This window comes from Streptomyces sp. NPDC033270 (assembly GCF_055576575.1).
In genome coordinates, this window is sequence record NZ_JBVIRA010000019.1 from 15,049 (window position 1) to 72,719 (window position 57,671).

Consider the following 57,671-nt stretch of genomic DNA (forward strand, 5'->3'; position numbering starts at 1 on the left):
CCCCCACACCCCCCCCCCCCCCCCCCCCCCCCCCCCCGCCCCCCCCCCCCCCCCCCCCCCCCCCCCCCCCCCCCCCCCCCCCCCCCGGGACCCACAGTTGGCACGACCACTTCCACCGGCACCTCTGCGCATCCTGCGGACCGCGTCCGCGTCCCTGCCGTCCTCGTTGACGGCCTCGTTCACGGCCGCCACCGACGCCGTCATCGCCGCCGCGCGCCGACACTCCCGACCGCATGCGGCACCGCCCTTTCTGGACGAGTCCCGCTCCCACCGGGAGATCGTGCGCCGCCGCCGAGAAAGGGACTGTTCATGAACTCGTCGAGCAGTACGAGCAGCAGCGGGCTGCAGTTCACCCACCCGCACCTCGCCGTGGTGCTCGGCGGCGGCTTCACCGGCATGCTCGCCGCCGCCGCACTGTCCGCATACGCCGATGTCGTCGTCGTCGAGCGCGACCGGCTGCCGCGGACCCCCGCCCTCCCCACGGACCTTCCGCAGGCCAGGCACGCCCACCTGCTGACAGCGGACGGAGCCCGGCTGGTCGACGCCCTGCTGCCCGGCAGTGCCGACGGATGGCTGGCCGAGGGGGCCCGCCGGATTCCGCTGCCCGCGGAGCTCGCCGCCGGCTCCCCGCAGGGCTGGTTAGGCCGGCGCCGCTCGCCGTATCTGGTCGCCTGCTCACGCGATCTGCTCGACCGGGTCGTGCGCCGGCAGGTGCCGGCCCTCCCCGGTGTATCCGTTCTCGACGGCACCGAGGCGGAGGAGCTGACCGGCACCGCGGAGCACGTCACCGGGGTGCGCGTACGGGACACCACAACCGGCGAAACGTATCGGCTGGATGCCGACCTGGTGGTCGACGCCACCGGCCGGCACTCCACCACCCGGGACCGGCTCTCCGCGTTGGGCCTGCCCGCCGCGCGCGAGGACGTCTCGGACCCCGGGATCGTCTCGGCGACCCGTATCTTCCGCGCCCCCGAGGGCACCGAGAACGTGCCGGTGCTCACCTCCCGTTCGGCCCTCACCACCCCCGGTCCCGGTCGGCGCGCTCCCGGGCGTCCGGTCCCCGCGAGGACGGCCACACTGGTGCCCATCGAGGGTGGGCGCTGGCTGGTCACCCTGACCGGCACCGGGGACGAACGCCCGACCGAACACGCCAACCGGTTCGTCGCGTTCGCCCACCGCACGGGCAACTCCGCCATAAGCGACCTGATCGCCGAAGCCGAACCGCTGAGCGAGGTACGGCTGGCCCGCGACACGTCCAACCGGCGGCGGCGCTATGAGCAGCTGCCGTCCTGGCCCACGGGGTTCATCGCGCTCGGCGGCGCCGTGGTCTCGCTCAGCCCCGACTTCGGCCAGGGCCTGTCCATCGCCGCCCACAGCGCCGCCGCGCTGCGCGAGACGCTGCGCCGGCACGGGATGGACGACGCCGGCATCGCCCGGAAGGTGCAGCGCGCCATCGGCCGCATCGTCCAGGAACCGTGGTCCCTGGCCACCGGCGAGGACCTGCACTACCCCGCCGCCGGTCGCGGCGCCGTCTGCCGCGCCTATGTCGATGTCGTCGCCCCCTGTGCCCGTACCGCTCCCTTCCCGCACCCGTCGGCCGCGCTCGGCCTGCTCCGGGCACGGACGGCTCCGATCCGCCCGGCGACGGGCGGCGCGCCGGACTGGGAGGAGGAGTCCCCGATAGCGGTCCCGGCCCCCCTGCCGGCGGCGGCCGAACCCTCGTCGGCGACCGGCCCGCGGTCCGCCTCGGCGTCCGGTGCCACCCCCACTCTTGCGGCGCTGCCCGGCGTCTCCAGGCGTCGTCCCCGCACGCTCGGCTTCGGGCCGACGGCTCTGTGGCGCTTCAACGGGGCAAGCCGTCGGAAGCCGGGAGACGACTAGGGCCGGTCCGATGGGTCAGGCCCCAGAACGTTTCCGGCCACGGCCACCGGACGCCCCTGGGGCCGTGGCCGGACACACCCGGGGCATGGCCGCGAGCCCGTCCGCGCTCCACCCGCCGCACCTGGTCGCCTGCGCGGAGCGCCGCTGATCTACCGTAGGGCGCCGAAGACCGCCGGGATCACCATCAAGGGGTTGCGGAAAGCCGTGACACGCGCTAATCAGCATGCCCGCGAGCCGCGAGCCGCGAGCCGCGAGCCGCGAGCCGCGAGCCGCGAGCCGCGAGCCGCGAGCCGCGAGCCGCGAGCCGCGAGCCGCGAGCCGCGAGCGGCTGTGCGGGCGGTTGCGGCTGTGCGTGTGCCGATGGCCGCGACACCAGTCACGGCCTCATACCGCCACTGCGGGTACCCGTCGGCGAGGACCCCGAGCGCTGGCTGACGTTCGCCGGCGAGCGCATCGTCGTGGCGGTGGCGCGCACCGTCACCTCGACCGTCCGGGTCCTCGACGCCCTGCGCCCGGTGCTGCGCGATGACCCCCGCGTCTCCCTCGTCTTCGCCTACGACCCCACCTCCGCGTTCAACGACGGCGTCCACGCCCTGCTGGAGTCGGTCGGCGCCCGCATCCTGCCCTGGCACCAATTCGCCCGTATCACCCCCGACTTGATCATCACGGCGTCCGAGAACGCCGATCTCACCGCTTCACACCACACCGCCCCCGTCCTGGTCCTCCCCCACGGTGTCGGCTTCCACAAGGTCGTCCCCGACTCCCGCAGCGACCGGGACCGGCTCGCCGGGGTCGTGCCGGACGACCTGCTGCGCAGCGGCCGGGCCCGGCTCGCCCTCTCGCACCCCGACCAGGCGGCCCAGCTGGCCGCCGCCCACCCCGCCACCGCCGGCCACACCCTCCTGGTCGGCGATCCCTGCTATGACGCACTGCGCGACGGACGGGATCTGCGCGCCGCCTACCGCAGGGCCCTCGGTGTCCCGGACGGCAACCGCCTGATCATGCTGAGTTCGACCTGGCGCGACCGTTCGCTCCTGGGCCGGGATCCCGCGCTTCCGGCCCGGCTGCTCGCCGAACTGCCCATGGACCACTACACCGTCGCCCTGGTCACCCACCCCAACATCGCCTCCGCCCACGGCCACCACGCCGTCCGTTCCCTCCTCGACTCCGCCCATGACGCCGGGCTTTTGACCATTGCGCCGACGGCGGGCTGGCAGGCCACGCTGGTCGCCGCGGACCTTCTCATCGGCGACCACGGATCGGTCACCTTCTACGGCGCCGCGCTGGGTACGCCCTTGCTGCTCGGGGCGTTCAGCGAGGAAGAGGCCGTGGCCGGCACCCCCATGGCCGAGCTGGGGCAGATCGCGCCCCGGCTCGCCGCCGACGCGCCGCTCCGGCCGCAGATCGAGCAGGCACTCCATGCCCTGCACTCGGCCGGCGACGGCACCGTCGCCCGCCTCCGCAAGCTCGGCGAGAGCGCCTTCGCCGCCCCGGGCCGGGCCCTGGGCCTGATCCGGTCCGCCGTCTACGACCTCTTGGACCTCCCCGAACCGACCGGTCCCCCGCCCCCGCGCCGGGCCCCGGAGCCTCCCGTACCGCAGGACCACCCGGCGAAGGTCACCGCGACCTACGTGACCACCTCGATCGGCGAGGGACCCGACGGACCCCGGGTGTCGGTCGAGCGCACCCCTGCCGTCGTCGACTCCTTCGCCGTCCCCGAGCGATCCGATACTCCGGACGGCCCCTTCCGTCATCTCTCAAGCGCCGACGACGAAGGGGACCGGCGACTGTCGGAGAGCGCCTCGGTCCTGGTCCGCCGCGAGCCGGCCGCTACCGCCGTCGCCGCCGACCGATGGATCCAGGACACCTTCGCCCGTTACTCCGGCTGTCTGCTCGCCGCCGCCACCGTCGCAGGCCGCGGCTGCCGCATCGGGCTGCGCGACGGCCGTACGGTCGAGGTGTGCGCCACCGGCCTCATGGCCGACCCCGCCGTGCTGGCCGGCATCGTCTACACCCTTCTGCGCTCCCGACGCCCGTTGGCCGGCATCGTCACCCTCGCCCTCGGCAACCGCACGGAGGACGCCTCGCTGCGCGTCGCCCGGCACGGCCACGGTGCATAGCCATAGCCCCCTTCTCCCCCGCTACTCAGGCGTGTGCTCGGGCTCCGTCAGCCGTCGGCGCAGCTCGACGGCGCGTGGCCCGCCGCCCGCCTCGTATATCTCCAGTGCCCGGGTGAGCAGTTGACGCCACCGCTCACGGTCGCCGCGCTCCTCGGCCATCTCGGCCAGTGCCTCGCACACCGGGGCCTCGTAGTGGACGGCTCCGCGCTCACGCAGCATCCGTACGGCCTCCTCCAGTGCCGCGACCGCCTCATCGGTGTGCCCCAGGTCCCTCCGCACGCCCCCGAGGGCAGCCAGTGCACGCGCCCCCATCCGGCGGTCGTCGATCGCCATGAATCCGTCGTAGGCGTCCTGCAGCGTGGCGAGCGCGTCCTCGGTGCGTCCGACGGCGTGCTGTGCGCAGCCCATGAAGTAGCGGCCGATGGCGATACCGCGCTCGTCGTCCGCGGCGCGGTAGAGCGTCATCGCCTCCTCGTATGTCGCCACGGCGCGTTCCGGCTCGCAGCGGTCCCAGTACCGCCCGTAGAACTCGCGGGCGGAGGCCTGCAGCAGCGTATGGCCGGATTCGTCGGCCCGTGCGATGGCCGTTTCGAGTTCGCTGCGGGCCCGGTCCAGCTCGTCGCGGTCCATCAACGGACGCGAGAGGAGCGAACGCAGCCGGGCTTCGGCGGCCGGATCACCGTCCGCTGCGGCCTCCCTGGCACCGAGTTCCCCGGACGCGACCCAGTCGTTGAGGTATCTGCGGTTGAGGAACAGCGCGGTCAGCGCCTCGGCCAGCTCCCAGGCCAGGCGATGCCACCGACGGTCCGCGGCGGCCCGCTGGACGGCCAGCAACTCGCCGCGCCAGGCATCCAGCCACTCCAGCGCTTCCTGGCGGTCGCGGAATCCGAGTCTCCGGTCCGCCCCTTCCAGGTGCTCGACATACCCTCCGATGCGCATCCGGCGACCCATGACGGCCAGGTCGGCGTGCGCGGCCCGGGTGAGCAGATGGTCCACCACCCGGCGTACGACGGCGGTGCGCTCGGTTTCGGTGTCCTCGGCGGCCGCCTGCTGCCTGGCGTGCAGTCGCACCAGGTCGTGGAAGTCGTACCGCCCGTCCGCCGCCACCGTGATCAGGCTCGCGGTCTCCAGGGCTTCGAGCTGCTCGGCCGCCTCAGGGCCGGTGATCCCGGCAGCGGCGGCGGCCGTCTCGGTGTCCCATCGGCGCCCGGGGTACAGGCCCAGCACCCGGTACAGCCGCGCGGTCTCCTCGGACAGCCCGGCATACGCCACCGCGAAGACCGCCGTCACGACCCGTTCGCCTCCCCTGCGCAGGGCATCCAACCGGCGTTCGTCATCGGCCAGTTCATCGGCGAGCGCCTCGACCGACAACCGTGGGTGCGTCACCAGCCGCGCGGCGGCCACGTGCAGCGCCACCGGCAGCCCGCCGCAGCTCGCCACGATCCGCTCGGCCGCGGCCGCCCCGTCCGCCATGATGCGCTCCTCTCCGCACAGGCGCTGGAGCAGTTGCAGGCCGTGTGCGCCGGTGAGGGGTTCCAGGGGCAGCAGACGCGCCCCCACCATGAGCAGCTCACCGAGCACGCCCTGGCTCGTCGCCAGCACGACGCTCCCCGGTGCCCCCGGGATCAGCGCCTGTACCTGCGCCGGCTCGGTCACGTCGTCCAGGACCACCAGCACCCGCTTGTCGGCCGTCCGGCTGCGGAACATCCCGGTCAACTCGCCGAGGGTCCCCGGCAGGTACTGGTCCTCGACTCCCATCGCCCGTAGGCAGCGGCTGACACCGGCCGAGACGTCCCCGCCGACCTGCGCCCTCAGCTCGGCGAAGTCGACATAGAACTCGCCACCGGGGAACCGGCCGCGCTCCCCTTGCGCCCACCTGTGCGCCGTCGCGCTCTTGCCCACCCCCGGCAGACCGCTGAGCACGGCCACCCCGCCGCTCACCCCCACCGAGCCGCTGATGGCCTCGATCACCGGCTCGCGGTCGACGAACTGGACGACTCCGGCAGGCACCTGCCGGGGCACCGGAACCTCCGGCCGCTTCACCTCGAAGTGCACCCCACCGTGGATCGCCCCGGCCTGCACGACCGGACCGTACGCGCTGCCACCGAACTCGTTGTGTACGCCGTCCCCCACCCCGTGCTCCCCCACGTCGACCTCGTCCTTCCGCCTCGGCCGGTCGATCCGCTAGGACTTCCGGATTCGACTCCGCACTCCAGAACGCTACTTGACGGCACCGACAACGCGGCCGCGATGCCGGCGGGAACCCACCGTGTCTGACGACTCCTCGATCAGATCCGGTCAGCGGAGGAGAGAAGAGGGGGAAGAGGAGGAGAAGAAATCGGCCGCGGGGCGGCGCGCAGTACGCCTGGCCGCCCACGCCATCGGCCACCCGGCCCGCCAACGGTCACGTACCGCTGGTCGCGGCAGTGTCCTGGTGGTCCGGCGAGACCTCCAGGAGGCGGCGCGCGAGGGTGAGGGGGGCGTGCGGATCGCGGGTGGGGGCGGGGGCCTTGGTGCGGTGGGCGGGGAGCCGTTCGACGGTGGTGGCGCCGGTGTCGGATTCCAGGGCGGGTGCGTAGCCCGCGGCGCGCAGGGCCTCCAGGGTGGCCGCCGGCGGGCTGCTGCTGACCAGGACGGTCGGGGCGATGGCCCGTAGTGCGAGGGCGTGCAGTGCGCGGTGGGCGGCCAGCTCCTTGACCAGGCTTTCGTCGTCGGAGCGGATGCAGCAGCCGGCGGGCAGGACCCGCATCCGGCCGTGGGCGCGGGCGGCGTCCTGTACGAGGTAGCGCAGTGGCTGCGGCAGGGTCCCCGTCGTCGAGGCGCGGGTGAGGTCGTCGAGGAGGGTTTCGGCACTGTGGCCGGCATCCAGCGCGCGACGCACCGAGGCGGGGGTGAAGCGCCAGGTCACGGCGTGCCCTTCGGACTCGCGGTCGGCCGCGGAGGCGAGCAGGCCGTCGAGCCCGGCGGCGGGGCGGCCGGGCACCACCGCGGTCAGATCGGCCTGGAAGTGGGCCTGTTCGAGCAGCGGTGGGAGCAGGTCGCCGAGCGGTTCGTCGAGGGACCGCGGGTCGGCGAGCAGCGCCCGGCCGAGGGGGGTGAGGGTGCCGTGGGCGACCAGTCCCAGGTAGGCCGCTTCGTGGAGGGTGTGCGCGGCGCGTTCCTCGGCCATCGGCTGCCCACTGACGGCGAGGGGGCGGTGCCAGTCCGCCGCCGCGAGGAGGCTGCGCAGCGCGGCGTCGGTGCGCGGTGTGGCCTCCGGTCCGGGAGATTGGGGGTGCGGCAGGGGCGCCAGGGGTGCCCCTGCGCCCAGGGGGACGGCGGCCAGGGCGGCGAGGAGGGCGTACCGCAGCGCGGGCGCGTGCCGGTCGTGGCCACGGACCAGCGCGGTGGGGGTTTCGCCGAACGGGGTGTGGGTGGGGATGGCCCACAGGGCGGACCAGGCGGCCAGGAAGGGGGCGAGGCGCCGGCCCGGCGGGAGGAGGAGCCAGTCGTCGTAGGCGCCGGTGGGCAGGGCGGTGATGCCGGCCGGGGTGCGGGTCAGCGCGATCAGGTCGGCGGCGAGGGCGAGGTCGAGGAGGAGGCGGGTGTGCGCTTCGGAGGCGCCGGCTGCCTTGGCGAGCCGCTTGATCTCCCGTACGGCCAGGCCGCCCGCCTTGCGCAGCGCGGCGGGCTGCGTTGCCAGGGAAGCCAGCAGGCGGTCCACGGTGGCGGCGAGGGTCGCGGCGGCGGCCCGGGACTCGTCGTGCAGCGAGGTCGCGGGACCGCTGTGGCGGGCGTCCCGGGGTCGGCGGTGTCGTCGGGAACGAGCTCCGGGGCGTGCGCGAGGAACGGGCCGAGGTCGTGGGCGGCCAGGAGTTGCGGGGCGCGCGGCGGGACGACGACGCTGCCGTCCTCGGTCGGGGCGGCCAGTCCGTCGTCGTAGAGGGCGCGCAGGCCGGCTTCGGCGGCGCTGCGCGCGTGCCCGGTGGCGCCGAGGGCGGTGAAGACGTCCTCGGGCGGGACGGGGGCGGTGGCCAGTTGGGCGAAGGACAGCCGGTGCGCCATCAGGGACTGGTAGTCGGCGCCCGGGGCGGGGGCGGTGGGGCCGTGGGCGTCCCGTGCGGCGCGTTCCTGGCTGATGCGGGCGGTGGCGGCGAGCACCTGCAGGCGGGGGTGGTCGAGGTGCAGCACCAGGTGGTGGAGGGTTTCGTAGGACCACAACGCGCTTGCCAGACCGCGCAGTTCGGTGGGGGCGGGGCGGCGGGCGAGCGGCTCGGCATGGCGGGTGAGGAGTGCCGCGAGCTGCTCGGGGGTGCGCCGGGCGAGGGATCGGGTGAGTGTGTCGAGACCTTCCACGGCCTTGAGGTTAGTCATCGTGCGAGCAGGGTGGTGAGGGCGCCTACGGGGTCGGGGTCGGCCGGTCCGGTGGGCCACCAGTCCTCGGCGCCTGGTTCGGATTCGTAGGGGTACCAGCGGTTGTCGTGGCCGAAGCGGAGCTGGATGCCGCGGTCGGGGTCGGTGAGGTGGTTGTGGCGGGGGCGCAGGGCGTGGAGGTCGGCGGCCAGGAGGGCGCTGCGGGCCCGGTCGAAGTCACCGGCCGGGGGGTCCCAGGTGGTGTCGAGGAGGGCGAGGCCTTCGGGGCCGCCCTGGCGCCAGGCCGCGACGGAGCGGGCCACGTCCGTGGGCGTGCGGCCGGTCGCGGCCGCGAGGTCGCGGTAGAGGGCCCGGGTGGTGGCGGTCAGGCCGGCGGTGGGGTGGGCGGTGGCGGCCAGGCGGACGGCGTCCTGCCACGGGGGCAGATCCGGGAACGGGCCGGGGAGGGCCTGCCGCCCGTCACCGGGGGCGGGTGATCCGGCGGCGGATACGCAGGCGTGGGCGCGGGCGGCGGCGTCGGCGGCCAGGAATTCGAGGGTGGCGGGGTCGAAGGGGAGGTCGTCGCCGTCCGGCAGGGCAGGCGGGTGACCTGGCTGGGGCGGCACCGGCAGGGGCGGTGGGAGCGGCGGCCGGGGGCGGTCGGCGAGAGCCGTACGGGCGGGGACACCGGAGGGCGTCGGCGTCCTGGGGGCAGCGGGCTCCTCGGGCACGGCACCCGGGGCCACCGCGGCGGGGCGTTCGCCCTCATCGACTCGTGCGGTCCCTTCGGACACCTGCCTGCCGGTGGCCGGTGTGGTGGGGGTGAGGGTGTGCGCGCGGGTTTCACGGGCGGTCAGGGCGGCGTTGCGGCGGGAGAGTTCGTCGAGGAGTTCGCGTTCACCGCGGCCGCGGATCAGCAGCAGGACGAACGGGTCCGTGTCCAGGAGCCTGGCCACCTGGAAGCAGAGCGCGGCGGCGTGTTTGCAGGGCCTGCCGCTGTCAGGGCACGAGCATCGGGGAACGAGGTCGCCGGGCCCCGGGAGGAGGCGTACCTCGCCTTCGGCCAGGGCGCTGGGCAGCTGCTTGGCCAGCAGGGCGGTGAGCTGTCCGGGGTCCGCGGCGATCGCGTCCAGGAGGGCCTCCCACTCCTGGCCGGTGAGGGTCCTGAGGCGGATCTCTGCGCTGTAGGGGCGTGGCCTGCTGCCGCGTACGGTGGCGACGATGCGGCCCGGTGTGATGTTGATGGTGTCGACATGGCCGGCGCGGGCGTAGGTCCGGCCACGGGCGAGCCGGGCGCTGTCGAGGGCGGCGCTCTCCAGTGCGTCCAGCCAGGCGCTTCCCCACCAGGATTCGGCGAACAGCCCCCGGGCACCGGTCCGGACGGGCAGCGGCGGGAAGGTGCGGGTGCGGTCCGCGCGGGCCTGGTGGTCGGCCGCTGTGGCGCGCCCGGAGGTGGGGCGGCGGTTCATCCGGGCCTCCTGAGGGAGACGAGATCGGCCAGTTCCGCATCGGTCAGTTCGGTCAGCGCGGTCTCCCCACCGGAGAGCACCGCGTCGGCGAGCGCCCGTTTGGCGTGGAGGAGTTGGGCGATGTTGTCCTCGACCGTGCCCTCGGCGATGAGCCGGTGGACCTGGACGGGCTGGGTCTGGCCGATGCGGTAGGCGCGGTCGGTGGCCTGCTCCTCCACGGCCGGATTCCACCAGCGGTCGTAGTGGATCACATGTCCGGCGCGGGTGAGGTTCAGGCCGGTGCCGGCCGCCTTCAGGGACAGCAGAAAGACCGGGGCCTGGCCGGACTGGAAGCGGTCGACCATCTTCTCCCGTTCGGCGACGGGGGTGCCGCCGTGCAGCAGCTGTGTCGGGACGCCTCGGGCGGCGAGGTGCCGTTCGAGCAGCCGCGCCATGCTCACGTACTGGGTGAAGACCAGCGCGGCGCCGTCCTCGGCGAGGATGGTGTCCAGGAGTTCGTCGAGGAGTTCGAGCTTCCCGGAGCGGGCGGCCAGCCCCGGGGCGGCCTCCTTGAGGTACTGCGCGGGGTGGTTGCAGATCTGCTTGAGGGCGGTGAGCAGCTTCATGACCAGACCGCGGCGCGCGATGCCTTCGGCGGTCTCGATCCGGGCGAGGGTCTCGCGGACGACGGCTTGATAGAGCGCGGCCTGTTCGCGTCCCAGCGCCACCGGATGGTCCGTCTCGGTCTTGGGCGGGAGCTCGGGTGCGATCCCCGGGTCGGACTTCTTGCGCCGCAGGATGAACGGGCGCACCAGTCTGGCCAGCCGCTCGGCCGCCTCCGGGTCCTCGCCGCCCTCGACCTCACGGGCATGCAGCGCCCGGAACGTCTTCAGGGGGCCGAGGAGGCCGGGGGTCGTCCAGTCCAGCAGGGCCCACAGCTCGGAGAGGTTGTTCTCCACCGGCGTGCCGGTGAGGGCGATGCGGGCGGGGGCCTTGATGCTGCGCAGCGCTCTGGCCGTCGAGGAGCGGGGGTTCTTCACATGCTGGGCCTCGTCGGCGACGACCCATGCCCAGGGCCGGGCGGCCAGTTGGGCGGCGCTGCCGCGCATCGTCTGGTACGTCGTCAGGACGAAGCCGCCGTTCAGGCCGTCGAGGCTGCGGCCGGTGCCGTGGAAGCGGCGTACGGGCGTACCGGGCGCGAAGCGCTCGATCTCCCGCTGCCAGTTGCCGAGGAGGGAGGCGGGGCAGACCACGAGGACGGGTTCGGTGGGCCGTCGGTGCAGATGGAGCGCGATGACGGTGACCGTCTTCCCCAGGCCCATGTCGTCGGCGAGGCATCCGCCGAGGCCGATCGAGGTCATGGTGTCGAGCCAGGTCATGCCCCGTAGTTGGTAGTCGCGGAGGGTCGCCCGCAGTCCGGGCGGCTGGGGCAGCGGGCGCGCTTGGTCGGTGAGGCGGCCGCGCAGTGCGGCGAGCGCTCCGAGTGGCACCACCTCGACCGGTTCGCCGTCCACCTCCGTGGTGCCGTGAAGCGTCGCCGCGAGGGCGTCGACGGGCTCCAGATAGCCCAGTTCGCGCCTACGGGCTTTGCGTACGAGCCCTGGGTCGACCAGCACCCACTGGTCGCGGAGCCGCACGACGGGGCGGTGCGCCTCGGCCAGGGCGTCCATTTCCGCCTCCGTGAGGGGCGCCCCGTCCATCGCCAGTTGCCAGCGGAATTGCAGTAGTTCACCGGAGTCGAAGAAGCCGAAGCCGTCCGCGGCGGAGCCCGGTGCGGGGCGCAGCACCGCCGCCGCGGTCAGCCCGCGGGCCAGCTCCCTGGGCCAGTGGACGGCCACGCCCGCGGCACCCAGACGAGGCGCGGCCTCGCCCAGCAACTCGTACAACTCATCCTCGCCCAGAGGCAGTACATCGGGGACCGGGCGCTCCAGGAGGCGGGTGAGCGGGGGCCAGACGCGGGCAGCGCGACGCAGCGCGAGGAGCGTGTCGATACGGGAGCGGGGCCCGAAATGATCGGGGCCTTCGCCCTCCCACAGGGCGCGGGCGTCGGCCACCAGGGTCGGATCGGTGAGGCTGTGCACCTGCAGGACGGCGGCCGCCGCGCTGCGCTCCTCGGCGCCGCCCGCCCCGCTCTCGTCCCGGATGTCGAAGAGCCGGTGCGGTGCGAGGTCCAGGCGAAGGGAGAGCCGCACCCCGGCGTCGACGCCCGCCGCGACCTCTGCGGCCCACTCCCGTGCGCCGGGAATGTGCTGCGGCTCGCTCGCGGCGAACGGGGCGCCGGCCACCAGTCCGGCGGCGGGGGTGCGCGGCAGCGCGTCGATGACCGCGTCCACATAGAGCCGCACCAGGGCCGCGGGGTCGTGCAGCTGGAGCGGGCGGCTGCCGGGGAGCGGCACGGGGTGGGCCTCGGCGGGCATGGCGGCGGCGATGGCCCGGAGGTGCGCGACGTCCTCGGGGTCGAGCGGTCCGGCGCGCCAGGCGTCGGTGTCCTCGGCGGTCAGGCCCGGCAGCAGTCTGCCGCGCGCGGCGAGGTGCAGGGCGTGCAGAGTGGCCGCGCCCCAGCAGGCGGCGGCCGGGGCGGCGGCCGGATCGTGCCGGGCACGGACCAGCAGCGGCACGGCCTCGGCCAGCGGGAGCAGCACGGCGGCTACCGTGCGACTGCGGGCGCCGTTGCCGTGCCGCCGGGCAACGGTCAGCTGTACCCGCTCCAGCGCCTGCCCCTCGCCCGGAGTTCTTGTCCCCTCTCCCCCATCGCCTTCGGGGAGCGGACCGCCGTCGGGCCGCCAGAGAGCGATCTTGCCGGCGCGCGGCGGCTGGGCGGGCAGGAAGGCCACGGCGCAGCCGGCCACGGCAGCGGCCCATCCGCCGCGCTCCCACCGCCTTGTCATGCCATCCCCTGATGTCTGGTCGTCCTGCACTGCCTGCCGTGGCGCCCGTCGGGCCGGCTGCACGCGACCCGCTCCGGCGCGCCCGACCTGCGAGTCTACGGTCGTACGCACCACGTCTCCCCTGCCTCCTGCCTCGCACCCGACGAGCCGCCGTGGCGATCTGCCGTCTGCTGCCGATGGAAGCAGACGGCACTGACAACGCACCCGCCCCGCGCTCCCGCGCGAGAGGGCGGAGTTATCCACAGGTCACGAAAAGCCTCTTGCGCTCACCCCACTTTCGATTACATTGAGTGACGAAATAACTCTCAGTAATCAATCGACCTCGGCGAGGAGCATCATGCACACCCCCACGCCCGAACAGACCGCCGCGGCGGAGGCCTTTGCGACCGGCTCCCATCTCGTGATCCAGGCCGGCGCCGGCACCGGCAAGACGACGACCCTCGCGATGCTCGCGCACTCCGCGCGGCGACAGAGCAGGCTCGGCCGCTACATCGCCTTCAACAGAGCAGTCGCCCGCCACGCCGCCCGGGAATTCCCCGACGAGGTCGCCTGCGGAACGGCGCACGCCCTCGCCTACACCGCCGTGGGCAGGGGCTACCAGGCGCGGATGAACGCCCCTCGGCAAGCGGGGTGGCGCACCGGCGCGGCCCTGGGCATCGACACCGGCATGTCCCTACGCATCGGATCACGCAAGGTCGACAACAGAGCGCTCTCCTATACGGTCCTGCGCACCGTCACCCGCTTCTGCCAGTCGGCCGACAGCCACATCGCGCCGCACCACGTCCCGTCCTTACGCGGCGCCGAATCCGAGCCGCTGCACGCTCAACTCGCCGATCTCGTCCTGCCCTACGCACGCAAGGCCTGGGCCGACCTCCAGCATCCGGACCACGGCGTCGTCCGCTTCGAGCATGATCACTACCTGAAGATGTGGGCGCTGCGCGAGCCGGTCATCAAGGCGGACTTCCTGCTGCTGGACGAGGCACAGGACACCAACCCCGTGGTCGAGCAGGTCTTCACCGCTCAGCGCGACCACGCACAGCTGGTACTGGTCGGGGACTCCGCCCAAGCCATCTACGGCTGGCGCGGCGCGCGCGATGTGATGTCCGGATTCGACGGCAGACAGCTCAGCCTCTCCCGCTCCTTCCGTTTCGGACCGGCACTGGCAGCCGAGGCCAACCGCTGGCTGGCGATCGTCGGCGCGCCGATCCGGCTGACGGGTTCCCCCCACCTGGAGACGGAGTTACACAAGGTCCGCGCCCCCGACGCGATCCTGTGCCGGACGAATGTGGGGGCGATGGTGGAGGTGATACGGCAGCTGGACGCGGGCCGCCGGGTCGCGCTCGCGGGCGGCGGCGAGGCGCTGAGCGCGCTCGCACGCGCCGTACACGACCTGGAGGCCGGGCGCCGCACCGCCCATCCCGAGCTGATGCTCTTCGAAACCTGGGCGGAGCTGCGTGAGTACGCAGAGTTCGACCCCGCCGGCCGCGATCTGCTGCCGCTGGTGGAGCTCGTCGACGAGCACGGCACGCAAGCGCTGCTCCAGGCCCTGGACCGGCTCTCGCCCGAGACTTTCGCCGAGGTGACGGTGTCCACGGCACATCGGGCCAAGGGACGGGAATGGGCGAGCGTGCGCATCGCAGACGACTTCTCCGCCCCCGACGATCTGGACGAGCGAGGCGAGGACGGTGCGCCGGTCCCCGGGCCCATCGACATCGACGAGGCACGCCTGGCGTACGTCGCCGTCACCCGAGCACGATCACTGCTCGACATCGGCGGGCTGTCCTGGATCAACAGCCACCCTGCCGGCGACCCACGCCGCGAGCACGACTGAACGGGAGCGGGTGGTGTGGAGCGGGTGGCAGGGAGCGGATGAGCGGGAGGGGGCGGTGGAGAGCGAATGAGCGGGAGGGGGTGGGAGGGAGGGGGATCAGAGGGGGCGAGGCGTAAGGGAGACGGCGGGGGGCGGGGGGGGCGGGGGGGGGAGAGGGCGGGGCGGCAGGGAGGGGATGGGGCGGGGCGGGGCAGGGCGGGGCGGGGCAGGGCGGGGTGCGGGGGAAAGGGAGGGAAAGACAGGTGACCGGCTCGTCGATCGGGAGGATCCTGGAGGTGGGAGATGGGTGCCGATGCGTACGGGAAATGAGCCGCTGCACGCACGCAGCCCGCTGAGACTGCGCTGTGGGCTGGCGCTGTGGGGGTTGCTGTGTGCCACCGCGGGAGCCGTGGCCTTCGTCAACGCCGGCCGGCCGGAATGGGCGGGGGCGTGTGCCGCCGTGGCCATGGTGGCAGTCATGGACCTGGCCATGGTGATCCGCCACATTCGTCAGGGGCCGCACTACCAACCGGGCAGGGACATACCGCCCTACGAGCCGGATCGCGGCCGGAACGAAGCGTTCGACATACGCAGGGACACCGGCCGCCGACCCGGCACCAAGCCGTAGGCGACAGGGGGGGTGTTCGCCTCCCGCATGCCAGGGAGGTGCCGGCGATCGCATCCCTGTCCCGGGCTTTGGCCTCCGCCCCTCTCGTTATGGGGCGTGTTCGCCGTTGCCCGTGCCGCCGCGTGGGAAGCGGGCGGCCTGGAGGAAGTCCGGGCGCGGTTCCAGGGCGGCTGCCAGGCGGAAGTGGCGCAGCGCCTCGTCCAGCCGGCCCCCGCGCTCCAAAGTGCGGCCCAGCGCGAAATGGGCGAAGGCATTGTCCGGCTCGCGTTCCAGCACTATTTGGAACTCGAGTTCCGCCGGGCGCAGTTGGGCGGCGAGGAAGAAGGCGCGAGCGCGTAGCAGTCGGGCTGCGGTGTTTTCGGGGTGTGCGGTGATGACCGAGTCCAGCAGCCGGATCGCGCCGCGTGGGTCGCGGGCCTCCAACAGCTGCTCCGCGGCGCGGAAGTCGATGACATGCGTCTCGGGGCTGCTTTCGGGCACGGCCTGCTCCTCTCCCGTTGCCGTCGCCATCGGGGCATGCCTCAGCCACGAGCCGTACGGCGTCACCTGCGGCACAACAACCCCATCGGTCGCGGCATTCCCCGGCCGGGGCGGCCTCAACCGGGTCCGGTACCCCCGACCGAGGCCGGTGGCCCAACCGAGCCGAGCCTTGGCCGCTCCGGGGCAATCGATCGGACCGGCAACCGCATGGGGTCTCGGCATGGCCGCACCACCACCGCCGCCGCAGCACCAGGCCACGACACCGCGGCCGCATCGAAACACCGCAACCATCGCCGCAGCGAGCCACCGTGGCCGTCCCCGCAATGGGCCACGGTCACCACTGCAGCGGGAGCCCCCAGGGCACCACCGCAACACCGGGCCACGGCACCACCGGGCGAAGGCGCCACCGGGCCGCGGCACCACCACCGCAGCAGGCCACAGCGCCGGAGCCCCAGCAGGTCACGCCACGGCGCCGGGGCCGGAGCCGGCCACCCGCTACAGGCTGATGTGGTAGGCCTTGCGCAGCGTCTCGTGGACGGTCCACCGGGTGCGGTCGCCCTCGCGCAGGATGCACGCGTCGCCCGGTCCCACCTCAAGTACCGAACCGCCCTCGACCTCGATCGTGGCACGTCCGCTGACGACCACGAACAGCTCATTGGCCTCGGTGTCGGTCACCACGCCCGGCGTGATCTGCCAGATGCCCCGGAGCTGCCGGCCGTCCGGCGATTCCCAGAGCACCTTTCCCGTCACCTCCGGCTCCCCGGAGACGATCTGCGAGGGATCGAGCGGTTCCGGCTCCAGTTCCGTGTCCGCGATGCCCGGGATGTTCACGACGAATGACGCGGGGGCACCGTCATCGGCGGAGGGAACCACGGCGGTGGCTCCGGAAGCGGTCTCCGCAGTGGCGGCGGGCTCCGAGCCGGGGGACCTGGCGTCGAGATCGGAAGGAGGAGTCATGGCGGCGAGGGTACCGTCCGGGCTCATACGTCCCGCAGGCGCTCCCACACCGCGCGGACCTGCGGTTCCAGGGCCTCCAGCGGCCCGTCGTTGTCGATGACCAGATCCGCGACCGCCAGCCGCTGTGCACGGGTCGCCTGAGCCGCCATCCGGGACTTCGCCTCGTCCTCGGCCATGCCGCGCAGCCGTACCAGGCGGTCCAGCTGGGTCTCGGGGGCGGCGTCGACCACGACCACCAGGTCGTACAGCGGTGCCAGGCCGTTCTCCGTCAGCAGCGGCACGTCATGGACCACCACCGCCTCCGGCCCCGCCGACGCCTCGAGTTCGGCCGAGCGTGCGCCCACCAGCGGGTGCACGATGGCGTTCAGCGCCTTCAGTTTCTCGGGGTCGGCGAAGACGATCCCGCCGAGCTTCGGCCGGTCGAGCGTGCCCTCCGGTGTGAGAACGCCGTCCCCGAACTCCTCGACCACCGCCGCCAGTCCGGGCGTACCCGGCTCGACGACCTCGCGTGCGATCTTGTCCGCGTCCACGATCACCGCGCCGTACGACGCCAGCAGTCGTGACACCTCACTCTTACCCGCGCCGATGCCGCCGGTCAGCCCCACCTTCACCATGGGCCCACGCTATACGGTGCGCCGGGGCGGCCGGCGCACAGGAGGCCGCGCTTCATCTCAGGCGCTGTCCCCATCTCAGGCGCCGTCGCCATCTCAGGCGCCGTCGCCATCTCAGGCGCCGTCACCGGGCTCAGGCGCCGTCACCGGGCTCAGGCGCCGCCGTCGCCCTCCCGCTCCGCGAGGAAGCGTTCGAACTCCCTGCCGATCTCGTCGGCCGAGGGAAGGTCGACCGGCTCGGCCACCAGATTCCCCCGGGTCTCCGCGCCGGCCACCGCGTCGTACTGATGCTCCAGCCCGCTGACCAGCGCGACCAGTTCCTCGTCGCCCTCGGAGATCTGCCGTTCGATCTCCTCCTGCGTCCGCAGGGCCTCCGTCCGCAGCGAATGCGCCGCGGCGGGGAGGACCAGGCCGGTCGCGGCCGTCACCGCCTCCAGGGCCGTCAGCGCGGCGTCCGGATACGCGGACCGGGCGATGTAGTGCGGCACATGCGCCGCCACGCCCAGTACGTCGTGCCCCGCCTCGGCCAGCCGGAACTCGATCAGCGCCTCGGCGCTACCGGGAACCTGGGCCTCGTCGAAGAAGCTGGCGTGGCCCGGCATCAGATCCGTGCGGTTCCCGTGTGGGGTGATGCCCACCGGGCGGGTGTGCGGGACGCCCATGGGGATGCCGTGGAAGTTCACCGAGAGGCGCACGCCGAGCCGCTCCACGATCTCCTTCACGGCACCCGCGAAGCGCTCCCACTCCACGTCCGGCTCGGGGCCGGACAGCAGCAGGAACGGCGCGTCGGTGGTGTCGCGGACGAGCCGCAGCTCGATGCTCGGGGTCTCGTAGGCGGTCCAGCGGTTGCGCTCGAAGGTCAGCAGCGGGCGCCGGGCGCGGTAGTCGACGAGGCGGTCGTGGTCGAAGCGGGCGACGACCTCGTTCGGCAGGCCGTCGAGCAGCCGCTGGACGATCTGGTCGCCCGTCTCGCCGGCGTCGATGTAGCCGTCGAAGTGGTACAGCAGCACGAGACCCGCGGAGTCCCTGGAGGCGATCGCCTCCACCTCCGCGAGCCCGCTCGGCTCCCATGCGTACAAACTCTGGGGATCCAACACAGTGACCGCTCCTCCTCGTTCTCATGAACGCCAACGTGTGGTCGACCGCAGGCATTCCCGGCTGCGGATATGACCCCGACCCTTTCCGGACACTCTCCGTCCTGCCGGGCGGGAGTCCCTCACCACCGGGCGCGCGCCCCCAGCCGACGGGCTCGGGCCCCGCGCACCACCGGGCGCGGCTCCACCTCCAGACATGCCTCCCCCCACACCTGAGGCGGCCACCCCCGACCCCCGGTGGTGCGGCATGACCCCTTGCAGGAAAGGGGAGTTAACTCCACCGCGGCCACTGCGGCCACCGGTGGCGCCCCCACGCCCCCGCGCTCGCCGACGCGAAGCAGGGTGACCGGATTTCAGCTCACCAACGGTCGTCGAGAACAACACGGGCAGGCACACCACCGACAACGGCCATGAGACCCACTCCCAGCAGCCGGGCTGGGGGCTGCGGACGGTCTTCCGCGACGACCACCGATCACCGGCGGTCGCGGCATCGCCCATCCGGGCATACCAGTGGGCTGATCGGGCGACCACCGATCACCGGACGGCCACCGACCACCAGCCGACCGCCGACCACGTAAGGCGACCGGACGGCGAACCCGAACACGGCCCCAGCGCCCAGCACCCAGCCCCCACCCCCACAAACAACGAAGGCCCGCTCCCCCAGAGGGGAACGGGCCTTCGCCTATCGGCTAGTGCCTAGCAGCGGCGAGCCGCTGCCTGTCGGCGCGAGCTCAGCTCTGGCCGCCGGCCAGCTTCTCGCGGAGCGCGGCGAGGGCCTCGTCCGACGCCAGGGCGCCGGAGTTGTCCGCCGACTCCGAGGAGTAGGAGCCGCCGCCGGTCTGGCCGCCGCCGGTCTGGCCGCCACCCTGCGCCGCCGGCGCCGCAGCGCCCTCGGCCGCAGCCTGCTCGTCGGCCTCGCGGGACTTGATGACCTGAGCCTGGTGCTGCTCGAAGCGCTGCTGCGCCTCGGCGTACTGGTTCTCCCACGCCTCGCGCTGGGTCTCGTAGCCCTCGAGCCAGTCGTTGGTCTCGGGGTCGAAGCCCTCGGGGTAGATGTAGTTGCCCTGGTCGTCGTAGGACGCGGCCATGCCGTACAGGGTCGGGTCGAACTCGACCGCCGACGGGTCGGCACCGAAGGACTCGTTGGCCTGCTTCAGCGAGAGGCTGATGCGGCGGCGCTCGAGGTCGATGTCGATGACCTTGACGAAGATCTCGTCGTTGACCTGGACAACCTGCTCCGGGATCTCGACGTGGCGCTCGGCCAGCTCCGAGATGTGGACCAGGCCCTCGATGCCCTCGTCGACGCGCACGAACGCACCGAAGGGAACGAGCTTGGTGACCTTACCCGGGACGACCTGACCGATCTGGTGGGTCCGGGCGAACTGCTGCCACGGGTCTTCCTGGGTCGCCTTGAGCGACAGGGAGACGCGCTCGCGGTCCATGTCGACGTCCAGGACCTCGACCGTGACCTCCTGGCCGACCTCGACGACCTCGGACGGGTGGTCGATGTGCTTCCAGGACAGCTCGGAGACGTGGACGAGACCGTCGACGCCACCCAGGTCCACGAAGGCACCGAAGTTGACGATGGAGGAGACGACGCCGGAGCGCACCTGACCCTTCTGGAGGGTGGTGAGGAAGGTCTGGCGGACCTCGCTCTGGGTCTGCTCCAGCCAGGCACGGCGGGACAGGACCACGTTGTTGCGGTTCTTGTCCAGCTCGATGATCTTGGCCTCGAGCTCCTTGCCCACGTAGGGCTGAAGGTCGCGAACGCGGCGCATCTCGACCAGGGAGGCCGGGAGGAAGCCACGGAGGCCGATGTCGAGGATGAGACCACCCTTGACGACCTCGATGACGGTACCGGTGACGATGCCGTCCTCTTCCTTGATCTTCTCGATGGTGCCCCAGGCACGCTCGTACTGGGCGCGCTTCTTCGAGAGGATCAGGCGGCCTTCCTTGTCCTCCTTCTGGAGAACAAGGGCTTCGATCTCGTCACCGACGGCGACGACCTCGTTGGGGTCGACGTCGTGCTTGATCGAGAGCTCACGGCTCGGGATGACGCCTTCGGTCTTGTAACCGATGTCGAGCAGGACCTCGTCCCGGTCGACCTTCACGATGACGCCGTCGACGATGTCGCCGTCGTTGAAGTACTTGATCGTCTCGTCGATCGCGGCGAGGAAGGCTTCCTCGTTACCGATGTCGTTGACCGCAACCTGCGGGGTGGTGGCGGTGGTCTCGGTGCTGCTCGTCATGTGGGAAAGGGCTCCGGTACGGACATTGAAGTCGTAGGTACTGCTACGCCGAGAGCCCGTATCGCCTCTGCATAAGCCGGACAGTGTCAGAGACGCTCGCTTCGGAGGTTCACAGATGCCTGAGCACCGGGAACGTTCCGGAACGCCTCAAAACCGAGGGGTACATACAGATGCGAGCGCGGCCTGCTCCGTCTGAGGCGCGCAAGCCCGCAGCGCAACTTGTAGCATACGGGGGCAGCCGGACACGGTCAATGCGCGAACGCGCACACCCGGGACAGAACGCCCCATAAACGGCACACGCGATGTTCCGCGAGGTCGAACGGCCTCACAGTCCCTGCAGCTACAAGCAGAGCGAAGACTACGACGACAGGCGCGATGAACCAAGAGCATGAGCCGGAGGCGACCCGCCGTGACGCCTCGGACACCGAAAGCAGCCGCGCCAACCGGGGCTGGTGGGACCGCAACGCGGACGAGTATCAGAGCGAGCACGGAGCGTTCCTCGGGGACGACAGGTTCATCTGGGGCCCCGAGGGGCTCGACGAGGCGGACGCCGGGCTGCTCGGGCCGGCCGACGGGCTGAAGGGGCAGCGGATCCTGGAGATCGGCGCCGGCGCCGCGCAGTGCTCGCGCTGGCTGGCGGCGCAGGGCGCGCGTCCGGTGGCGCTCGACCTCTCCCACCGGCAACTGCAGCACGCGCTGCGAATCGCCGACGGGACGGACGACGACACCACCGCGCTGGTGGAGGCGGACGCCGGGGCGCTGCCGTTCCGTGACGGCAGCTTCGACCTGGCCTGTTCCGCGTACGGCGCGCTGCCGTTCGTCGCCGATCCGGTGCGGGTGCTGCGCGAGGTGCGGCGGGTACTGCGGCCCGGCGGCCGGTTCGTCTTCTCCGTCACGCACCCCGTCCGCTGGGCGTTCCCCGACGAGCCGGGGCCCGAGGGGCTGTCGGTGGCGGCCTCGTACTTCGACCGCACGCCGTACGTGGAGCAGGACGAGAGCGGCCGGGCGGTGTACGTGGAGCACCACCGGACGCTGGGCGACCGGGTGCGGGACGTGGTGGCGGCCGGTTTCCGGCTGGTGGATCTCGTCGAGCCGGAATGGCCGCAGGACAACACTCAGGAGTGGGGCGGCTGGTCGCCGCTGCGCGGGCACCTGATTCCGGGCACGGCGATCTTCGTGTGCGTGGCGGAGGACTAACGGGGGCACCCGGGCCGGCATCGGAGGCCGGGGCGGCAGACTGGGGGCGTGATCGCCCGTGACGCCCTCGCCCAGCTGCCCGTACGGACCGCGCTGCCCGCGCTGCGCGCCGCCCTTGAGGAGGCCGGTGCGGCGGTGCTGTGCGCCCCGCCGGGCACCGGCAAGACGACGCTGGTGCCGCTGGAGCTCGCCGGCCTGACCGGCACGGGGCCCCGGCGGCGGGTGCTGGTGGCCGAGCCGCGGCGGATCGCGGCCCGGGCCGCGGCGCGGCGGATGGCCTGGCTGCTGGGCGAGAAGGCCGGTGACCAGGTCGGATTCACGGTGCGCGGGGAGCGGCGGGTCGGGCCGCGTACCTGTGTGGAGGTGGTGACCACCGGTGTGCTGCTGCAGCGGCTGCAGCGCGATCCGGAGCTGGCCGGGGTCGATGTCGTGGTGCTCGACGAGTGCCATGAGCGGCATCTGGACGCGGACACCTGTGCGGCCTTCCTCCTGGACGTACGCGAGACGCTGCGGCCGGAGCTGCGGCTCGTGGCCGCGTCGGCGACGACGGACGCCGAGGGGTGGGCCCGTTTGCTGGGCGGCTCCCAGGGGGCGGCGCCCGTGGTCGAGGCGGCGGGCGTGTCGCACCCGGTGGAGGGGGTGTGGGCGCCACCGGAGCGGCCGGTACGGCCGGCGCACGGGATGCGGGTGGATCCGGCGCTGCTGACGCATGTGGCGGGCGTGGTCCGGCGAGCGCTGCGCGAGCAGTCGGGTGACGTGCTGTGCTTTCTGCCCGGTGTCGGGGAGATCGGGCGGGTCGCCGGGGAGCTGGCCGGGGTGGACGCCGAGGTGCTGCAGGTGCACGGGCGGGCGCCGGCCGAGGTGCAGGACGCGGTGCTGGCCGGTGGCGGCGGCCGGCGCAGGGTGGTGCTGGCGACCTCCGTGGCGGAGTCCAGCCTGACCGTGCCGGGTGTGCGGGTGGTGGTGGACAGCGGGCTGGCGCGGGTGCCGCGGATGGATCACGCACGCGGGCTGAGCGCGCTCGCGACCGTGCGGGCCTCACGGGCGGCGACCCGCCAGCGGGCCGGCCGGGCGGGGCGCGAGGCGCCCGGTGTGGTCTACCGCTGCTGGTCACAGGCCGAGGACGGGCGGTTGCCGGCGTTCCCCGAGCCGGAGATCAAGGTGGCCGACCTGACCGCGTTCGCGTTGCAGGCGGCCTGCTGGGGCGATCCGGCGGCGAGCGGTCTGGCGCTGCTCGACGCGCCGCCGGCCGGGGCGCTGGCCGCGGCGCGGGAAGTGCTGACGGCGATCGGCGCGGTGGAGGAGGACGGCCGGGCGACACAGCGGGGCGCCAGGATGGCTCGGGTCGGACTGCACCCCCGGCTTGCGCGCGCCCTGCTGGACGGCGCGCCCGAGGTGGGCGTACGGCGCGCCGCCGAGGTGGTGGCCCTGCTGAGCGAGGAGCCGCCGCGGGCGTACGGGGACGATCTGGCGGAGGCGTGGCGCAGCGCGCGGCGGGGCGGCGACGCGTACGCGGCCCGGTGGCGGCAGGAGGCGCGGCGGCTGGCGTCGGCGGGCGCGGAGCCGGGGACGGACGGGGGCGGTGGCTCCGGGGGGCCGGCGTCCGACGACGCGGTCGCCGGTCTGATCGCCGCGCTGGCGTTCCCCGAGCGGGTGGCCCGGGCGCGCGGCGCGGGGAGCTATCTCATGGCGTCCGGGACCGGTGCCGAGCTGGCGGGTGCGGGGCCGGGGCCACGGGCCGGAGGGGGCGGTTCCCGGCTGCGGGATGCGGCGTGGCTGGCTGTCGCGGTGGCGGACCGTCCGGTGGCGGCGGTGTCGGCACGGGTGCAGCTGGCGGCGGTGATCGACGAGGGGACGGCGTGTGCGGCGGCGCGGGCGCTGTACTCCTCGGACGAGGAGGTGCGCTGGTCGGACGGGGACGTGGTGGCCCGGCGGGTGACCCGGCTGGGGGCGATCGAGCTGGCGTCGCGGCCGCTGACCGCGCCCGGTGCGGGGCTGCTGCGGGACGCGGTGGAGGCGGGGCTGCGGCGGGAGGGGCCCGGTCTGCTGCGGTGGTCGCCCGCCGCGGTCTCGCTGCGGCAGCGGATGGCGTTCGTGCACCGGGAGTTGGGGGCGCCGTGGCCCGATGTGTCGGACGCGGCGCTGCTGGAGCGGGTCGAGGACTGGCTCGGGGTCGAACTCGGGCGGGCACGGCGGCGGGCCGATCTGGAGCGGATCGACGCGGGGCAGGCGCTGGCCCGGCTGCTGCCCTGGGCGGGTGGCGACGCGGCCCGCTTCGACGAGCTGGCGCCGGAGCGGATCGAGGTGCCAAGCGGTTCGCGGGTGCGGGTGGACTACGGCGGCGAGCAGCCCGTGCTGGCCGTGAAGCTGCAGGAGCTGTTCGGCTGGACGGAGTCGCCGCGGGTGGCCGGCGGGCGGGTGCCCGTACTGGTGCATCTGCTCTCCCCCGCGGGGCGTCCGGCCGCCGTCACGGCCGATCTCGCCTCCTTCTGGAAGGGCGGATACCGGTCCGTGCGCGCGGAGTTGCGCGGGCGCTATCCCAAGCACCCGTGGCCGGAGGACCCGACGACCGCGCAGCCGACCCGGCACACGACGGCGCGGCTCAAGCGGGGGTGAGCGGTGGGTCCGGCGCGGCGGGGGCCGCACGGCCGGTGGGAGCCGGTCCGGCGCCGGGGCGGCGGCCGCGGGCCTCGAGGTGCAGGCTCAGGGCGAGCAGCGCCGCGCCCAGGACCAAAAACCCCCAGGGCAGGTAGCTGGTGAGCAGCAGGACGAGGGTGCGCTGGGACGTGACCTGGGCGACGGTGGAGTCGACGTAGTCGGCGCGCATCTTCACATGGCCGGCGAAGGCGGTGACCCTGCCGCCGCCGGGCAGCAGATCGCCGCCGCGCAGCTCCTCCTTGTGGATCTCCTCGCCGTTGACCGGTGCGCCGGTGACCGGGTCGACCCAGAACATCCGCTTGGTGCTGTACCAGCGGGTGGTGCCCATCTTCGCGACGGCCTGCGGGGTGATGCCCTTGACCGGCATCTTCTTGGGGAGCGGGACCTTCGTCCAGGGGATGGTCTGCTCGAAGTAGTAGACCTCCAGGCCGCGGAAGGTGCGGGTCCCCTTGTAGTGGATGGGCGCCGAGGTGCGGGTCTGGGCGTCGAAGTAGGTGTAGTCGCGCTTCTCGGTGAGGAACGGCCACTTGTACTCGATGCCGGTACGGCGCACCGGGTCACCGTCGACCATCTCGCCGGTGGCGTGCACGGGTTCCTGGGAGTGGGCGTCGAAGATGTAGCGCTCGGGGATCTGGGAGACCATCTTGCCGTCGGGGCCGGCGACGTAGGACAGCGCGTCCCAGACGACGACGTCGCGGCCGGCGGTCTTCTCGATGCGGTCGGAGGCGGCGACGTCGCCCTTGAGGGTCTGGACGATGGTGACCTTGGGGACCCGCTCGGCCTTCATCGTGCCGTAGTTGACGAGGGTGGCGGGCCTGGCCTCCAGGACCATGTCCTGGTACTGGCCGGGCGGGATCTTGGCGAGCCGCGGGAAGGCGTACCACCGCATCAGCGGGGACAGGGCGGTGAAGAAGACGGCGCAGGCGAGCAGTACCAGGCTGGCGGTGCGGCGCATGACGGCGGCGTCCCTCCCTCAGGGGTGCTCGGGGACGGTGGTCAGCAGCGGCTTGGGGGAGGTCGTGCCGCTGGGCGCACCGATCGCCGTCATGGTGAAGAGGAGAGCGAGCGCCGCGGCCAGTCCGATCGCGGCTGCTGTCAGGGCGCGCATGGCCGGCCTCCCGGTTGCTGCGGTGCGTGTCCGGGGGATCCCCGGATCCTCGACGGCGTCAGGGCGGGGGCACCGTAGCAACGGGCGGCCGAGATGAGAACACGTTTCACCCCAGGACGTATGGCGCCGCCGTCCCGCCCTGGACGGAGGGCGGAACGGCGGCGCCGGACCGGGCGGATGCCGGCCCGGTCCACGGGCACGGCCGCGGTCAGGCGCGGTCCGGTGCGGTGACCTTCAGCTCGACGGTGAGTACGGCGCCGTCCGCGGTGGTCAGCCGCAGCAGGAACGTCCCGGTGTGCGTGTCCGTGCAGATCTTCGGGAGCTTCAGCAGGCCGTCGGCGTCCGTGGTGAGCCCGGTGCGGGTGCGGACCGGCTTGCCCTTGTCGTCGCCGCTGGCCTCGGGGTTCTCGAAGTAGGGGCCGTGGTCGTTCTCCACGGGCTTGTCCGGGTCGTCGGTGACCAGGGTCGCGGTGACCGGCACCCCCGCCGCGAGCCTGCCCTGGTACGTCGCCTTGATCTCGACCGCGCCCGCCGCGAACGCCTGGCCGGCGGTCGTCGTCAGCTCCTTGTCCGAGGTGCGGGCGAGCCGGTCGGCCTTCGGCGCCGGCGCGGCCTTGACAGTGGCGTCGAAGGCGACGGCGGGCACGGTGCGGCCGAGGGCCGTCGCCCGGAGGGTGAAGGCGCCGGCCTTGTCGCCCGCGTGCAGCGTGGGCGCGGTGGCCAGGCCGTCCTTGCCGGTGGTGACGGTGACGGCGGTCGCGCCGTCGGGGAAGCGGGCACCGGAGGCCGCGGGGAGGGTGAAGCGGACGGGGGCGCCGGCGACCGGCTTGCCCGTCGCGTCCTCGGCGCGCACCTGTGGCGACGCGGCGAACTCGGTGCCCGCGGTGGCGCTCACGTCCTTGTCGCCGACCCGCACCAGGGCGGTGAGCGGGGCGGGCTCGGTGGGCGGCTTGGGGCCGGGCTTGTGGGGGTCCGTGCCGCCCGGTGCGGGGTCGGTGCCGCCGGGCTCGGCGGGCTTGCCCGGCTCGGCGGGTCCGTGCGGCTTCTGTTCGGCGCGGCCGTGCGGCTTGGGCTCGGCGGGGCCGTGCGGTTTGGGCTTGCCGGGGTGGTGGCCGGTGCCGGTGCTCCGGCCGTGGCCCTTGCCGGTGCGGCCTTCGGGCCGGTCGCCGCCGTGCCCGCCGCTGCCGCCCCGTTGGACGGGGAGTACGCCCTTGCCGTCCGGCACCTCGTAGGTGCCGGTGCGGTAGAACGCGTACCAGGACAGCACCGTGCGCAGATAGTCCTCGGAGTTGTTGTAGCCGAGGATCGCGCGGTCGAGGTCCTGGCGGGTCGACAGGTCGCGGTCGGCGGCACACAGGTAGCGGCCGGCGGCGAGCGCCGCGTCGAAGACGTTGTTGGGGTCCTTCTTGCCGTCGCCGTTGCCGTCGGCGCCCCAACCGCTGCCACCGGGGCCGCCGCTGGACCAGGTGGAGGGGATGAACTGCATCGGGCCCACGGCACGGTCGTGGGTGAGGTCGCCGTCGTAGCGGCCGCCGTCGGTGTCGGTGATCCGCGCGAAGCCGTGGCCGTTGAGCTGCGGGCCGAGGATCGGCTGGAGGGTGGTGCCCTCGGCGTCGACCGCTCCGCCGCGCGCCTGGCCGGATTCGACCTTGCCGATGCCGGCGAGCAGTTGCCAGGGCAGGCGGCAGCCGGGATCGGAGCCGCCGATCCGGGACTCGGCCTTCTTGTACGCGGCCAGGACGGTGGCGGGGATGCCGGCCTGGGCGGGGCCGGTGACGACGGGGCCGCCCTTGGGCCGGTGCGAACCGCTCGGCGGCACCGGGCTGTTGAGGGGCGGCAGGTCGGTGTAGTACGCCGTGCCGCCGTCGATGGGGGTGTCGGCCGGGGGCGGGGTCGGCCCGCTCTCCCCGGCGGCCGTGCTCTCGGTGGCGGCCGGGGCCTGAGAGGCCGTCAGGGCGGCGAGCACCAGGGCCGCCACGGCCGTCGAGGCCGCTCCCCGGACAAGCCGCCGTCGGAATGTGGCTGCCATACGTGGTCCCCTCCGCCGTGCTGACCCGCGTCGCCTGTGCGGTATCGCGCCCCCCGGCGCGTCAACTCAGGCGACACTACGACAACTCGGGCCCGGCAGCTACCACCGTCATCGGACACATAATGATCCGAATCGTTCAAGGAGACGCTCATGCCGTTCACGCTCAGCCATGCCGCCGCCGTGCTCCCGGCTATCCGGCGGACTGGCGCGGCCCGTGGTCCGCTGGTCCCCTCGGCGCTCGTCGCGGGGTCGTTCGCACCGGACATGACGTACTACGCGGACACCGTGGTACCGGGCGCCATGGAGTTCGGCGACGTCACCCACTCGCTGACCGGCGTACTGACGGTGGATGTCCTGGTCACCGCGGCGCTGGTCGGCGGCTGGCTGCTGTTGCGCGAGCCGGCGCTGGCGCTGCTGCCCCGGGCCTGGCGGGCGCGGACGCACACACTGCTGCGGGGCCGTCCCCGGCGACCGCGCGGGCCCCGTGAACTCGCCGCGCTGGCGGGCTGGTTCATCGTCTCGGCGGTGCTCGGGGCGGCGACCCATGTCGTGTGGGACGCCTTCACCCACCCGGGCCGCTGGGGCACCCGCCTGGTGCCCGGTCTGAACGACCTCGTGGGCGGTCTGCCGGTGGCGACGTATGTGCAGTACGGCACCTCGGCGCTGGCGATGGTGGCCATGGCGTGGTTCGGATGGTCGGCGCTGCGGGGCGCGGGCGGGCCCGCGGGCTCCCTGGCCGCCGCACCCGACCCGGGCGCCGTGCCCTCGCTGACCGTGGGGCTGCGGCTGTTGCTGACCGCGCCGCTCGCCCTGTGCGTGGTGCTCGGCGCGGCACACCGGACCCTGCGGGCGCACGCCGTCTACGGCGACGCCGTGAGCTGGCCGAACTACATCCCGACGGTGCTCTTCGGCGCCGGCGCGGGCCTCGTGGTGGGGCTACCGCTGTACGCCGTGGCCGTACGGCTGCTGCAGCGGCGGGTACGGCCGGCCGGGGGCGAGGGCGTGTCCGGCCGGTCGGTGCAGGCCCGCGGCTGAGCCGTGGGCCCGGACCGGGGGCGGGCCGGAACGGGGGCCGGAGCTGTACCGGCCCCCGCGGTGGGTCAGTGCGCCGCCGATTCCCAGTCCTTGCCCGAGCCGACCGAGACGTCCAGCGGGGCGCGCAGGTCGACCGCCGCGGCCATCTCCCGGCGGAGGATCTCCTCGACCCTCTCGCGTTCGCCGGGGGCCACCTCGACGACGATTTCGTCATGGACCTGGAGCAGCATCCGGGACCGCAGCTGCGCCGCCCTGAGCGCCGCGTCGACCCGCAGCATCGCGATCTTGACGATGTCCGCGGCGGTGCCCTGGATCGGGGCGTTCAGCGCCATCCGCTCGGCCATTTCGCGGCGCTGGCGGTTGTCGCTGTTGAGGTCGGGCAGATAGCGGCGGCGGCCCAGCATCGTCTCCGTGTAGCCGGTGGCGCGGGCCTCCTCCACCACGCGCCGGAGGTAGTCGCGTACGCCGCCGAACCGCTCGAAGTAGTTGTCCATCAGCTTGCGGGCCTCATCGGGCTGGATGCCCAGCTGCTGGGCGAGGCCGAAGGCCGACAGGCCGTACGCCAGGCCGTAGGACATCGCCTTGATCTTGCGGCGCATCTCCGCGTCGACCTGGTCCGTGGCGACCGAGAAGACATGGGAGGCGACCGTGGTGTGCAGGTCCTCGCCGGAGGTGAACGCCTCGATCAGGCCCTCGTCCTCGGAGAGGTGGGCCATCACCCGCAGCTCGATCTGGCTGTAGTCGGCCGTCAGCAGGGACTCGAAGCCCTCGCCGACGACGAAGCCGCGGCGGATCGCCCGGCCCTCGTCCGTACGCACCGGGATGTTCTGCAGATTGGGGTCCGTGGACGACAGCCGGCCGGTCGCGGCCACGGTCTGGTTGAAGGTGGTGTGGATCCGGCCGTCCGCGGCGATGGTCTTGATCAACCCCTCGACCGTCGTGCGCAGCTTGGCCTGCTCGCGGTGGCGGAGCATGATCACCGGGAGTTCGTTCTCGGTCTGCGCGGCCAGCCAGGCCAGGGCGTCGGCGTCGGTGGTGTAGCCGGTCTTGGTCTTCTTGGTCTTGGGCAGGCCCAGCTCGCCGAAGAGGACCTCCTGCAGCTGCTTGGGCGAGCCCAGGTTGAACTCGTGGCCCGCGGCGTCGTGCGCCTCCTTCACGGCCTGCTGCACGGCGCCGGCGAACTGCTGCTCCATGCGCTCCAGCCAGCCCCGGTCGGCGGCGATCCCGGCCCGCTCCAAGCGGGCCAGCAGCTCGCTGGTCGGCAGCTCCACGTCGCGCAGCAGCTCGGCCGCACCGACCTCCGCCAGCTTCGTCTCGAACGCCGCCCCCAGGTCCAGGACCGTACGCGCCTGCCCCATCAGGGCGTCCGCCTCGGCCTCCTCGTCCGCGCCGAACGCCAGCTGCCCGTCGCCGGCGGCCGCCGGGGCGAGATCGCGGCCCAGATACTCGACGGACAGGGCGTCCAGGGCGAAGGAGCGGCGGCCGGGCTTGACCAGATAGGCGGCCAGCGCGGTGTCCATCGTGACGCCGTCGATGCGCCAGCCGTGCTCGCCGAAGACCCGCATCAGGCCCTTGGCGTTGTGCATCACCTTGGGGCGGGCCGCGTCCGCGCTCCAGGCGGCGAAGGCCCGCTCGTCGGCCTCGTCCAGCTGGGCGGGGTCGAACCACGCGGCCGGGCCGTCGGGGGTGGCCAGCGCCACCTCGGCGACGCTGCCGCTGCCCAGGCTCCAGACGTCGACGGTGGCCACGCCCAGTGGGCCGGCGGCGTGCTCGGCCAGCCACGGAGCGAGTTCGCCGGTGCCCAGGACCGTGCCGTCCACCTCGACGCCGGCGGCCGGGGCGGCCTCTTCGGTGGCCTCGGCGGCACCCGGGTCGACGGCGTGCAGCCGGTCGCGCAGGCCCTGGTTGCGGATCTCCAGGGCGTTGAGGAAGACCGTGAGCGTCTCGCGGTCGTAGGCCTCGCGGACCAGCGCCTGCGGACCGCAGGGCAGCTCGACGTCGCGCACCATCTCGGTCAGCCGGCGGTTGAGCTTCACCGCCTCCAGATGCTCACGGAGGTTGGCGCCCGCCTTGCCCTTGACCTCGTCGGCGCGCTCCACCAGCTCCGCGAACGAACCGAACTGGTTGATCCACTTCGTGGCGGTCTTCTCGCCGACGCCCGGGATGCCGGGGAGGTTGTCGGACGGGTCTCCGCGCAGCGCGGCGAAGTCCGGGTACTGGGCGGGGGTCAGGCCGTACTTCTCGAAGACCTTCTCCGGGGTGAAGCGGGTCAGCTCCGAGACGCCCTTGGTGGGGTAGAGGACCGTGACGTCGTCGGAGACCAGCTGGAAGGCGTCGCGATCGCCCGTGACGATCGAGACCTCGAAGCCCTGCGCGGTGGCCTGCTCCGTGAGCGTGGCGATCACGTCGTCGGCCTCGAACCCGTCCACGGCGAAGCGCTTGACGCGCATCGCGTCGAGCAGCTCGCCGATCAGCTCGACCTGGCCCTTGAACTCGTCGGGGGTCTTGGAACGGTTCGCCTTGTAGTCCGCGAACTCCGCCGACCGCCAGGTCTTGCGCGAGACGTCGAACGCCACCGCGAAGTGCGTGGGCGCCTCGTCGCGCAGAGTGTTCGCGAGCATCGACGCGAAGCCGTAGATCGCATTGGTCGGTTGTCCGGTGACGGTCGTGAAATTCTCCACGGGCAGGGCGAAGAACGCCCGATATGCCATGGAATGCCCGTCCATCAGAAGCAGGCGGGGACGACCGCCCGCCGCCGCCTCGGTGCCGGTCGCTTCGCTCTTCTTCGCTGCCTTTGCTGCCACGCCCCCGATCCTGCCACGCCCCACTGACAATCCCCGCCGCACGCCGCCTGTCCCCCGCCGCACACCGCCCGGCCCGCACCGCGAAAACGCCGCCCCGCACCGCCCGCGACCGCCGCTACACCGCCGGGTCCGGTCCGTGACAGGATCTGCTGCGTACCGCAACGATCCGCCGTCAGGGGCGGAGCGAGCACCGGCTCACGGCCCAAAAGGGAGAGCGCCATGGCAGGCAAGCCGCCCGCGTCGGACCCCGTCCAGGACGCACCCGAGGTCAGCGAACCCCAGCACTCCGCCGTCGGCCTGCCCGCCATCACCCACGCGCTGCGGATCTCCCAGCAGCAGATGGGCGTGCGCCGTACCGCACTGACCCTCCTGCGCGTCAACCAGCCCGACGGCTTCGACTGCCCCGGCTGCGCCTGGCCCGAGCCCGACAAGCCGCACACCGCCGAGTTCTGCGAGAACGGCGCCAAGGCCGTCGCCGAAGAGGCCACCCTGCGCCGCGTCACCCCGGACTTCTTCGCCGCGCACCCCGTCACCGACCTCGCCACCCGCAGCGGCTACTGGCTCGGCCAGCAGGGCCGCCTCACCCACCCCATGTACCTGGCCGAGGGCGCCGACCACTACGTCCCCGTCCCCTGGGAGCAGGCCTTCGACCTCATCGGCGAGGAACTGACGGCCCTGGACTCCCCCGACGAGGCGGTCTTCTACACCTCCGGGCGCACCAGCAACGAGGCCGCCTTCCTCTACCAGCTCTTCGCCCGCGAATTCGGCACCAACAACCTCCCCGACTGCTCCAACATGTGCCACGAGTCGTCCGGCTCCGCCCTGACGGAGACCATCGGCATCGGCAAGGGCAGCGTCCTGCTGGAGGACCTCTACAAGGCCGACCTGATCATCGTCGCCGGCCAGAACCCGGGCACCAACCACCCCCGGATGCTCACCGCCCTGGAGAAGGCCAAGGCCGGCGGCACGAAGATCATCTCGATCAATCCGCTGCCCGAAGCCGGACTGGAGCGCTTCAAGAACCCCCAGACCCCCCGCGGCCTGGCAGGCGGCGGCACCGCCCTGACCGACCTGTTCCTCCAGGTGCGCCTCGGCGGCGACCAGGCGCTCTTCCGCGCCCTGAACCGCCTCGTCCTCGCCACCGACGGCGCCGTCGACGAGGACTTCGTCCGCGAACACACCCACGGCTTCACGGAGTTCGCGCAGCTGGCACGGGCCGACGACGACTGGGACGAGACGCTGCGGGCCACCGGCCTGACCCGCGAGGAGATCGACCGCGCACTGGCCATGGTCCTGGCCTCCCAGCGCACGATCGTGTGCTGGGCGATGGGCCTGACCCAGCACAAGCACTCCGTCCCCACCATCCAGGAGGTCGTCAACTTCCTTCTGCTGCGCGGCAACATCGGCCGCCCCGGAGCGGGCGTGTGCCCCGTGCGCGGACACAGCAACGTCCAGGGCGACCGCACCATGGGCATCTTCGAGCGGCCCGCACCCGCCTTCCTCGACGCCCTGGAGAAGGAGTTCGGCTTCGCGCCGCCCCGGGAGCACGGCCTCGACGTCGTCCGCGCCATCCGCGCACTGCGCGACGGCCAGGCCAAGGTGTTCTTCGCGATGGGCGGCAACTTCGTCGCCGCGACGCCCGATACCGACGTCACCGAGGCCGCGATGCGCCGCGCCCGGCTGACCGTCCACGTCTCCACCAAACTCAACCGCTCGCACGTGATCACCGGCGCCCGCGCGCTGATCCTGCCGACCCTGGGCCGCACCGAACGCGATCTGCAGGAAAGCGGCGAGCAGTTCGTGACCGTCGAGGACTCCATGGGCATGGTGCACGCCTCGCGCGGCCGCCTCGCGCCCGCGAGCCCCCACCTGCTGTCCGAGACGGCCATCGTCGCCCGCCTGGCCCGCCGCGTCCTGGGCGGGGCCAGCCGCACCCCGTGGGAGAAGTTCGAGAAGGACTACGCGACGATCCGCGACCGGATCGCCCATGTCATCCCCGGCTTCGAGGACTTCAACACCAAGGTCGCCCGCCCCGGGGGCTTCGCCCTCCCGCACGCCCCCAGGGACAGCCGCAGCTTCCCCACCGCCACCGGCAAGGCCAACTTCACCGCCGCGCCCGTCACCTACCCCACCGTCCCCGAAGGACGACTGCTGCTGCAGACGCTGCGCTCCCACGACCAGTACAACACCACCGTCTACGGCCTGAGCGACCGCTACCGCGGCATCAAGAACGGCCGCCGCGTGGTGCTGCTGCACCCCGACGACGCCCGCGAACGAGGCCTGGCCGACGGGGACTACACCGACCTGGTCAGCGAATGGACCGACGGCAGCGAGCGGCGGGCGCCCGGCTTCCGCGTCGTGCACTACCCCACCGCCCGCGGCTGCGCGGCCGCCTACTACCCCGAGACCAACGTGCTCATCCCGCTCGACCACACCGCCGACACCAGCAACACCCCCGCCGCCAAGTCCGTGGTGATCCGCCTGGAGACCCCCCACCAGCACTGACCGCCACCAGGCCGCCGGCCGCCGCGGACAACCCCCGCGCTGAGCGCCCGCTCAGCGGCCTGATAGGAACAGGCACGGATCGACGACGATCACGGGCGAGCGAACGGAGCCGTAAGCATGGGCGAGCACCACACCACGAAGTTTCCGCAGCAGATCCTCGACCAGTGGGCGGGCCTCGGTCTCGACCTGCCCGCCCTCTTCTCCGCCGGACACCTCGGCGAGCGGATGAGCCTGCAGGTCACCGAGGCGGCGCCGGAGCGCGTCGTGGGCACCATGCCCGTCAAGGGCAACACCCAGCCCTACGGCCTGCTGCACGGCGGCGCCTCCGCCGTCCTGGCCGAGACCCTCGGCTCCGTGGGCTCGATGCTGCACGGCGGCCCCACCAAGCTCGCCGTCGGCGTCGACCTCAACTGCACCCACCACCGCGGAGCCCGCTCCGGACTGGTCACCGGCGTCGCCACCCCCGTACACCGCGGCCGCTCCACCGCCACCTACGAGATCGTGATCACCGACGAGCACGACAAGCGGGTCTGCACCGCCCGCCTGACCTGCATGCTGCGCGACGTCGACACCGACGCCTACCGCGGCTGACCAAAAACGGACGGCACCGCACCGCCGGCGACCACGGCCCCGCCCCCACTCCGGGAGCGGGGCCGTCCGCATATCCGTAACGCTGCGTAACACGCGCGCCCTGTCGCCCCAACCCGCGCACCGGGCGACACACCGGCCGCGGCACCGCCGCGCCCACCACGTCCGATAGCCGGACGCGATACCGACACCCCGGTTCAGATTTACCCACGGAAGTGCAAGTTCATCCTCCGCGCCGCGTCCGCCCCGCCTGTAAGGAGCATGAGGGCGAAACGCTCGTAGCCGGTCATAACAAGAGCGTCACATCCTGGTCAGCGCCTCTGCCGACGCGACGAACACCGCTCTAGAGTCACCGCCAGTCACCGCGCCGCCGGGCTCCCTGTGAGGACGGACATCCCTGTACCACGTACAGCCCGGCGGGCGAATCGGCCACGCGACAGCCATGGCCGCGCCAGGGAAAGGACTGATCGTGCGTCACCGTTCCTTGCTCATCCTCACCACCGCAGTCACCGCAGGCGCCCTCACGCTCTCCGCGTGCGGCTCCCGCGGCGACAACAAGAGCGGCGACGGCTCCAAGACCACCGTCGTCATCGGCCTCGACGCCCCCACCACGGGCGAGCTCTCCGCGCTCGGCCTGGGCATACGCAACTCCGCCCAGCTCGCCGTCGACAACGCCAACAAGGCCGGCGAGGTCAAGGGCGTCACCTTCAAACTCGAAGCCCTCGACGACAAGGCCCTGCCCAACGTCGGCCAGCAGAACACCACCAAGCTCGCCGGCGACAAGGACGTCCTCGGCATCGTCGGCCCGCTCAATTCCGGCGTCGCCCAGTCCATGCAGCAGGTCTCCAAGCAGAACGACCTCACCCTGATATCCCCGGCGAACACCACGCCCGACCTCACCCAGGGCCCCGACTGGCGCAAGGACAAGCGCGCCCGCCAGTTCCCCACGTACTTCCGCACCGCCACCACCGACGAGGTGCAGGGCGCCTTCGACGGCCAGTACGCCTACGAGAAGATGAAGGTCAAGAAGGCCTACGTCATCGACGACCAGAAGACCTACGGCGTCGGCCTGGCCTCCTCCTTCAAGGACCAGTTCACCAAGCTCGGCGGCAAGATCGTCGGCACCGAGCACGTCAGCCCCGAAGACCGCGACTTCAAGGCCGTCGTCTCCAAGGTCAAGTCCGCCAAGCCCGACCTGGTCTTCTACGGCGGCGAGTACCCCGCCTCCGGCCCCCTCAGCCAGCAGCTCAAGGACGGCGGCGTCACCGTCCCCCTCATGGGCGGCGACGGCATGTACAGCGCCGACTACATCAAGCTCAACAAGAAGGCGCAGGGCGACTACGCCTCCTCCGTCGGCAAGCCCGTCGAAGAACTCCCCTCCGCCAAGAAGTTCATCGCCGACTACAAGGCAGCCGGCTTCAAGGAGGCCTACGAGGCCTACGGCGGCTCCACCTACGACGCCACCTGGGCCCTCATCCAGGCCGTCAAGGCCGTCGTCGACGGCAACGACGGCAAGCTCCCCGACGACGCCCGCAAGAAGGTGTCCGAAGCCATGAACAAGGTCAGCTTCGACGGCGTCACCGGCCCCGTCGCCTTCGACAAGTACGGCGACACCACCAACACCATGATCACCGCCTACCAGGTCGACAAGGGCAAGTGGGCCTCCCGCTTCAGCGCCGAATTCAAGAAGTTCGACAAGAGCTGAACCGACCTGACACACCGCTCCACCCCGGGCCGCGCCAGGACGCCACGAACGACCCTGGCGCGGCCCGTGGCACACCGGGACACCCCGGAATCCCCTCACTCCCACACAACGGAGGCCTGCGGTGAGCGAACTGCCGCAACAGCTGGCCAACGGACTCATCCTCGGCGCGATGTACGGACTCATCGCGATCGGCTACACGATGGTCTACGGAATCGTCCAGCTCATCAACTTCGCCCACGGCGAGATCTTCATGGTCGGCGGCTTCGGCGCACTCAGCGTCTACCTCGCACTGCCCGCCGGCACCTCACTCGCCCTCGCCCTGCCGATCATGCTCCTCGGCAGCATCGCCGTGTCCGTCCTCGTCGGCATCGCGGCCGAACGGTTCGCCTACCGACCGCTGCGCGGCGCACCCCGCCTCGCACCCCTCATCACCGCCATCGGCCTTTCCATAGCCCTCCAGCAAGCGATCTGGAAGTGGTACCCCGACGGCAAGCAGGCCCGCGTCTTCCCCCAGTTCAAGGGCCACTCCTTCGAGATCCTGGGCGCCACCGTCCAACGCGGCGACCTCTTCGTCCTCATCGCCGCCCCCGCCTGCATGATCGCCCTCGGCTTCTTCGTCGCCAAGACCCGCAGCGGCCGCGCCATGCAGGCCACCGCCCAGGACCCCGACACCGCCAAGCTCATGGGCATCAACACCGACCGGATCATCGTCCTCGCCTTCGCCATCGGCGCCGCCTTCGCCGGCGTCGCCGCCGTCGCCTACGGGCTGCGCACCGGCGAGGTCCAGTTCCGCATGGGCTTCATCATGGGCCTCAAGGCCTTCACCGCCGCCGTCCTCGGCGGCATCGGCAACATCTACGGAGCCATGCTCGGCGGCGTCGTCCTCGGCATCGCCGAAGCCCTCGCCACCGCCTACATCGAAGAGATCCCCGGCATGCAGCAATTCGGCGGCGGAGCCTGGAAGGACGTCTGGGCCTTCGTCCTCCTCATCCTCGTACTCCTCCTGAGACCGCAAGGTCTACTGGGCGAACGCGTCGCGGATCGGGCGTGATAGCGATGACCACGGACCTCACCAAGACCACCGCACCCGGCACCCCGGGCGTACTCCCGCTCCCCGAGCGCCCCGCCCGCCTCGCCACCGCGGCGGCCGCCCTGGCCACCGCCGTCACCACCGGCCTCGCCTGGACCTGGAGCAACGACTTCCCCGGCGAACTCACCTACTACGGATCCCCCGCCGGACTGCAGCTCCTCACCCTCGTCGGCGGCGTCCTCACCCTCCTCCTCGCCGCGGCGGGACTCGGCATCCGCGGCCTGCAATGGCTCACCCCCGGCGGCCGCAACGCCCCCGTGCTCCTGGCCGCCCTCGCCACCTTCGCCGCCACCTGGTTCACCCTCATCGCCATCGCCGTCCAACTCGGCGGCCTGGTCAACCTCGAACCAGGCGGCTTCCTCGCCGGCGTCACCTCCCTGGTCACCCTCCTCGCCGCGCTCGGCCTCCCCGCCGACCGCACCCCGGACACACCGCCCAAGGACGCCTGGCAGCGCTTCACCGCGGCCCTCGCCGCCTCCCCCGTCGCACGCCGCACCCGCGAGCTGCCCGGCTGGGCCGAAATCCTCGTCATCGCCGCCGCCTTCGCCGCCGGACTCCTCGCCTTCACCTACGGCATCGACACCGACGACGGCGCCCCCTTCGTCGGATACCTCCTCTTCATGGTGATCGCCATCCCCGCCCTCAACCGGGCAGGACTGATCAAACGACTCACCGAACTCACCCACGCACACCGCGGCCCGGCCCTGTGCGCCGCCTTCCTCGCCGCCGCCAGCTTCCCCTTCACCCAGGACACCGACCAGTACACGATCATCGGGGCCAACATCCTGATCTTCGCCACCGTCGCCCTGGGCCTCAACGTCGTCGTCGGCCTCGCCGGCCTCCTCGACCTCGGATACGTCGCCTTCCTCGGTGTCGGCGCCTACGCCGCGGCCCTCGTCTCCGGCTCCGCCGAATCCGCCCTCGGCATCCGCTTCCCCTTCTGGGCAGCCCTCCTGACCGGCGCCGCCGCCTCCCTCGTCTTCGGCGTCCTCATCGGTGCCCCCACCCTCCGCCTACGCGGCGACTACCTCGCCATCGTCACCCTCGGCTTCGGTGAGATCTTCCGCATCGCCATGCTCAACCTCAACGGCACCACCGGCCCCGACGTCACCAACGGCGCCATGGGCATCCCCAACATCCCCAACCTGGAAATCTTCGGCTTCAACTTCGGCGAACCCCACGACATCCTCGGCATCCCCATCGCCACCTACGGCAACTACTACCTGCTGATGATCCTCGTGACCGCCTTCGTCGTCATGGTCTTCCGACGCGCCGCGGCCTCCCGCATCGGCCGCGCCTGGATCGCCATCCGCGAAGACGAGACCGCCGCCATCGCCATGGGCATCAACAGCTTCCGGCTCCGGCTCCTCGCCTTCGCCCTCGGCGCCGCCCTCGCCGGACTCGCCGGCACCGTCCACGCACACGTGGTAACGACGGCCACGCCCGAGCAGTTCCAGTTCGCCGGGCCCCAACCGCCCAACTCCGCCTTCCTCCTCGCCGCCGTCATCCTCGGCGGCATGGGAACCCTCAGCGGACCCCTCGTCGGCGCCGCCCTGCTCTTCCTCATCCCGGCCAAGCTCGACTTCCTCCAGGACTACCAGCTGCTCCTCTTCGGCATCGCGCTCGTCCTGCTGATGCGCTTCCGCCCCGAAGGCCTCATCGCCGACCGCAGGAAGCAGCTCGAATTCCACGAGACCGGCCAGCTCGACGTGCCCGATCAACAGCGCCTGCCCGACGCAGACGCGACCATCGGCGTCACCAAGGCAAAGGCGTGACGACACCATGACCACACCCACCATCACCGCCACCGACACCCTCCTCGAAGCATCCGGTGTCACCATGCGCTTCGGCGGACTCACCGCCGTACGCGGCGTCGACCTCACCGTCAACAGCGGCGAGATCGTCGGCCTCATCGGCCCCAACGGCGCCGGCAAGACCACCTTCTTCAACTGCCTCACCGGCCTCTACACCCCCACCGAGGGCACGGTCAGCTACCGAGGCACCCGCCTCTCCCGCAAACCCCACCTCGTCACCCAGGCCGGCATAGCCCGCACCTTCCAGAACATCCGCCTCTTCGCCAACATGACCGTCCTGGAGAACGTCCTCGTAGGCCGTCATACGCGCACAAAAGAAGGCCTCTGGTCGGCACTGCTCAGAGGCCCCGGCTTCAAAAAGGCCGAACTCGGCAGCGAAGAACGCGCCATGGAACTCCTCGAATTCACCGGACTCGCCCACAAACGCGACCACCTCGCCCGCAACCTCCCCTACGGCGAACAACGCAAGCTCGAAATCGCCCGCGCCCTCGCCAGCGAGCCCGGACTCCTCCTGCTCGACGAACCCACCGCGGGCATGAACCCCCAGGAAACCCGCGCCACCCAGGAACTCGTCTTCGCCATCCGCGACCAGGGCACCGCCGTACTCGTCATCGAGCACGACATGCGGTTCATCTTCAACCTCTGCGACCGCGTCGCCGTGCTCGTCCAAGGCCAAAAACTCATCGAAGGAACCGCGGACGTCGTCCAGGCCGACGAACGCGTCATCGCCGCATACCTCGGGGAACCCGTGGCACCGGACACCACCAGCGACACCGCGGAGCCGGCCCACCAGCCGGCCGAGGAGCAGACCGGAGACACCCCATGACCGCACTTCTCGAGGTCGAGGACCTCCGCGTCGCCTACGGCAAGATCGAAGCCGTCAAGGGCATCTCGTTCTCCGTCGAAGCAGGTCAGGCGGTCACCCTCATCGGCACCAACGGCGCCGGAAAGACCACCACCCTGCGCACCCTCTCCGGCCTCCTCAAGCCGCTCGCCGGAAAGATCACCTTCGACGGACAGCCGCTCAACGGCGTGCCCGCCCACAAGATCGTCGAACTCGGCCTCGCCCACTCCCCCGAAGGCCGCCGGCTCTTCCCCCGCCTCACCATCGCCGAGAACCTCCAGCTCGGCGCCTTCCTCCGCAAGGACGCCGGCGGCATCGAATCCGACATCCAGCGGATCTACGACCTCTTCCCCATCCTCGGGGAACGCCGCAAACAAGCCTCCGGAACCCTCTCCGGCGGCGAACAGCAAATGCTCGCCATGGGCCGCGCCCTGATGTCCCGCCCCAAACTCCTCATGCTCGACGAACCCTCCATGGGCCTTTCGCCGATCATGATGCAGAAAATCATGGAGACCATCCGCGAACTCCGCTCCGAAGGCACCACCATCCTGCTGGTGGAACAGAACGCCCAGGCCGCCCTCTCCCTCGCCGACCACGCCCACGTCATGGAAATCGGCCGCATCGCCCTCTCCGGCACCGGCGAATCGCTCCTCCACGACGAATCCGTCCGCAAGGCGTACCTGGGCGAGGACTGACCACCCCACTCCCCCAAACAAGCGGCCCCGCACCGGTGTCCACCGGTACGGGGCCGCCCACGCACAACGCGCGACTACTGGTCCTTCTTCTGCTTCTTCTCCTCGGCGTCCTCGATGACCGCCTCGGCGACCTGCTGCATCGACAGCCGGCGGTCCATCGACGTCTTCTGGATCCAGCGGAAGGCGGCCGGCTCCGTCAGCCCGTACTGCGTCTGCAGAATGCTCTTCGCCCGGTCCACCAGCTTGCGCGTCTCCAGCCGCTGCGTGAGGTCCGCGACCTCCTTCTCCAGCGTCTTCAGCTCGGTGAACCGGCTCACCGCCATCTCGATCGCCGGCACGACATCGCTCTTGGAGAACGGCTTCACCAGATACGCCATCGCGCCCGCGTCCCGCGCCCGCTCCACCAGCTCACGCTGCGAGAACGCGGTCAGCATCAGCACCGGCGCGATGCTCTCCTCGGCGATCTTCTCGGCCGCCGAGATACCGTCCAGAACCGGCATCTTCACGTCCAGGATCACCAGGTCGGGGCGGTGCTCCCGGGCCAGGTCCACGGCGGTCTGCCCGTCCCCGGCCTCGCCGACGACGGTGTAGCCCTCCTCCTCCAGCATCTCTTTGAGATCGAGACGGATGAGAGCCTCGTCCTCGGCGATCACGACGCGCGTGGTCAGCGGCGGGACATGCGACTGATCGTCATCGGCGACGGGCTGCTCGGGCTCGGCGGCGCTCACGGGACTCCTCGTTCCAGGCAGGTGGTGCCATTGCAGCCTACCTAGAGGCGGCCGCCGTGATGCACACGGTAGGGTGTCTCTCGCAACCGGCCCGGTTGGTGGAACTGGTCAGACACGCGGCTCTCAAACAGCCGTGCCCTTGGGCATGTGGGTTCGAATCCCACACCGGGCACCTCAAACAAGCGGAATCGCACCTTCGCGTGATTCGCACGCACTTTCGTTCCGTCCTCGCAATTCGTCACGCACAGTGATGTCATGAGATTCCACGGCACAGACGTGCGGCACAAGGCAATCACCCAGCTCCGCGCGGGGGCAAGGAACGCGGATGTGGCCCGCGCACTGGGCATCCCCCTCGGCACCATCGGCTACTGGCTGCACATGGACCGCGCCGAGCGCGGCGAGTGTCCAGGAGCCCACGATCCGAAATGCCCACGGTGTGACGGGCGTGAGCTCGACGCAGCCGCGTACTCCTACCTCCTCGCCCTCTACCTGGGCGACGGCCACATCATCCAGTACTCGGCACACCGCGTACCGAGTCTCATGATCACATGCGGCGACGACTGGCCAGGCCTCATGGACGCCTGCGAAGCCGCGATGCGCGCGGTCTTCCCGGAGAACTCCGTGTGCCGCGTCAGCAGGACCGGCTGTCACAACGTGAAGGTCTACTCCAAGCACTTATGGTGCATGTTCCCTCAGCACGGCGAGGGAAAGAAGCACGAGCGGCCGATCGTCCTCGAAGCGTGGCAGCAGCAGATCGTGGACGAGTACCCCTGGGAGTTCCTCCGCGGGCTCATCCACTCCGACGGCTGTCGGATCACCAACTGGACCACCAGGACGGTCGGCGGGCAGCGCAAGCGCTACGAATACCCGCGGTACTTCTTCAGCAACAAGTCCGACGACATTCGCAGGCTCTGCTCGGACACCCTCACGAAGGTCGGGGTCGAGTGGACGACCCTCGCCCGCGGCAGCGACCCGTTCAACATCTCCGTGGCCCGGCGCGCCTCCGTCGCCCTCATGGACCAACACATCGGGCCGAAGTACTGACAGGGACGGCAGTCAGTTCCTTCGGCCCAGCGGGTTCAAGTGTGGTGCCGGTGGGGCTACTTCGGGGCGTCGTCCTCGCCGATGTGGTGGACGCGGACGAGGTTGGTGGAGCCGGGGACGCCGGGCGGGGAGCCGGCGGTGATGATGACGACGTCGCCCTTCTGGCAGCGGCCGATCTTCAGCAGCTGCTCGTCGACCTGGGCGACCATCTCGTCGGTGGAGTCGACGGTCGGGCCGAGGAAGGTCTCCACGCCCCAGCTGACGTTGAGCTGGGAGCGGGTGGCCGGGTCGGGGGTGAAGGCCAGGAGCGGGATCGGCGATCGGTAGCGGGAGAGGCGGCGGACGGTGTCGCCGGACTGGGTGAAGGCGACGAGGAACTTGGCGCCGAGGAAGTCGCCCATGTCGGCGGCGGCGCGGGCGACGGCGCCGCCCTGGGTGCGGGGCTTGTTGGCCTCGGTGAGCGGCGGGAGGCCCTTGGCGAGGAGGTCTTCCTCGGCGGCTTCGACGATACGGCTCATCGTCTTGACCGTTTCGGTGGGGTATTTGCCGACGCTGGTTTCGCCGGAGAGCATGACGGCGTCGGTGCCGTCGATGACGGCGTTGGCGACGTCGGAGGCTTCGGCGCGGGTGGGGCGGGAGTTGTCGATCATCGAGTCGAGCATCTGGGTGGCGACGATGACCGGTTTGGCGTTGCGCTTGGCGAGTTTGATGGCGCGCTTTTGGACGATCGGCACGGTTTCGAGGGGCATTTCGACGCCGAGGTCGCCGCGGGCGACCATGATGCCGTCGAAGGCGGCGACGATGTCGTCGATGTTGTCGACGGCCTGGGGCTTTTCGACCTTGGCGATGACGGGGAGGAAGCGCTCTTCTTCGCGCATGATGCGGTGGACGTCTTCGATGTCGCGGCCGCTGCGGACGAAGGAGAGGGCGATGATGTCGGCGCCGTAGCGCAGGGCCCAGCGGAGGTCGTCCTCGTCCTTTTCGGACAGGGCGGGGACGGAGACGGCGACGCCGGGGAGGTTCAGGCCCTTGTGGTCGGAGACCATGCCGCCTTCGATGACCTTGGTGTGGACGCGGGGGCCGGTGACTCCCGTGACCTCCAGGGTCACCTTGCCGTCGTCGACGAGGATGCGTTCGCCGGTGGTGACGTCGTCGGCGAGGCCGGGGTAGGTGGTGCCGCAGAGGTGGCGGTCGCCTTCGGTGGACGGTTCGACGGTGATGGTGAACTCGTCGTCGCGTTCGAGAAGTACGGGGCCTTCCCGGAATCGACCCAGGCGAATCTTCGGGCCTTGAAGGTCGGCGAGGATGCCGACGCTGCGGCGGGTTTCTTCGGAGGCTTTGCGGACCCGGTCGAATCGCGCCTCGTGGTCGGCGTAGGTGCCGTGGCTGAGGTTGAAGCGGGCGATGTCCATTCCGGCCTCGACGAGGGCTTTGATCTGCTCGTACGAGTCGGTGGCGGGTCCCAGTGTGCAGACGATCTTTGCTCGGCGCATGTTTCGACTCTATGACTTACCGGGCGGTAGGGAACTGTGAAGAAGTGACTGCTCAACGAGCGCTGAGTGAAAGGCTGTTGACAAGTATTGGAATGCGCGCGGCGGCGCTCCGATGAGCAGATTTCCGCCCTCGCGCGGCGGCGTCTCACAGTGTGGTCATAGTGCGGGGCGGGTCATCGTAAAGCGTGCGTTGACATTGGCGTAGACGGTTTGACGCTGGGGTTCGAGGTCGAGGGCGGGGGCGGATTCCTGGACGGGGGCGCCGCCGTAGCCGGCGAAGGAGCGCATGGCGGGGGCGGCGGGGGCGGCGCCCTCGGCGCCGAGGTCGGCGAGTTCGACGATGGCGTCGAGGCGGGCGCCGAGGGCTTCGGCGTATTCGCGGGCGCGCTGGACGGCTTCGCGTACGGCTTGGGTGCGGGCGTCGCGGTGGGCGGGTGAGTCGTGGCGCAGGGCCCACCAGGGGCCGTCGACGCGGGTGAGGTCGAGGTCGGCGAGGCGGGTGGTGAGTTCCCCGAGGGTGGTGAAGTCGTTGAGGGTGGCGGTGTGGGTGACGCGTCCGTGGTAGGCGCGGATGCGTTCGTGGCGGCCCTTTTCGGTGAGTTGGGGGGTGAGGCTGAAGGCGCCGGTTTCGAGCTTTTCGATGGCGTCGCCGTAGCTCTTGATGAGGGTGAGGGCCTGTTCGTTGCGGCGGGTGAGGTCGGTGAGGGCGGCGGTGCGGTCGGTGCCGCGGGCACTGACGGTGACGGTGATGCGGGCGATCTCGGGGTCGACTTCGAGGCGGGCTTCGCCGCGTACGGCGAGGCGGGGGGTGTCGGGGGTGCCGTAGGGCAGGGCGGTGGGGGTGGCGGGGGTGGTGTCGATGGGGGTGTCTTCGATGGGGGCGTCGTGTGTGGGGTCGGTCATGGGGGCTCCTCGGGGTGTGGGTGGGCGAAGGGTTGCATATCGCGCAGGGGTGGGGTGGGAGTTTGGGCCGGTGGGGGTACGGCGGGCGTGGGTGCGCTGGGGCAGCCCTCACATCAAAGCCATGGGCATGACAATCGCCATCTCTGAGGGGCGGCGGCGGTGCCGGGGAGGCACCCGCCGCCGTGGGTCAGTGGCGTGGGACGAGGGTGGATCCCTGGCGGGGGACGGTGCCGGCCCGGCCCGTGGCGGGCTGGGGAAGGCCGAAGGTGGTGAAGGCGGTGCGGGTGGGGAGGGGGTAGGGGGTGGCCTGGGTGAGGGAGTTGAGGATGGTGGCGCTGCGCCAGGCGGCGAGGCCCAGGTCGGGGGCGCCGACGCCGTGTGTGTGGGTTTCGGCGTTCTGGACGTAGAGGGAGCCGGTGACGCCGGGGTCGAGGACCAGGCGGTGGTCGGCGTCGATGCGGGGGCGCTCGCCGGCGTCGCGGCGTACGTAGGGGTCGAGGGCGGCGAGGAGGGTGTCCAGGCGGCGTTCGCGGTAGCCGGTGGCGAGGACGACGGCGTCGGTGGTGAGGCGGGAGCGGGTGCCTTGCTGGGGGTGGTCGAGGTGGAGTTCGACTTTGGTGGTGCCGACGCGGCCGGCGGTGCGTACGGAGACGCCGGGGGTGAGGGTGGCGTCGGGCCATCCGCCGTCGAGGGTGCGGCGGTAGAGCTCGTCGTGGATGGCGGCGAGGGTGTCGTGGTCGATGCCCTTGTGGAGCTGCCATTGGCGGGGGACGAGGTCGTCGCGGACGCGTTCGGGGAGGGCGTGGAAGTAGCGGGTGTAGTCGGGGGTGAAGTGTTCGAGGCCGAGTTTGCTGTATTCCATGGGGGCGAAGGCGGGGGTGCGGGCGAGCCAGTGGATGCCTTCGCGGCCGGTGGGGCGGGCGCGGAGCTGGTCGAGGAAGATCTCGGCGCCTGACTGGCCGGCGCCGATGACGGTGATGTGGTCGGCGGCGAGCAGTTGCTCGCGGTGGTCGAGGTAGTCGGCGGAGTGGATGACGGGGACGGCGGGGGCGTCGGCGAGCGGGCGGAGCGGGACGGGGATGTGGGGGGTGGTGCCGATGCCGAGGACGAGGTTGCGGGCGTAGGTGCGGCCGAGTGCTTCGGCTTCGCCTTCGGTGCCGAGTTGGGTGAAGTCGACCTCGAAGGCTTCGTGTTCGGGGTTCCAGCGCACGGCGTCGATCTGGTGGCCGAAGTGGAGGCTGGGGAGGTTCTCGCTGACCCAGCGGCAGTAGGCGTCGTATTCGGCGCGGTGGATGTGGAAGCGCTCGGCGAAGTAGAAGGGGAAGAGGCGTTCGCGGGTCTTGAGGTAGTTGAGGAAGCTCCAGGGGCTGGCGGGGTCGGCGAGGGTGACGAGGTCGGCGAGGAAGGGGACTTGGAGGGTGGCGCCGTCGATGAGCAGGCCGGGGTGCCAGCGGAAGGCGGGGCGCTGGTCGTAGAAGGCGGTGCGCAGTTGGGTGAGGGGGTGGGCGAGGGCGGCGAGCGAGAGGTTGAAGGGGCCGATGCCGATGCCGGCGAGGTCGAGGGGTGCGTCGGGGCTCGCGGTGTGGGTGGTGATGGGGGTTTCGGGAGCGGTGCTCATCGGGGGATGTGGCCTTCCACGAGTTTGAGGAGGGTGGTGAGGTCTCCGGTTTGGGTGTGGGGGTTGAGGAGGGTGGCCTTGAGCCAGAGGCCGGTGGGGGTGGTGGCTCGGCCCAGGACGGCTTGTCCGTCGGTGAGGAGGGTGCGGCGGATGGTGGCGAGGGTGGTGTCGTCGGCGTTGGTGGGGCGGAAGAGGACGGTGCTGAGGGTGGGGCGGGAGTGGAGTTCGTAGTGGGGGTGGGCCTCGATGAGGTCGGCGAGGGCCTGGGCGGCGGCGAGGGTGCGGTCGACGAGTTCGCCGAGGCCGTGGCGGCCGAGGGCTTTGAGGGTGACGGCGATTTTGAGGATGTCGGGGCGGCGGGTGGTGCGCAGTGAGCGGCTGAGGAGGTCGGGGAGGCCGGCCTCGGTGTCGTCGTCGGCGTTGAGGTAGTCGGCCTGGTGGGTGAGGGGGGCGAGGGTGGCGGGGTCGGGGACGGCCAGGAGGCCGGCCGCGACCGGTTGCCAGCCGAGTTTGTGCAGGTCGAGGGCGACGGTGTGGGCGCGGGTGAGGCCTTCGAGGGCGGTGTGGTGGGTGTCGCTGAAGAGGAGGGGTCCGCCGTAGGCGGCGTCGATGTGGAAGCGGGCGCCGTGGTGTTCGGCGAGGTCGGCGAGGGCGGGGAGGGGGTCGATGGCGCCGGAGTCGGTGGTGCCTGCGGTGGCGGCGAGGAGGACGGGGCCGGTGTGTCCGGTGAGGTTGGCCAGGCAGGTGTGGACGGTGTCGGGGGCGAGGGTGCCGTCGGGGGTGGGGAGGGTGAGGGGTTGGGGGAGGCCGAGGAGCCAGGCGGAGCGGTGGATGGAGTGGTGGGCGTTGGCGCCGCAGACGATCTGGAGGGGGGCGTTGCCGGCGGCGCTCTCCCGGGCGAGGAGGATGCCGAGCTGGTTGGATTCGGTGCCGCCGGTGGTGACCAGGGCGTCGGGGGCGGTGGCCTGGGGGTAGACGAGCCCGGCGAGGGCGCGGCTGGCGAGGGCTTCGAGTGCGGAGGCGGCGGGGGCCTGGTCCCAGGAGTCCATCGAGGGGTTGAGGGCGCCGGCGGCGAGGTCCGCCGCGGTGGCGAGGGCCAGTGGCGGGCAGTGCAGATGGGCGGCGCAGTGGGGGTCGGCGGGGTCGGCAGCGCCGGCGGCGAGGGTGTGGACGAGGGTGCGCAGGGCGGCGTGCGGTCCGGTGCCGTGCTCGGGCAGCAGGGGGTGGCAGGCGTCGTGTACGGCGCGGGCGACGGCGTCGGGGCCGCCGGCCGGGAGGGGGCCGGCGCGGTCCTCGGCGCCGGTGGTGAGGGCGTCGAGGACGGTGTCGAGGAGGGGGCGCAGTGCGCGGGGGCCGTTGGTGCCGCCTGCGAGGGCGGTGCCGGCAGGGGGCACGGACATGGATGCGCTCTTCCGTGAGGGGCGTTCGGGCTGCGCCGCGAAGGCCGTCCGTTCGGACAGTCGTTAGGCGGCCCTAAGTTACTGCCCCGATACGCTGCGCATCCAGCGCTTGCGGTCATACCACCCGAAAGTGGTACGGGTGTACCGCAGTGTTCGGGTGCCGCCGGCTGCCGGTCCGGCGGCACCCGCTGTGCGGGGGGTGTGCGCTATGCGCCGCTGCCCGTGGCGGCGGCCCGTACCGCCAATGCCCGCCGCAGGTCGTCGAGTTGGTCGATGAGCTTGCGGCGGAGGGCGGGGGTGGGGTCGCCGTCGGCGAGGCAGGTCTCGCCGAGGCGGAGGGTGTCCTCCTCGACGACGACGGCGGGGAAGGCGTCGCGGCCGGCGGCAGCGGCGAGGGCGGGGCCGCGGGCGGCGGCGAGGGCGGGGACGTCGGTGAAGTAGCGGGCGACGTAGGGGCGGAGCAGGTCGTGGTGCTCGGGTGCCCAGAAGCCGGTGGCGGTGGCGGTGAAGAGGTAGTTGGACAGGACTGGTTTCTCGCCGGTCTCGTCGGTGGTGAACAGGGCGTCCCAGGCGGCCTGTTTGGCGGCGGGGTCGGGGAGGGCGGCGTGGCAGCGGGCGGCGCCCTCGCGGCCGGTGGCGCTGGGGTCGCGGGTGAGTTCGGCGTCGATCAGCGCGGGGGTGGCGGCGCCGAGGGTGGCGAGCCGGCCGAGGATGCGCCAGCGCAGTTCGGGGTCGAGGTGCGGGCCGCCGGGGACGCTGCCGTCGTCGAGCCAGTCCTGTATGCCCTCGGGGGTGGTGGCGCTGGAGATCAGGGCGCGGACGGCGACCAGCCGCAGTCCGGTGGCGGTGCCGTTCTCGGGGCCTTCGGTGCGGCGGAGTATGTCGCGGCTGAGGGCGGTGAGGGTGGTCAGGGCGGTGTGGCGCTCCTGGGCGGTCAGGTAGCGGTCGGCGATCTGGGTGCGGGCGAAGGCCAGGACGCCTTGGACGATGGCGAGGTCGGTCTCGTGCGGGAGGTGGGCGCGGGCGGCGTCGAGGTAGGCGGTGGGCGGCAGTTCGCCGTCGCGGACCATGTCGCGGGCGGCGTTCCACACGACGGCGCGGGTCAGCGGGTCGGGCAGGCCGGACAGGGCGGCGAGGGCGGTTTCCCAGGAGCGGGCGTCGAGGCGGACCTTGGCGTAGGTGAGGTCCTGGTCGTTGAGCAGGAGCAGGGCGGGGCGGCCGCCGGGCGCGGTGTGGTCGCCGGCGTGTGGCAGGTCCCAGGAGAGCGGGGCGCGCGGGAGGAGGCGGCCGGGGGTGTGCGGGTCGTGGTCGTAGAGGCCGACGGTGAGGTGGTGGGGGCGGGTGCCGTCGGAGCTTCCGGTCTGGTGGACGGCCAGGCTCCAGTGGCCGTCGGCGCCTTCGCGGACTTCGGGGGTGAGGGTGTCGACTCCGGTGGTGCGCAGCCAGCGCGCGGCCCAGGCGTGGACGTCGCGGTCGGTGGCGCGGGCGAGGGAGTCGATGAAGTCGGCGAGGGTGGCGTTGCCGAAGCGGTGCCGGGCGAAGTGGTCGTTGATGCCGGTGAGGAAGTCCTTGTTGCCCATCCAGGCGACGAGCTGGCGCAGGGCGGAGGCGCCCTTGGCGTAGGAGATTCCGTCGAAGTTGAGGAGGGCGGAGGCGGTGTCGGGGACGTCCTCGGGGGTGGGGGCCACGGGGTGGGTGGAGGGGCGCTGGTCGGCGTCGTAGCCCCAGCCCTTGCGGGCGACGGCGAAGTCGGTCCAGGTGTCGGTGAAGCGGGTCGCTTCGGCCAGGACCTGGTAGCCCATGTACTCGGCGAAGGACTCGTTGAGCCAGATGTCGTCCCACCACTGGAGGGTGACCAGGTCGCCGAACCACATGTGGGCCATCTCGTGGGAGATGACCATGCCGCGGGTCTGGCGCTCGGTGTCGGTGACGGCGGAGCGGAAGACGAACTCGTCGCGGAAGGTGACCAGGCCCGGGTTCTCCATGGCGCCGGCGTTGAATTCGGGGACGAAGGCCTGGTCGTAGGAGTCGAAGGGGTAGGGCTCCTCGAAGATCTCGTGGTAGCGGTCGAAGCAGCGGCGGGTGAGGTCGAGGAGCTCCTCGGCGTCGGCGTCCAGGTGGGGCGCGAGGGAGCGGCGGCAGTGGATGCCGAAGGGCAGTCCGGCGTGTTCGGTGCGTACGGAGTGCCAGGGGCCGGCGGCGACGGCGACGAGGTAGGTGGAGATCAGCGGGGTGGGGGCGGCCTTCCAGCGGCCCTGGCCGAGGTGCTCGGTGATGCCGTTGGCGAGGACGCTCCAGCCTTCGGGGGCGGTGACGGACAGCTCGAAGACGGCTTTGAGGTCGGGCTGGTCGAAGGCGGCGAAGACGCGCTGGACGTCGTCCATGAACAGCTGGGTGTAGACGTAGGCCTCGCCGTCGGCGGGGTCGGTGAAGCGGTGCATGCCCTCGCCGGTGCGGGAGTAGCGCATGGTGGCGTCCAGGCGCAGTTCGTGGTCCCCGGGGGCCAGGCCGGTGAGCGGGAGGCGGTTGTCGTCGAGCGTCTTGGGGTCGAGCGGGTGGCCGTCGAGGGTGGCGGAGTGCAGCTCGGCGGGCTTGAGCTCGACGAAGGTGTCGCCGGCCGCTCGTGCGGTGAAGTGGATCACCGTACGGGAGCCGAACCGCTCCTCACCGTGGGTGAGGTCGAGTTCGACGGCGTAGCGGTGGACGTCGATGAGTCGGGCTCGGGTCTGCGCCTCGTCGCGCTGCAGTGCGGGCATGGGGACATGCTGCCGTACGGCCGGTGGGCGGTGCACGGGGGTTTGACGGGCTCTGGGCGGGGCCGACGTGGTCGTGTCACGCGGCGGTCACTGGGGGTCGCGTGTCTCGCCGCGGGGGCTTGTGCGGTGCGGGGTTCGTCGGTGTCGCGGGGGCCGGAGGGGCCGCACGGGGGTCCGTCCTCGGCGCGGGCGCCTCTGGTACGCGGTGACGTCACCCCGTTGTTCGCTCCGGGTCCTGCGGGCGGACCCCCGTACGTCCCCTCCGGCCTGCGTGTGTCCCCGTCTGCCGCCCGGTGGCACCACCGGCAAGCGCTGACCGTCATCGGTACGGTCGGTCAGCCGCCCACGTGGACGGTCGGAGGGGATGCCCCGTGCCCCGCCCGCAGGACCGGAGCGGACGCCGGGGCGAGTTCTGCACGTACCAGAGGCGCCCGCGCCGAGGACGGGGTACGGGGTGTCCCCTCCGGCCCCCGCACAACGAAGCGAGCGCGCACCGGGCCGACAGCCAACCCGGGCTCAGCGCACCAGCGGTGGGTCGTCGGGGTCGGGGATCTGTGTGGACCAGCCGCCGGGGACGGAGCGGACCTGGCGGTCGCGGAAGCGGACCGGGGCGGTGCCGACGCGGCGGGTGAACAGGCGGCTGAAGTAGGCGGGGTCGTCGTAGCCGATCCGGCGGGCCACCGCGGCGACGGGGAGGTCGGTGCCGATGAGGAGTTCCTTGGCCCGGCCGAGCCGGATGCCGAGGAGGTAGTCCTTGGGGCTGCAGCCGGCGCCGCGCCGTACGGCGGTGCGCAGTTCGGCGGGGGTCATGCCGTGCCGGGCGGCGTGCTCGGCGACGGTGAGCGGCAGGAAGGCGTCCCGGGCCAGGGCGCCCAGGACGGGGTCGCCGTCGGCGTCGGTGTCGGCGCGGGCGCGGCGCAGGGCGACCAGGAGTTCGTGGACGGCGGCGGCGGTCTCCACCTCCAGCAGGGGGTTGCCGCGTCGCGCCGCGCGGGCGATGCGGCCGACCGCGGTCCGGGCCGGTCCGGTGTCGGCGAGCGGTACGAGGGGCCGGTCCGGCTCGATGTAGCCGAGTTCGGTGTAGGTCGCGGCGGCCGGGCCGGTGAAGTCGACGAAGCTCTCGTCCCAGCCGGTTTCGGCGTCGGCCCCGTAGTGGTGCGGTACGCCGGGGATGAGCCACATCAGGGCGGGGGCGGTGACCGGCCGGCGGCGGCCGTCGGGGGCGGTGTACCAGCCGCGGCCGGCGCTGATGACGAGGGCGACGTGGTGGTCGAGGGTGCGCGGGCCGACCGTGGGCAGGGTGCCGTGCTGCAGGCCGACGCCCAGGCACACCAGGCCGAGCCGGTGGTGGACCGGGCTCGGGGTGAAGTACCGCATCCAGGTGTGGTACATGCCCGGACCTCCCGTCGTTTGACGCCGCTGCCGTAGTGGCGGAGTCCGCCGCCGTGCCCTCGCGGCGGGGCCGCCGTGCCGCTCCGTCGAACCGTCCAACGAGGGCCGATCTTTGTCCATGGACCGCCGCGCCGCCAGAGGGTGAGGCTGACCGATGACGCGGCAGAACGACACAGGGGCGGGGTGGCGTGGCGCAATTCGCGGTGGGTGAGCGGGACTTCACGCTGGACGGGCGGCCGGTGCGGCTGCTGTCCGGGGCGTTGCACTACTTCCGGGTGCACGAGGGGCAGTGGGGTCATCGGCTGGCGATGCTGAGGGCGATGGGCCTGAACTGCGTGGAGACGTATGTGCCGTGGAACCTGCACGAGCCGCGGCCCGGTGAGTTCGCCGACCCCGAGGCGCTGGGCCGGTTCCTGGACGCGGCGCGGGCCGCGGGGCTGTGGGCGATCGTCCGCCCGGGGCCGTACATCTGCGCGGAGTGGGAGAACGGCGGGCTGCCGCACTGGCTGACCGGGCCGCTGGGCCGGCGGGTGCGGACGCGGGACGCGGCGTTTCTGCGGGCCGTGGACGCCTGGTTCGCGCGGCTGCTGCCGCAGGTCGTGGCGCGGCAGTGCACGGCGGCGCCGGGGGACGGCGGCCCGGGCGGCGGTCCGGTGGTCATGGTGCAGGTGGAGAACGAGTACGGCTCGTACGGCAGCGACGCCCGCTATCTGGCGCACCTCGTGGAGCGGCTGCGCGAGCTGGGGGTGCGGGTGCCGCTGTTCACCTCGGACGGGCCCGAGGAGCACATGCTCAGCGGCGGGTCGGTGCCCGGCGTGCTCGCCACCGTCAACTTCGGTTCGGGGGCGCGGGAGGCGTTCGCGGCGCTGCGGCGCCGTCAGCCGGACGGGCCGCTGACGTGCATGGAGTTCTGGTGCGGGTGGTTCGCGCACTGGGGCCGGGCGGAGGCCCCGCGCGCCCCTGAGGACGCGGCGGCGGCGCTGCGCGAGGTGCTGGAGTGCGGTGCCTCGGTCAACATCTACATGGCGCACGGCGGCACCAGCTTCGGCGGGTGGGCGGGGGCCAACCGCGCGGGTGAGCTGCACGACGGGGAGCTGCGGGCGACCGTCACGTCGTACGACTACGGGGCGCCGGTCGATGAACGGGGGCGTCCGACGGAGAAGTTCTGGCGCTTTCGGGAGGTCCTCGCCCAGTGGGCGGACGGGCCGCTGCCCGAGGTGCCGGAGCCGCCGCCGGGGCTGGCGGCTCCGGCGGCGGTGGGGGTGGAGCAGTGGGCGCCGGCCGGGGAGGTGATGGCGGCGCTGGGCGGCGACGAGGTCGAGGGGGCCGTCCCGGCGACGTTCGAGGAGCTGGGTGTGGACCGGGGGCTGGTCCGCTACCGGGTGGCGGTGCCGGGGCCGCGGGGCCGCTATCCGCTGCGGGTGAGCGGGCTGCGGGACCGGGCGGTGGTGTACGTCGACGGGGAGCGCCGGGCGGTGGTGGACACCGAGGACGCCGTGGTCGGGGAGGTGGCGGGGCCGGCGTCGGTGGAGCTGTGGGTGGCGTCGCTGGGGCGGGTCAATTACGGGCCGCGGCTGGCCGAGCCCAAGGGGATCGTGGGCGGGGTGCTGCACGAGCGGCAGTATCTGCACGGCGTACGGTCGCGGGGGCTGCGGCTGGACGCGCTGGAGGAGGCCGGGGCGGTGGCGAGGATCCCGTTCCGGGGGGTGGCGGGGGCCGGCGGGGATCCGGGGCTGTACCGGGGGACGGTGACGGTGACCGGGCGGGCCGGGGACGCCGATCTCGTGCTGCCGGGCTGGCGCCACGGGGTCGCCTGGATCAACGGGTTCTGCCTGGGCCGCTACCGTTCCGTGGGGCCGCAGCGCGCCCTGTTCGTGCCGGGCCCGGTGCTGCGCGAGGGCCGCAACGAGCTGCTGCTGTGGGAGTGGGAGGGCGCCCCGGCCCTGGTGGGGGAAGGGGCGGGGGCGCCCGGTCTGGGGCCCTGCGCGGCGCAGGGCTGAGGGGGCCGTGGGGGCGCACCGACCCGCCCCCACGGCCTACACCTCGCGCACCTCGAACGTGTCGAGGACGAACTCCGCCGTGCCGTCGTCGCCGGTCTTGCGCAGTCCGACCCAGGCCTCGCCGCGGTCGGGTGCGGTGAACTCGTAGGTGTGGGTGGTGGGTCGGGGGGCGACGGGCAGGGGGCTGCGGGCCAGTTCGCGGGGTGCGGGCTCGTCGACGGCGGTGATCCAGGCGTACTGGCCGGCCGTTTCGTTCTCGTAGCGGAAGGTGACCCGGTAGCGGCGGCCGGCGGTGAAGCGGACGGTGTGCGGGACGGTCCGGTAGACCAGGCCGGTGTTCTCGCCGCGTGACTTGAGCGACTGGTGGCCGTCGATGACGTCGTCGACGGCCTTGCCGTTCCAGCCGCGCTGGGTGAACGGGGCGTGCCGCTGGGCGATGTGGGTGCGGGGGTCGGTGCTGCCGCCCGCGTCGCCCTTGACGAAGACTCCCCAGCCCTGGGGGACGTGCTCGAAGTCCTCGTGGACCAGGGTGCCTTTTTTGGCGGTGGGCTCGGCGGGGACGACGCGGACGTTGTCGAACCGGACCCGGGCCCGGCCCGCCGCGGCGGTGAGGGCGAGGGTGACCGGGCCGCCGCCTTCGGGGACGGTGAAGCGGGTGAAGAGGCGCTGGAAGCGGGTGCCGGACTTGCGGTCGGCCGCCACGTAGTTGCCGGCGGTGGAGGTGTCGGTCCAGTTGGTGGCGGTGACGCCGTCGGCGGTGCGGACCTCCAGGGCGGCCCGCCGCCGCTCGCCCGGCTTGGCGCCGACCTCGATCTGCACGGAGGCGGCGTAGGTGCCGGGGGCGAGCCGGGTGAGTTTCTGGGCGACGGTGGCGGCGGCGCCCGCGTCGACGACCAGCTCGTAGTCGCCCAGGTCGGTGCGTCGCACCGAGGCCGGGCCGGTGGTCTGCCAGGCGTCGAGGGTTCCGGAGTGGAAGCCGGGGTCGGCCAGCGCGGTGCCCTCGCCCCAGCCGGGGTCGCCCTGGGCGGGGGCCCGGTCGCGGTAGAGGACGTAGGCGACGCCGGGCTGTGCGGTGAGGGTGATCCGGCCGCCGGTGACGGGGATCGGGGTCTCCTGGGTGCGGCCCTGGTCGGTGAGCCGGTAGGCGTGCACGGTGGCGGCCGACGACCAGCCGCGGGGCAGGGTCCAGCTGGTGGTGCCGCCGCGGGGGTTGTAGTGGTAGAGCTTGCCGGGGTCGGTGGCGCGGCGGGGCTCCCAGGGCAGCAGGTAGGTGCCGCCGTCGTAGACCAGGCGGCCGTCGGTGGTGATCTTGCGGGTGCCGCTGTCCGGCGCTCCGCCTCCGCTCTTCGACGAGTCCACCGAAGCGGAGCCGGCGTCGCTGACCGTGGTCCGGGTGGGGCCCTCGAAGGTGATCTCGTGTGCTCCCCAGGTCTTGATGGGGTACGCCTGGAGGTACTTGGCGGGCAGTGCCTCGGTCCAGATGATCGTGTGGAAGGCGTGCCAGTCGGTCTTGCCGACCCAGCCCTCGAAGTTGCCCATCCGGCCGTTGCCCAGCAGCGTGGGCCACTTGTCGGCGAAGACGTCCTTGTGGTGGTTGCGCAGGAAGCGGATCAGCTGGGAGTTGATGCCGCGGGAGGTGTCGGGACCGTAGTCGGTCTCGGTGGCCCAGTGCGACCACAGGGCGGAGCGTTCCAGGCCGTGGCCCCATTCGGTGGTGAGGTGCCAGCCCTGGTCGCGCAGATGGCGCTGGAGGCGGTCGGAGTTCCAGCCGGATTCGCGGAAGACGTCGATGTAGAGGGTGGTGAGGGCCGGATCGGTCTCCCGGCGCAGTTGCGCGAAGCGCCGGGCGATGTCGCCGGAGACCAGGTCGCGGCGGGCGTCGATGCGGTAGGACTGGTCGAGCCAGTCCCACTGCTTGTCGTCCTTGTCGACCAGCGTCTCGGAGAAGGCGTGCGCGACGGGGTAGGACTCGGTGGCGTTGACGTGCACCGCGAAGTCGCTGTTCCACTTCTTGCCGGCGCGGACCAGGGCGTTGAGGTCGGCGAGGCCGCCGGCCCGCTCGTTGTAGTTGCCGCCGTAGTCGGGGTGGGCGGAGTCGTGGCCTTCGGACTGGTAGCCCTTGAGGAGGGTGAACTGCCGCAGTCCGTCGGTGGCCAGCGCGATCCGTTTGACGTTGTCGAGGGTGGCGAGGAACGGGTTGGTGGCCTGGCTGGCGAAGTTGAACGGGATGTGTGCGACCACCCGTAGGTGCTGTTCGTCGGCGCCCAGCGGCATGACCATGATGTCGCGCAGCGCGATGGCGGCGTCCTGCCAGTCGGTGCGGCCGTCGCCGTTGCGGTCGCGGGTGACGATGACGGTGGCCTGCGGCAGCGGGTCGGTGGCGGCCGCTGGCTGCCCGGCCGCCCGGTGGGTCCACTGGCCGGGGACCAGTTGTGCCTTGACGAAGCCGTCGCCCTGGAGGGTCTGCCGCGTCAGCCGGCCGTTCTCCCAGGTGGTGGCGCCGGTGGGGGTGTCGTGAACGCTGTTGGTCTCGATGCCGGCGGCCAGCTGGTCGGTGGCGACGACGGCGTAGGCGCAGCCGGTGGGTGCGGCCTCGGCGGGGGTGGTGTCCAAGACCTTGATCAGGGTGTCGCCGCTCTTGGCCTTGTCCAGTTCGATGCGGGCGGCCAGCAGGGCGGCTCCGGGCTGGTCGCTGCGGACGCTGAGCAGGGCGAGGCCGGGGATCTCCAGGGTGCCGACGCGCAGCGCGGGGGTGTCGGCGACCTCGGTGACGCGCCAGGTGGTCTGCCACCCCTGGACGGCGATCTCGACGGTGATCTCGGTGCCGCCGTCGAAGGTGAGGGTGTAGGTGGCGCGGTCGGCGCGGGCCCGGTGGGTGACGTGGGGGGTGCGGGCGGTGCCGTCGACGAGTACCTGGGTGAGCGCGGTCTCCTGGCCGTGCAGCACGGCGCCGGTGCCGCGGTCGGTGTAGGAGACGATGCGCGGGAAGGCGGTGTCGACCCGGACCTCCAGTGCGTCGGACCGCAGCACCCGTTCGCCCGCGCGCGGTGCGGCCGCGGCGGAGGACGCGCCGAGCGGCAGGGCGCCGGCGACCGAGGCGAGCGCGGTGGCGGCGACGAGCTTTCTGCGGCTGGGCCCGCGCGGGGCACCTGTCTGTGGGTTCACGCGCGCTGTCCTCCCCTTCGGCGTGCACTGGCTGTCGGCGGACAGCGTGCTGCCGGGGCGGGGGGTGCGCCTATGGACAAAGGAGGGGCAGGTGTTGGACAGATGTCGCCGCCGGGGTCAGCCGGGCCGGTCACCGTCCAGGGGCAGTACGGCGATCAGCTCCCAGCCGCCCTCCGCGGCGGGGCCCGCGGCGAGCCGGCCGCCCATCGCCTCGGCCCGTTCGGTCAGTCCGGCCGGCCCGAAGCCACCGCCGAGCGCCTGGAACTGGCCCGTGCCAGCGCAGGATCATCGAGTAGGCGGCGACGACCACGGTGAGCACGCCGTAGACGACGGTGAAGGCGCCCAGCCGGATGTCGCGCATCGGGGCGAGGACGCAGGACAGGCCGAGCATCGGGCCCGGGAGGGCGGCGGTGCGGCCGGGGGCGCGGTGGACCACGGCGGTCAGCAGGACCAGCAGCGCGATCCCCTCCCCCAGGCCCCACACCTTCAGGGCGTGCTGCCCGGCGATCAGCACCGCCGAAGCGGCCAGCGAGACGGCGGCCGCCGTCCAGGCCCGTACGGTCGCCGGGATCCGGGCGAACGGCACCGCGCACAGGCAGACG

39 protein-coding genes and 1 tRNA gene (1 of these 40 running past the window's edge) are annotated in these 57,671 nt (G+C 72.4%); 17 read left to right on the forward strand and 23 right to left on the reverse strand.

Annotation, left to right across the window (positions count from 1 at the left end):
- Nucleotides 1–309: 309 nt before the first annotated feature.
- Nucleotides 310–1,881: an FAD-dependent monooxygenase gene (locus ACZ5XZ_RS24715; protein WP_468981575.1), complete on the forward strand. Its 1,572-nt coding sequence runs from the start codon at nt 310–312 to the stop codon at nt 1,879–1,881.
- 464 nt (nt 1,882–2,345) lie between these two features.
- Nucleotides 2,346–4,001 (forward strand): CDP-glycerol glycerophosphotransferase family protein, encoded by a 1,656-nt coding sequence (locus ACZ5XZ_RS24720; RefSeq protein WP_468981577.1) that lies wholly within the window; start codon nt 2,346–2,348, stop codon nt 3,999–4,001.
- A gap of 21 nt (nt 4,002–4,022) precedes the next feature.
- Here ACZ5XZ_RS24720 and ACZ5XZ_RS24725 read toward each other — a convergent pair whose 3' ends face one another.
- The 5 genes from ACZ5XZ_RS24725 to ACZ5XZ_RS24745 form a co-directional block, all read right to left on the reverse strand.
- On the reverse strand, nt 4,023–6,149 hold the full coding sequence (locus ACZ5XZ_RS24725) for a hypothetical protein (protein WP_468981578.1): 2,127 nt from the start codon (nt 6,147–6,149) through the stop codon (nt 4,023–4,025).
- Between the two features lie 256 nt (nt 6,150–6,405).
- Nucleotides 6,406–7,170: a helicase-associated domain-containing protein gene (locus tag ACZ5XZ_RS24730; protein ID WP_468981831.1), complete on the reverse strand. Its 765-nt coding sequence runs from the start codon at nt 7,168–7,170 to the stop codon at nt 6,406–6,408.
- 377 nt (nt 7,171–7,547) lie between these two features.
- Nucleotides 7,548–8,336, reverse strand: a complete 789-nt coding sequence (locus ACZ5XZ_RS24735; protein WP_468981581.1) for a hypothetical protein — start codon at nt 8,334–8,336, stop codon at nt 7,548–7,550.
- A gap of 14 nt (nt 8,337–8,350) precedes the next feature.
- Nucleotides 8,351–9,802: an SWIM zinc finger family protein gene (locus tag ACZ5XZ_RS24740; RefSeq protein ID WP_468981583.1), complete on the reverse strand. Its 1,452-nt coding sequence runs from the start codon at nt 9,800–9,802 to the stop codon at nt 8,351–8,353.
- On the reverse strand, nt 9,799–12,669 hold the full coding sequence (locus ACZ5XZ_RS24745; RefSeq protein WP_468981585.1) for a DEAD/DEAH box helicase: 2,871 nt from the start codon (nt 12,667–12,669) through the stop codon (nt 9,799–9,801). The genes ACZ5XZ_RS24740 and ACZ5XZ_RS24745 overlap by 4 nt, the downstream gene beginning before the upstream one ends.
- 337 nt (nt 12,670–13,006) lie before the next feature.
- Between ACZ5XZ_RS24745 and ACZ5XZ_RS24750 the strand changes: the two genes are divergently transcribed.
- Both ACZ5XZ_RS24750 and ACZ5XZ_RS24755 read left to right on the forward strand, forming a co-directional pair.
- Nucleotides 13,007–14,500 (forward strand): UvrD-helicase domain-containing protein, encoded by a 1,494-nt coding sequence (locus tag ACZ5XZ_RS24750; protein WP_468981587.1) that lies wholly within the window; start codon nt 13,007–13,009, stop codon nt 14,498–14,500.
- A gap of 292 nt (nt 14,501–14,792) precedes the next feature.
- Nucleotides 14,793–15,107, forward strand: a complete 315-nt coding sequence (locus ACZ5XZ_RS24755; RefSeq protein WP_468981832.1) for a DUF6343 family protein — start codon at nt 14,793–14,795, stop codon at nt 15,105–15,107.
- An 87-nt stretch (nt 15,108–15,194) separates the two neighbouring features.
- Here ACZ5XZ_RS24755 and ACZ5XZ_RS24760 read toward each other — a convergent pair whose 3' ends face one another.
- The 5 genes from ACZ5XZ_RS24760 to rpsA form a co-directional block, all read right to left on the reverse strand.
- Nucleotides 15,195–15,587 (reverse strand): tetratricopeptide repeat protein, encoded by a 393-nt coding sequence (locus tag ACZ5XZ_RS24760; protein ID WP_468981588.1) that lies wholly within the window; start codon nt 15,585–15,587, stop codon nt 15,195–15,197.
- 495 nt (nt 15,588–16,082) lie between these two features.
- Nucleotides 16,083–16,544, reverse strand: a complete 462-nt coding sequence (locus ACZ5XZ_RS24765; RefSeq protein ID WP_468981590.1) for a cupin domain-containing protein — start codon at nt 16,542–16,544, stop codon at nt 16,083–16,085.
- 23 nt (nt 16,545–16,567) lie between these two features.
- Nucleotides 16,568–17,158, reverse strand: coding sequence for a dephospho-CoA kinase (coaE, locus tag ACZ5XZ_RS24770; RefSeq protein WP_468981591.1), 591 nt, complete (start codon nt 17,156–17,158; stop codon nt 16,568–16,570).
- A 149-nt stretch (nt 17,159–17,307) separates the two neighbouring features.
- Nucleotides 17,308–18,252, reverse strand: a complete 945-nt coding sequence (locus ACZ5XZ_RS24775; RefSeq protein WP_468981593.1) for a PAC2 family protein — start codon at nt 18,250–18,252, stop codon at nt 17,308–17,310.
- A 728-nt stretch (nt 18,253–18,980) separates the two neighbouring features.
- On the reverse strand, nt 18,981–20,498 hold the full coding sequence (gene rpsA / locus ACZ5XZ_RS24780; RefSeq protein ID WP_468981595.1) for a 30S ribosomal protein S1: 1,518 nt from the start codon (nt 20,496–20,498) through the stop codon (nt 18,981–18,983).
- Nucleotides 20,499–20,873: 375 nt separating this feature from the next.
- Between rpsA and ACZ5XZ_RS24785 the strand changes: the two genes are divergently transcribed.
- Both ACZ5XZ_RS24785 and hrpB read left to right on the forward strand, forming a co-directional pair.
- On the forward strand, nt 20,874–21,695 hold the full coding sequence (locus tag ACZ5XZ_RS24785) for a class I SAM-dependent methyltransferase (RefSeq protein ID WP_468981597.1): 822 nt from the start codon (nt 20,874–20,876) through the stop codon (nt 21,693–21,695).
- A 48-nt stretch (nt 21,696–21,743) separates the two neighbouring features.
- Nucleotides 21,744–24,311 (forward strand): ATP-dependent helicase HrpB, encoded by a 2,568-nt coding sequence (gene hrpB / locus ACZ5XZ_RS24790; protein ID WP_468981600.1) that lies wholly within the window; start codon nt 21,744–21,746, stop codon nt 24,309–24,311.
- On the opposite strand, the gene pgfA is transcribed toward hrpB, so the two are convergent.
- The 3 genes from pgfA to ACZ5XZ_RS24805 all read right to left on the reverse strand — a co-directional run bounded on the left by pgfA (nt 24,298) and on the right by ACZ5XZ_RS24805 (nt 27,490).
- Entirely contained in the window at nt 24,298–25,308 is a 1,011-nt protein-coding gene (gene pgfA, locus ACZ5XZ_RS24795; protein ID WP_468981602.1) for a cell envelope lipid trafficking protein PgfA, read from the reverse strand. The genes hrpB and pgfA overlap by 14 nt on opposite strands.
- Before the next feature lie 18 nt (nt 25,309–25,326).
- A complete protein-coding gene (locus tag ACZ5XZ_RS24800) occupies nt 25,327–25,461 on the reverse strand; it encodes an SPW_0924 family protein (protein ID WP_384437739.1) in 135 nt (44 codons plus the stop codon).
- Nucleotides 25,462–25,669: 208 nt separating this feature from the next.
- Entirely contained in the window at nt 25,670–27,490 is a 1,821-nt protein-coding gene (locus ACZ5XZ_RS24805) for a lytic transglycosylase domain-containing protein (protein ID WP_468981604.1), read from the reverse strand.
- A gap of 150 nt (nt 27,491–27,640) precedes the next feature.
- Here ACZ5XZ_RS24805 and ACZ5XZ_RS24810 point away from each other — a divergent pair, with 150 nt between their 5' ends.
- Nucleotides 27,641–28,525: a DUF4184 family protein gene (locus ACZ5XZ_RS24810; protein ID WP_468981605.1), complete on the forward strand. Its 885-nt coding sequence runs from the start codon at nt 27,641–27,643 to the stop codon at nt 28,523–28,525.
- A 65-nt stretch (nt 28,526–28,590) separates the two neighbouring features.
- Here the strand turns inward: ACZ5XZ_RS24810 and polA are convergent, their stop codons facing one another.
- Nucleotides 28,591–31,329, reverse strand: a complete 2,739-nt coding sequence (gene polA, locus ACZ5XZ_RS24815; protein ID WP_468981606.1) for a DNA polymerase I — start codon at nt 31,327–31,329, stop codon at nt 28,591–28,593.
- Between the two features lie 219 nt (nt 31,330–31,548).
- Between polA and ACZ5XZ_RS24820 the strand changes: the two genes are divergently transcribed.
- The 7 genes from ACZ5XZ_RS24820 to ACZ5XZ_RS24850 all read left to right on the forward strand — a co-directional run bounded on the left by ACZ5XZ_RS24820 (nt 31,549) and on the right by ACZ5XZ_RS24850 (nt 40,570).
- Complete coding sequence (locus ACZ5XZ_RS24820) at nt 31,549–33,834, forward strand: FdhF/YdeP family oxidoreductase (protein ID WP_468981608.1); 2,286 nt, start codon at nt 31,549–31,551, stop codon at nt 33,832–33,834.
- Nucleotides 33,835–33,951: 117 nt separating this feature from the next.
- On the forward strand, nt 33,952–34,425 hold the full coding sequence (locus ACZ5XZ_RS24825) for a PaaI family thioesterase (protein WP_468981610.1): 474 nt from the start codon (nt 33,952–33,954) through the stop codon (nt 34,423–34,425).
- 481 nt (nt 34,426–34,906) lie between these two features.
- Complete coding sequence (locus ACZ5XZ_RS24830) at nt 34,907–36,127, forward strand: branched-chain amino acid ABC transporter substrate-binding protein (protein ID WP_468981835.1); 1,221 nt, start codon at nt 34,907–34,909, stop codon at nt 36,125–36,127.
- Between the two features lie 121 nt (nt 36,128–36,248).
- Entirely contained in the window at nt 36,249–37,178 is a 930-nt protein-coding gene (locus tag ACZ5XZ_RS24835) for a branched-chain amino acid ABC transporter permease (RefSeq protein ID WP_468981611.1), read from the forward strand.
- Nucleotides 37,179–37,183: 5 nt separating this feature from the next.
- Nucleotides 37,184–38,992: a branched-chain amino acid ABC transporter permease gene (locus ACZ5XZ_RS24840; protein ID WP_468981613.1), complete on the forward strand. Its 1,809-nt coding sequence runs from the start codon at nt 37,184–37,186 to the stop codon at nt 38,990–38,992.
- Nucleotides 38,993–38,999: 7 nt separating this feature from the next.
- Nucleotides 39,000–39,857 carry an ABC transporter ATP-binding protein gene (locus ACZ5XZ_RS24845; protein WP_468981615.1) on the forward strand — a complete coding sequence of 286 codons (858 nt, stop codon included), beginning with the start codon at nt 39,000–39,002 and terminating at the stop codon, nt 39,855–39,857.
- Nucleotides 39,854–40,570: an ABC transporter ATP-binding protein gene (locus ACZ5XZ_RS24850; RefSeq protein WP_468981617.1), complete on the forward strand. Its 717-nt coding sequence runs from the start codon at nt 39,854–39,856 to the stop codon at nt 40,568–40,570. The genes ACZ5XZ_RS24845 and ACZ5XZ_RS24850 overlap by 4 nt, the downstream gene beginning before the upstream one ends.
- A 74-nt stretch (nt 40,571–40,644) precedes the next feature.
- Here ACZ5XZ_RS24850 and ACZ5XZ_RS24855 read toward each other — a convergent pair whose 3' ends face one another.
- On the reverse strand, nt 40,645–41,298 hold the full coding sequence (locus ACZ5XZ_RS24855) for an ANTAR domain-containing response regulator (protein ID WP_384437711.1): 654 nt from the start codon (nt 41,296–41,298) through the stop codon (nt 40,645–40,647).
- An 89-nt stretch (nt 41,299–41,387) separates the two neighbouring features.
- Between ACZ5XZ_RS24855 and ACZ5XZ_RS24860 the strand changes: the two genes are divergently transcribed.
- Nucleotides 41,388–41,470: transfer RNA gene (locus ACZ5XZ_RS24860), tRNA-Leu, on the forward strand.
- Between the two features lie 83 nt (nt 41,471–41,553).
- Entirely contained in the window at nt 41,554–42,342 is a 789-nt protein-coding gene (locus tag ACZ5XZ_RS24865; RefSeq protein WP_468981620.1) for a helix-turn-helix domain-containing protein, read from the forward strand.
- Between the two features lie 56 nt (nt 42,343–42,398).
- Here ACZ5XZ_RS24865 and pyk read toward each other — a convergent pair whose 3' ends face one another.
- The 6 genes from pyk to ACZ5XZ_RS24895 form a co-directional block, all read right to left on the reverse strand.
- Complete coding sequence (pyk, locus tag ACZ5XZ_RS24870; protein WP_468981621.1) at nt 42,399–43,835, reverse strand: pyruvate kinase; 1,437 nt, start codon at nt 43,833–43,835, stop codon at nt 42,399–42,401.
- 156 nt (nt 43,836–43,991) lie between these two features.
- Nucleotides 43,992–44,738: an SIMPL domain-containing protein gene (locus tag ACZ5XZ_RS24875; protein WP_468981623.1), complete on the reverse strand. Its 747-nt coding sequence runs from the start codon at nt 44,736–44,738 to the stop codon at nt 43,992–43,994.
- Nucleotides 44,739–44,925: 187 nt separating this feature from the next.
- Nucleotides 44,926–46,356: a lysine N(6)-hydroxylase/L-ornithine N(5)-oxygenase family protein gene (locus ACZ5XZ_RS24880; protein WP_468981626.1), complete on the reverse strand. Its 1,431-nt coding sequence runs from the start codon at nt 46,354–46,356 to the stop codon at nt 44,926–44,928.
- Entirely contained in the window at nt 46,353–47,756 is a 1,404-nt protein-coding gene (locus ACZ5XZ_RS24885; protein ID WP_468981627.1) for a pyridoxal phosphate-dependent decarboxylase family protein, read from the reverse strand. The genes ACZ5XZ_RS24880 and ACZ5XZ_RS24885 overlap by 4 nt, the downstream gene beginning before the upstream one ends.
- A 206-nt stretch (nt 47,757–47,962) precedes the next feature.
- Complete coding sequence (pepN, locus tag ACZ5XZ_RS24890) at nt 47,963–50,512, reverse strand: aminopeptidase N (protein ID WP_468981629.1); 2,550 nt, start codon at nt 50,510–50,512, stop codon at nt 47,963–47,965.
- A gap of 516 nt (nt 50,513–51,028) precedes the next feature.
- A complete protein-coding gene (locus ACZ5XZ_RS24895) occupies nt 51,029–51,904 on the reverse strand; it encodes a helix-turn-helix domain-containing protein (RefSeq protein WP_468981630.1) in 876 nt (291 codons plus the stop codon).
- Nucleotides 51,905–52,092: 188 nt separating this feature from the next.
- On the opposite strand from ACZ5XZ_RS24895, the gene ACZ5XZ_RS24900 reads away from it, so the two are divergent.
- On the forward strand, nt 52,093–53,904 hold the full coding sequence (locus ACZ5XZ_RS24900; protein ID WP_468981632.1) for a glycoside hydrolase family 35 protein: 1,812 nt from the start codon (nt 52,093–52,095) through the stop codon (nt 53,902–53,904).
- Between the two features lie 36 nt (nt 53,905–53,940).
- Here the strand turns inward: ACZ5XZ_RS24900 and ACZ5XZ_RS24905 are convergent, their stop codons facing one another.
- Both ACZ5XZ_RS24905 and ACZ5XZ_RS24910 read right to left on the reverse strand, forming a co-directional pair.
- Nucleotides 53,941–57,069, reverse strand: coding sequence for an endo-alpha-N-acetylgalactosaminidase family protein (locus tag ACZ5XZ_RS24905; protein ID WP_468981633.1), 3,129 nt, complete (start codon nt 57,067–57,069; stop codon nt 53,941–53,943).
- Nucleotides 57,070–57,199: 130 nt separating this feature from the next.
- A protein-coding gene (locus ACZ5XZ_RS24910) for a hypothetical protein (RefSeq protein WP_468981636.1) crosses the window boundary here: on the reverse strand, nt 57,200–57,671 show its 3' portion. It continues 17 nt past the right edge of the window; only the last 472 of its 489 coding nucleotides appear in the window; its start codon lies beyond the right edge, outside the window; the stop codon is at nt 57,200–57,202.

What these genes read in the sequence shown, in the direction of transcription:
- ACZ5XZ_RS24755 (WP_468981832.1), top strand. Translation starts at nt 14,793, where the DNA reads ATGCGTACGGGAAATGAGCCGCTGCACGCACGCAGCCCGCTGAGACTG.
- ACZ5XZ_RS24740 (WP_468981583.1), bottom strand. Translation starts at nt 9,802, where the DNA reads ATGAACCGCCGCCCCACCTCCGGGCGCGCCACAGCGGCCGACCACCAG.
- ACZ5XZ_RS24825 (WP_468981610.1), top strand. Translation starts at nt 33,952, where the DNA reads ATGGGCGAGCACCACACCACGAAGTTTCCGCAGCAGATCCTCGACCAG.
- ACZ5XZ_RS24715 (WP_468981575.1), top strand. Translation starts at nt 310, where the DNA reads ATGAACTCGTCGAGCAGTACGAGCAGCAGCGGGCTGCAGTTCACCCAC.
- ACZ5XZ_RS24820 (WP_468981608.1), top strand. Translation starts at nt 31,549, where the DNA reads ATGGCAGGCAAGCCGCCCGCGTCGGACCCCGTCCAGGACGCACCCGAG.
- pyk (WP_468981621.1), bottom strand. Translation starts at nt 43,835, where the DNA reads ATGCGCCGAGCAAAGATCGTCTGCACACTGGGACCCGCCACCGACTCG.
- ACZ5XZ_RS24850 (WP_468981617.1), top strand. Translation starts at nt 39,854, where the DNA reads ATGACCGCACTTCTCGAGGTCGAGGACCTCCGCGTCGCCTACGGCAAG.
- coaE (WP_468981591.1), bottom strand. Translation starts at nt 17,158, where the DNA reads ATGGTGAAGGTGGGGCTGACCGGCGGCATCGGCGCGGGTAAGAGTGAG.
- ACZ5XZ_RS24840 (WP_468981613.1), top strand. Translation starts at nt 37,184, where the DNA reads ATGACCACGGACCTCACCAAGACCACCGCACCCGGCACCCCGGGCGTA.
- ACZ5XZ_RS24845 (WP_468981615.1), top strand. Translation starts at nt 39,000, where the DNA reads ATGACCACACCCACCATCACCGCCACCGACACCCTCCTCGAAGCATCC.
- ACZ5XZ_RS24895 (WP_468981630.1), bottom strand. Translation starts at nt 51,904, where the DNA reads ATGTACCACACCTGGATGCGGTACTTCACCCCGAGCCCGGTCCACCAC.
- ACZ5XZ_RS24785 (WP_468981597.1), top strand. Translation starts at nt 20,874, where the DNA reads ATGAACCAAGAGCATGAGCCGGAGGCGACCCGCCGTGACGCCTCGGAC.
- rpsA (WP_468981595.1), bottom strand. Translation starts at nt 20,498, where the DNA reads ATGACGAGCAGCACCGAGACCACCGCCACCACCCCGCAGGTTGCGGTC.
- ACZ5XZ_RS24745 (WP_468981585.1), bottom strand. Translation starts at nt 12,669, where the DNA reads ATGACAAGGCGGTGGGAGCGCGGCGGATGGGCCGCTGCCGTGGCCGGC.
- ACZ5XZ_RS24750 (WP_468981587.1), top strand. Translation starts at nt 13,007, where the DNA reads ATGCACACCCCCACGCCCGAACAGACCGCCGCGGCGGAGGCCTTTGCG.
- pepN (WP_468981629.1), bottom strand. Translation starts at nt 50,512, where the DNA reads ATGCCCGCACTGCAGCGCGACGAGGCGCAGACCCGAGCCCGACTCATC.
- ACZ5XZ_RS24730 (WP_468981831.1), bottom strand. Translation starts at nt 7,170, where the DNA reads ATGGCCGAGGAACGCGCCGCGCACACCCTCCACGAAGCGGCCTACCTG.
- ACZ5XZ_RS24885 (WP_468981627.1), bottom strand. Translation starts at nt 47,756, where the DNA reads ATGTCCGTGCCCCCTGCCGGCACCGCCCTCGCAGGCGGCACCAACGGC.
- ACZ5XZ_RS24800 (WP_384437739.1), bottom strand. Translation starts at nt 25,461, where the DNA reads ATGCGCGCCCTGACAGCAGCCGCGATCGGACTGGCCGCGGCGCTCGCT.
- ACZ5XZ_RS24875 (WP_468981623.1), bottom strand. Translation starts at nt 44,738, where the DNA reads ATGACCGACCCCACACACGACGCCCCCATCGAAGACACCCCCATCGAC.
- ACZ5XZ_RS24880 (WP_468981626.1), bottom strand. Translation starts at nt 46,356, where the DNA reads ATGAGCACCGCTCCCGAAACCCCCATCACCACCCACACCGCGAGCCCC.
- ACZ5XZ_RS24810 (WP_468981605.1), top strand. Translation starts at nt 27,641, where the DNA reads ATGCCGTTCACGCTCAGCCATGCCGCCGCCGTGCTCCCGGCTATCCGG.
- ACZ5XZ_RS24765 (WP_468981590.1), bottom strand. Translation starts at nt 16,544, where the DNA reads ATGACTCCTCCTTCCGATCTCGACGCCAGGTCCCCCGGCTCGGAGCCC.
- pgfA (WP_468981602.1), bottom strand. Translation starts at nt 25,308, where the DNA reads ATGCGCCGCACCGCCAGCCTGGTACTGCTCGCCTGCGCCGTCTTCTTC.
- ACZ5XZ_RS24805 (WP_468981604.1), bottom strand. Translation starts at nt 27,490, where the DNA reads ATGGCAGCCACATTCCGACGGCGGCTTGTCCGGGGAGCGGCCTCGACG.
- ACZ5XZ_RS24865 (WP_468981620.1), top strand. Translation starts at nt 41,554, where the DNA reads ATGAGATTCCACGGCACAGACGTGCGGCACAAGGCAATCACCCAGCTC.